At 45.4% G+C, this 55,375-nt stretch carries 75 protein-coding genes (2 of these 75 only partly in view); 74 read left to right on the top strand and 1 reads right to left on the bottom strand.

Features of this window, described 5'->3' with window-relative positions:
* The 41 genes from B5E53_RS07260 to B5E53_RS07065 form a co-directional block, all read left to right on the top strand.
* A protein-coding gene (locus tag B5E53_RS07260; protein ID WP_242963566.1) for a hypothetical protein crosses the window boundary here: on the top strand, positions 1-156 show its 3' end. It extends 198 nt beyond the left edge of the window; only the last 156 of its 354 coding nucleotides appear in the window; its start codon lies off the left edge, out of view; the stop codon is at positions 154-156.
* 117 nt (positions 157-273) lie between these two features.
* Positions 274-750 (top strand): hypothetical protein, encoded by a 477-nt coding sequence (locus B5E53_RS07255; protein WP_087313600.1) that lies wholly within the window; start codon positions 274-276, stop codon positions 748-750.
* Between the two features lie 313 nt (positions 751-1,063).
* Complete coding sequence (locus B5E53_RS07250) at positions 1,064-1,816, top strand: ParB N-terminal domain-containing protein (protein WP_087313598.1); 753 nt, start codon at positions 1,064-1,066, stop codon at positions 1,814-1,816.
* Positions 1,809-2,663 (top strand): hypothetical protein, encoded by an 855-nt coding sequence (locus B5E53_RS07245; RefSeq protein WP_242963565.1) that lies wholly within the window; start codon positions 1,809-1,811, stop codon positions 2,661-2,663. Before B5E53_RS07250 ends, B5E53_RS07245 begins: the two co-directional genes overlap by 8 nt.
* 4 nt (positions 2,664-2,667) lie before the next feature.
* Positions 2,668-3,627, top strand: a complete 960-nt coding sequence (locus tag B5E53_RS07240) for a radical SAM protein (protein WP_162611832.1) — start codon at positions 2,668-2,670, stop codon at positions 3,625-3,627.
* 37 nt (positions 3,628-3,664) lie between these two features.
* Positions 3,665-4,081 (top strand): hypothetical protein, encoded by a 417-nt coding sequence (locus tag B5E53_RS07235; protein WP_140401456.1) that lies wholly within the window; start codon positions 3,665-3,667, stop codon positions 4,079-4,081.
* Positions 4,068-5,480: a hypothetical protein gene (locus B5E53_RS07230; protein WP_087313593.1), complete on the top strand. Its 1,413-nt coding sequence runs from the start codon at positions 4,068-4,070 to the stop codon at positions 5,478-5,480. Before B5E53_RS07235 ends, B5E53_RS07230 begins: the two co-directional genes overlap by 14 nt.
* A gap of 6 nt (positions 5,481-5,486) precedes the next feature.
* On the top strand, positions 5,487-7,061 hold the full coding sequence (locus tag B5E53_RS07225; RefSeq protein ID WP_087313591.1) for a phage portal protein: 1,575 nt from the start codon (positions 5,487-5,489) through the stop codon (positions 7,059-7,061).
* A gap of 4 nt (positions 7,062-7,065) precedes the next feature.
* Positions 7,066-8,103: a hypothetical protein gene (locus B5E53_RS07220; RefSeq protein ID WP_087313589.1), complete on the top strand. Its 1,038-nt coding sequence runs from the start codon at positions 7,066-7,068 to the stop codon at positions 8,101-8,103.
* A gap of 84 nt (positions 8,104-8,187) precedes the next feature.
* Positions 8,188-9,501: an XkdF-like putative serine protease domain-containing protein gene (locus B5E53_RS07215; RefSeq protein WP_162611831.1), complete on the top strand. Its 1,314-nt coding sequence runs from the start codon at positions 8,188-8,190 to the stop codon at positions 9,499-9,501.
* A gap of 21 nt (positions 9,502-9,522) precedes the next feature.
* Positions 9,523-10,461 carry a hypothetical protein gene (locus B5E53_RS07210; protein ID WP_087313585.1) on the top strand — a complete coding sequence of 313 codons (939 nt, stop codon included), beginning with the start codon at positions 9,523-9,525 and terminating at the stop codon, positions 10,459-10,461.
* Between the two features lie 16 nt (positions 10,462-10,477).
* A complete protein-coding gene (locus B5E53_RS07205; RefSeq protein ID WP_087313583.1) occupies positions 10,478-10,876 on the top strand; it encodes a hypothetical protein in 399 nt (132 codons plus the stop codon).
* Between the two features lie 14 nt (positions 10,877-10,890).
* Positions 10,891-11,283 carry a hypothetical protein gene (locus tag B5E53_RS07200; protein ID WP_087313581.1) on the top strand — a complete coding sequence of 131 codons (393 nt, stop codon included), beginning with the start codon at positions 10,891-10,893 and terminating at the stop codon, positions 11,281-11,283.
* Positions 11,284-11,309: 26 nt separating this feature from the next.
* The gene (locus tag B5E53_RS07195; protein WP_162611830.1) at positions 11,310-11,699 is read left to right on the top strand and encodes a DUF3199 family protein; all 390 of its coding nucleotides are present in this window, start codon (positions 11,310-11,312) and stop codon (positions 11,697-11,699) included.
* Positions 11,700-11,726: 27 nt separating this feature from the next.
* Positions 11,727-12,101, top strand: coding sequence for a DUF3599 family protein (locus B5E53_RS07190; RefSeq protein WP_087313577.1), 375 nt, complete (start codon positions 11,727-11,729; stop codon positions 12,099-12,101).
* The gene (locus B5E53_RS07185; RefSeq protein ID WP_087313575.1) at positions 12,098-12,583 is read left to right on the top strand and encodes an HK97 gp10 family phage protein; all 486 of its coding nucleotides are present in this window, start codon (positions 12,098-12,100) and stop codon (positions 12,581-12,583) included. The genes B5E53_RS07190 and B5E53_RS07185 overlap by 4 nt, the downstream gene beginning before the upstream one ends.
* 14 nt (positions 12,584-12,597) lie before the next feature.
* Positions 12,598-13,071 (top strand): DUF6838 family protein, encoded by a 474-nt coding sequence (locus B5E53_RS07180; RefSeq protein WP_087313573.1) that lies wholly within the window; start codon positions 12,598-12,600, stop codon positions 13,069-13,071.
* 16 nt (positions 13,072-13,087) lie between these two features.
* On the top strand, positions 13,088-13,345 hold the full coding sequence (locus B5E53_RS07175; protein WP_087313571.1) for a hypothetical protein: 258 nt from the start codon (positions 13,088-13,090) through the stop codon (positions 13,343-13,345).
* Entirely contained in the window at positions 13,346-14,686 is a 1,341-nt protein-coding gene (locus B5E53_RS07170) for a phage tail sheath family protein (protein WP_087313569.1), read from the top strand.
* Positions 14,687-14,708: 22 nt separating this feature from the next.
* A complete protein-coding gene (locus B5E53_RS07165; RefSeq protein WP_087313566.1) occupies positions 14,709-15,149 on the top strand; it encodes a phage tail tube protein in 441 nt (146 codons plus the stop codon).
* Between the two features lie 118 nt (positions 15,150-15,267).
* Complete coding sequence (locus tag B5E53_RS07160) at positions 15,268-15,720, top strand: hypothetical protein (protein WP_162611829.1); 453 nt, start codon at positions 15,268-15,270, stop codon at positions 15,718-15,720.
* Positions 15,721-15,933: 213 nt separating this feature from the next.
* Entirely contained in the window at positions 15,934-20,466 is a 4,533-nt protein-coding gene (locus tag B5E53_RS07150; RefSeq protein WP_087313560.1) for a phage tail tape measure protein, read from the top strand.
* Positions 20,467-20,803: 337 nt separating this feature from the next.
* The gene (locus B5E53_RS19160) at positions 20,804-21,184 is read left to right on the top strand and encodes a hypothetical protein (protein WP_162611828.1); all 381 of its coding nucleotides are present in this window, start codon (positions 20,804-20,806) and stop codon (positions 21,182-21,184) included.
* 18 nt (positions 21,185-21,202) lie between these two features.
* Positions 21,203-22,408, top strand: a complete 1,206-nt coding sequence (locus tag B5E53_RS07140) for a hypothetical protein (protein ID WP_087313557.1) — start codon at positions 21,203-21,205, stop codon at positions 22,406-22,408.
* Positions 22,409-22,430: 22 nt separating this feature from the next.
* Positions 22,431-22,670 (top strand): hypothetical protein, encoded by a 240-nt coding sequence (locus B5E53_RS07135; protein WP_087313555.1) that lies wholly within the window; start codon positions 22,431-22,433, stop codon positions 22,668-22,670.
* A gap of 4 nt (positions 22,671-22,674) precedes the next feature.
* Positions 22,675-23,118 carry a DUF2634 domain-containing protein gene (locus B5E53_RS07130; RefSeq protein ID WP_087313553.1) on the top strand — a complete coding sequence of 148 codons (444 nt, stop codon included), beginning with the start codon at positions 22,675-22,677 and terminating at the stop codon, positions 23,116-23,118.
* A complete protein-coding gene (locus tag B5E53_RS07125) occupies positions 23,108-24,223 on the top strand; it encodes a baseplate J/gp47 family protein (protein ID WP_087313551.1) in 1,116 nt (371 codons plus the stop codon). The genes B5E53_RS07130 and B5E53_RS07125 overlap by 11 nt, the downstream gene beginning before the upstream one ends.
* A complete protein-coding gene (locus tag B5E53_RS07120; RefSeq protein WP_087313549.1) occupies positions 24,207-25,202 on the top strand; it encodes a putative phage tail protein in 996 nt (331 codons plus the stop codon). The genes B5E53_RS07125 and B5E53_RS07120 overlap by 17 nt, the downstream gene beginning before the upstream one ends.
* A gap of 20 nt (positions 25,203-25,222) precedes the next feature.
* On the top strand, positions 25,223-25,537 hold the full coding sequence (locus B5E53_RS07115; protein ID WP_087313547.1) for a hypothetical protein: 315 nt from the start codon (positions 25,223-25,225) through the stop codon (positions 25,535-25,537).
* Positions 25,538-25,561: 24 nt separating this feature from the next.
* Positions 25,562-26,050 carry a hypothetical protein gene (locus B5E53_RS07110; protein WP_087313545.1) on the top strand — a complete coding sequence of 163 codons (489 nt, stop codon included), beginning with the start codon at positions 25,562-25,564 and terminating at the stop codon, positions 26,048-26,050.
* Positions 26,051-26,052: 2 nt separating this feature from the next.
* Positions 26,053-26,223, top strand: coding sequence for a hypothetical protein (locus B5E53_RS19480; protein ID WP_204245502.1), 171 nt, complete (start codon positions 26,053-26,055; stop codon positions 26,221-26,223).
* Position 26,224: 1 nt separating this feature from the next.
* The gene (locus B5E53_RS07105) at positions 26,225-26,590 is read left to right on the top strand and encodes a hypothetical protein (RefSeq protein ID WP_087313543.1); all 366 of its coding nucleotides are present in this window, start codon (positions 26,225-26,227) and stop codon (positions 26,588-26,590) included.
* A gap of 9 nt (positions 26,591-26,599) precedes the next feature.
* Positions 26,600-27,652, top strand: a complete 1,053-nt coding sequence (locus B5E53_RS07100; protein ID WP_087313541.1) for an SUMF1/EgtB/PvdO family nonheme iron enzyme — start codon at positions 26,600-26,602, stop codon at positions 27,650-27,652.
* Between the two features lie 68 nt (positions 27,653-27,720).
* Positions 27,721-28,164, top strand: coding sequence for a four helix bundle protein (locus B5E53_RS07095; protein ID WP_087313539.1), 444 nt, complete (start codon positions 27,721-27,723; stop codon positions 28,162-28,164).
* Between the two features lie 344 nt (positions 28,165-28,508).
* Complete coding sequence (locus B5E53_RS07090; protein WP_087313537.1) at positions 28,509-29,651, top strand: RNA-directed DNA polymerase; 1,143 nt, start codon at positions 28,509-28,511, stop codon at positions 29,649-29,651.
* Positions 29,614-29,781, top strand: a complete 168-nt coding sequence (locus tag B5E53_RS19155) for a hypothetical protein (protein ID WP_162611827.1) — start codon at positions 29,614-29,616, stop codon at positions 29,779-29,781. The genes B5E53_RS07090 and B5E53_RS19155 overlap by 38 nt, the downstream gene beginning before the upstream one ends.
* Positions 29,782-29,859: 78 nt before the next feature.
* Entirely contained in the window at positions 29,860-30,414 is a 555-nt protein-coding gene (locus B5E53_RS07085) for a hypothetical protein (protein WP_087313535.1), read from the top strand.
* A 149-nt stretch (positions 30,415-30,563) separates the two neighbouring features.
* Entirely contained in the window at positions 30,564-30,875 is a 312-nt protein-coding gene (locus B5E53_RS07080; RefSeq protein ID WP_087313533.1) for an aminopeptidase, read from the top strand.
* A 52-nt stretch (positions 30,876-30,927) separates the two neighbouring features.
* Entirely contained in the window at positions 30,928-31,470 is a 543-nt protein-coding gene (locus B5E53_RS07075; protein WP_087313531.1) for a hypothetical protein, read from the top strand.
* Positions 31,471-31,485: 15 nt separating this feature from the next.
* Complete coding sequence (locus B5E53_RS07070) at positions 31,486-31,998, top strand: MW1434 family type I TA system toxin (RefSeq protein ID WP_087313529.1); 513 nt, start codon at positions 31,486-31,488, stop codon at positions 31,996-31,998.
* On the top strand, positions 31,982-32,665 hold the full coding sequence (locus tag B5E53_RS07065; protein ID WP_087313526.1) for a lysozyme: 684 nt from the start codon (positions 31,982-31,984) through the stop codon (positions 32,663-32,665). The genes B5E53_RS07070 and B5E53_RS07065 overlap by 17 nt, the downstream gene beginning before the upstream one ends.
* 626 nt (positions 32,666-33,291) lie before the next feature.
* Here B5E53_RS07065 and B5E53_RS07060 read toward each other — a convergent pair.
* On the bottom strand, positions 33,292-34,302 hold the full coding sequence (locus B5E53_RS07060) for a hypothetical protein (RefSeq protein WP_140401453.1): 1,011 nt from the start codon (positions 34,300-34,302) through the stop codon (positions 33,292-33,294).
* A gap of 197 nt (positions 34,303-34,499) precedes the next feature.
* On the opposite strand from B5E53_RS07060, the gene B5E53_RS19150 reads away from it, so the two are divergent.
* From B5E53_RS19150 to B5E53_RS06905, 33 genes are all read left to right on the top strand, one after another.
* Positions 34,500-34,643 carry a hypothetical protein gene (locus tag B5E53_RS19150; RefSeq protein WP_162611826.1) on the top strand — a complete coding sequence of 48 codons (144 nt, stop codon included), beginning with the start codon at positions 34,500-34,502 and terminating at the stop codon, positions 34,641-34,643.
* A gap of 89 nt (positions 34,644-34,732) precedes the next feature.
* Positions 34,733-34,969, top strand: coding sequence for a hypothetical protein (locus B5E53_RS07050; RefSeq protein WP_087313521.1), 237 nt, complete (start codon positions 34,733-34,735; stop codon positions 34,967-34,969).
* Between the two features lie 65 nt (positions 34,970-35,034).
* Positions 35,035-35,202, top strand: coding sequence for a hypothetical protein (locus B5E53_RS19145; RefSeq protein ID WP_162611825.1), 168 nt, complete (start codon positions 35,035-35,037; stop codon positions 35,200-35,202).
* Between the two features lie 384 nt (positions 35,203-35,586).
* Positions 35,587-35,778, top strand: a complete 192-nt coding sequence (locus B5E53_RS07040) for a hypothetical protein (RefSeq protein WP_087313517.1) — start codon at positions 35,587-35,589, stop codon at positions 35,776-35,778.
* Between the two features lie 15 nt (positions 35,779-35,793).
* A complete protein-coding gene (locus tag B5E53_RS07035) occupies positions 35,794-36,237 on the top strand; it encodes a transposase (RefSeq protein WP_087313515.1) in 444 nt (147 codons plus the stop codon).
* The gene (locus B5E53_RS07030; RefSeq protein WP_087313513.1) at positions 36,234-36,533 is read left to right on the top strand and encodes a hypothetical protein; all 300 of its coding nucleotides are present in this window, start codon (positions 36,234-36,236) and stop codon (positions 36,531-36,533) included. The genes B5E53_RS07035 and B5E53_RS07030 overlap by 4 nt, the downstream gene beginning before the upstream one ends.
* A 20-nt stretch (positions 36,534-36,553) precedes the next feature.
* Complete coding sequence (locus tag B5E53_RS07025; protein ID WP_087313510.1) at positions 36,554-36,802, top strand: hypothetical protein; 249 nt, start codon at positions 36,554-36,556, stop codon at positions 36,800-36,802.
* Complete coding sequence (locus B5E53_RS19140; protein ID WP_162611824.1) at positions 36,795-37,148, top strand: hypothetical protein; 354 nt, start codon at positions 36,795-36,797, stop codon at positions 37,146-37,148. The genes B5E53_RS07025 and B5E53_RS19140 overlap by 8 nt, the downstream gene beginning before the upstream one ends.
* A gap of 15 nt (positions 37,149-37,163) precedes the next feature.
* Complete coding sequence (locus B5E53_RS19135) at positions 37,164-37,304, top strand: hypothetical protein (RefSeq protein ID WP_162611823.1); 141 nt, start codon at positions 37,164-37,166, stop codon at positions 37,302-37,304.
* 18 nt (positions 37,305-37,322) lie between these two features.
* The gene (locus B5E53_RS07015) at positions 37,323-37,841 is read left to right on the top strand and encodes a hypothetical protein (RefSeq protein ID WP_087313506.1); all 519 of its coding nucleotides are present in this window, start codon (positions 37,323-37,325) and stop codon (positions 37,839-37,841) included.
* Between the two features lie 148 nt (positions 37,842-37,989).
* Positions 37,990-38,328, top strand: coding sequence for a hypothetical protein (locus B5E53_RS07010; protein WP_087313504.1), 339 nt, complete (start codon positions 37,990-37,992; stop codon positions 38,326-38,328).
* Positions 38,309-38,680 carry a helix-turn-helix transcriptional regulator gene (locus B5E53_RS07005; RefSeq protein WP_162611822.1) on the top strand — a complete coding sequence of 124 codons (372 nt, stop codon included), beginning with the start codon at positions 38,309-38,311 and terminating at the stop codon, positions 38,678-38,680. The genes B5E53_RS07010 and B5E53_RS07005 overlap by 20 nt, the downstream gene beginning before the upstream one ends.
* On the top strand, positions 38,667-38,879 hold the full coding sequence (locus tag B5E53_RS19130) for a hypothetical protein (RefSeq protein ID WP_087313500.1): 213 nt from the start codon (positions 38,667-38,669) through the stop codon (positions 38,877-38,879). The genes B5E53_RS07005 and B5E53_RS19130 overlap by 14 nt, the downstream gene beginning before the upstream one ends.
* A gap of 147 nt (positions 38,880-39,026) precedes the next feature.
* Entirely contained in the window at positions 39,027-39,245 is a 219-nt protein-coding gene (locus B5E53_RS06995) for a hypothetical protein (protein ID WP_162611821.1), read from the top strand.
* A 26-nt stretch (positions 39,246-39,271) separates the two neighbouring features.
* Positions 39,272-39,481: a hypothetical protein gene (locus B5E53_RS06990; protein WP_087313496.1), complete on the top strand. Its 210-nt coding sequence runs from the start codon at positions 39,272-39,274 to the stop codon at positions 39,479-39,481.
* A complete protein-coding gene (locus B5E53_RS06985) occupies positions 39,474-40,604 on the top strand; it encodes a hypothetical protein (RefSeq protein ID WP_087313494.1) in 1,131 nt (376 codons plus the stop codon). The genes B5E53_RS06990 and B5E53_RS06985 overlap by 8 nt, the downstream gene beginning before the upstream one ends.
* A gap of 2 nt (positions 40,605-40,606) precedes the next feature.
* The gene (locus B5E53_RS06980) at positions 40,607-41,527 is read left to right on the top strand and encodes a hypothetical protein (protein ID WP_087313492.1); all 921 of its coding nucleotides are present in this window, start codon (positions 40,607-40,609) and stop codon (positions 41,525-41,527) included.
* Positions 41,524-41,781 (top strand): hypothetical protein, encoded by a 258-nt coding sequence (locus B5E53_RS06975; protein WP_087313490.1) that lies wholly within the window; start codon positions 41,524-41,526, stop codon positions 41,779-41,781. The genes B5E53_RS06980 and B5E53_RS06975 overlap by 4 nt, the downstream gene beginning before the upstream one ends.
* Entirely contained in the window at positions 41,771-42,007 is a 237-nt protein-coding gene (locus B5E53_RS06970) for a hypothetical protein (protein WP_087313488.1), read from the top strand. The genes B5E53_RS06975 and B5E53_RS06970 overlap by 11 nt, the downstream gene beginning before the upstream one ends.
* Complete coding sequence (locus tag B5E53_RS06965; RefSeq protein ID WP_087313486.1) at positions 42,004-42,648, top strand: HNH endonuclease signature motif containing protein; 645 nt, start codon at positions 42,004-42,006, stop codon at positions 42,646-42,648. Before B5E53_RS06970 ends, B5E53_RS06965 begins: the two co-directional genes overlap by 4 nt.
* Entirely contained in the window at positions 42,632-43,969 is a 1,338-nt protein-coding gene (locus tag B5E53_RS06960) for a ParB/RepB/Spo0J family partition protein (RefSeq protein ID WP_087313484.1), read from the top strand. The genes B5E53_RS06965 and B5E53_RS06960 overlap by 17 nt, the downstream gene beginning before the upstream one ends.
* Before the next feature lie 17 nt (positions 43,970-43,986).
* Positions 43,987-45,135 (top strand): hypothetical protein, encoded by a 1,149-nt coding sequence (locus B5E53_RS06955; RefSeq protein WP_140401451.1) that lies wholly within the window; start codon positions 43,987-43,989, stop codon positions 45,133-45,135.
* Between the two features lie 53 nt (positions 45,136-45,188).
* Entirely contained in the window at positions 45,189-45,794 is a 606-nt protein-coding gene (locus B5E53_RS06950) for a hypothetical protein (protein WP_204245501.1), read from the top strand.
* A 3-nt stretch (positions 45,795-45,797) separates the two neighbouring features.
* Positions 45,798-45,971, top strand: coding sequence for a hypothetical protein (locus tag B5E53_RS19475; RefSeq protein ID WP_204245500.1), 174 nt, complete (start codon positions 45,798-45,800; stop codon positions 45,969-45,971).
* Complete coding sequence (locus tag B5E53_RS06945) at positions 45,961-46,632, top strand: hypothetical protein (RefSeq protein WP_087313480.1); 672 nt, start codon at positions 45,961-45,963, stop codon at positions 46,630-46,632. The genes B5E53_RS19475 and B5E53_RS06945 overlap by 11 nt, the downstream gene beginning before the upstream one ends.
* An 80-nt stretch (positions 46,633-46,712) precedes the next feature.
* Positions 46,713-47,252 (top strand): hypothetical protein, encoded by a 540-nt coding sequence (locus B5E53_RS06940; RefSeq protein WP_087313478.1) that lies wholly within the window; start codon positions 46,713-46,715, stop codon positions 47,250-47,252.
* A gap of 55 nt (positions 47,253-47,307) precedes the next feature.
* Positions 47,308-47,709 (top strand): hypothetical protein, encoded by a 402-nt coding sequence (locus tag B5E53_RS06935; RefSeq protein ID WP_140401450.1) that lies wholly within the window; start codon positions 47,308-47,310, stop codon positions 47,707-47,709.
* 149 nt (positions 47,710-47,858) lie between these two features.
* Positions 47,859-48,368 (top strand): single-stranded DNA-binding protein, encoded by a 510-nt coding sequence (locus B5E53_RS06930; protein WP_087313475.1) that lies wholly within the window; start codon positions 47,859-47,861, stop codon positions 48,366-48,368.
* A 642-nt stretch (positions 48,369-49,010) separates the two neighbouring features.
* Positions 49,011-49,643, top strand: coding sequence for a TetR/AcrR family transcriptional regulator (locus B5E53_RS06925; RefSeq protein ID WP_087313473.1), 633 nt, complete (start codon positions 49,011-49,013; stop codon positions 49,641-49,643).
* A gap of 126 nt (positions 49,644-49,769) precedes the next feature.
* The gene (locus B5E53_RS06920; protein ID WP_087313471.1) at positions 49,770-51,581 is read left to right on the top strand and encodes an ABC transporter ATP-binding protein; all 1,812 of its coding nucleotides are present in this window, start codon (positions 49,770-49,772) and stop codon (positions 51,579-51,581) included.
* Positions 51,575-53,311, top strand: a complete 1,737-nt coding sequence (locus B5E53_RS06915) for an ABC transporter ATP-binding protein (RefSeq protein WP_087313469.1) — start codon at positions 51,575-51,577, stop codon at positions 53,309-53,311. The genes B5E53_RS06920 and B5E53_RS06915 overlap by 7 nt, the downstream gene beginning before the upstream one ends.
* A 193-nt stretch (positions 53,312-53,504) precedes the next feature.
* Positions 53,505-54,140 carry a TetR/AcrR family transcriptional regulator gene (locus B5E53_RS06910; protein WP_087313467.1) on the top strand — a complete coding sequence of 212 codons (636 nt, stop codon included), beginning with the start codon at positions 53,505-53,507 and terminating at the stop codon, positions 54,138-54,140.
* A 38-nt stretch (positions 54,141-54,178) separates the two neighbouring features.
* A protein-coding gene (locus tag B5E53_RS06905; protein WP_087313465.1) for an ABC transporter ATP-binding protein crosses the window boundary here: on the top strand, positions 54,179-55,375 show its 5' portion. It continues 573 nt past the right edge of the window; the window shows 1,197 of its 1,770 coding nt (coding positions 1-1,197); the start codon lies at positions 54,179-54,181; its stop codon lies beyond the right edge, outside the window.

Genomic DNA, 55,375 nt, shown 5'->3' with positions numbered 1-55,375 from the left:
GGGGCGCCACAGGGCATTCCCTTTGAATTGGCAGATGTAATTCTGCGGATTTTAGATTACTGTGGTCACGAGGGTATTGACATTGAAAGATGCCTTGAAGAAAAGAACAATTTCAATCGGAACCGGACGTTTATGCACGGAGGAAAAGTAATATAAAAAAGTAAGCCCCTGCTGAATAATCACATCAGACAAAGGCTCACACGATGACGAGTATCCCTATTATAAGCGGGACAGAGATTTTTGTCAAATGATTGTTTAGGAGGGGCTGTTTTAATGGATGCGAAAGAATATTTAGGCCAGGTAAAAAGCAGAGAGGCGAGGATAAGGAATCTTCGCAGGGACAGAGAGGGAATTGTAAATATGCTTTATTCCCTGGGAGGGGCTAGAGAGGGGGAACGGGTACAGAGCAGTAGGAATAATGATAAATTCGGAACGTTATATGGACGGATTGATGAAATGGAGAGGGAAATTGACAGCCAGATTACGGATCTCATGCGCTTTCAACTGAAAGTGTCTATGGAAATAAATGAGCTGAAAACAGATAAGTATATGACCGTGCTGAATTGCAGATACATACACTTTATGTCGTGGGAGAAAATAGCGGAGAGTGCTTTTGATGTAAAGTATACTGTGAGGCATATCTTGAAGATGCACGGTTATGCACTGTTGGAGTTCCAGGAGATCCATGGGGAGATGCTTGCAGAAATGGATGCAGGAAAGAGTGCGGCAGTTTCGTGCAGTTCACATTAGTTCACCAAATGACACCTTTGTTCATGGAAAGTTCGCAAAAGTTCGCAAAATGACACTAAATGACATAAAATATCACTGGAATGACACTGGGGAAGGGTGATATAGTGTAAACTGCAACAGGAAGAAACAAAACATGCCCTTGTGGAAACCTGTTGTCGGCTGTGTTGTGCCGATTCTTTCTCATTCAGCCCTGCCCGACAGGGCGGGGCATTGAAAGAAGAAACAGCATAAAACGAATATGGAAAATGATAAGGATTGTACGGAGAGTGCAGTCCTTTATTTTTTGTCGTGAATGGGGAAAGGAGCTGGTGGCATGGGCGAATTGAAAATGGTTTATAAGAAGATCGAAGAGATCTTACCGTATGAAAACAATCCACGGAATAATGATGAGGCTGTGGATGCGGTAGCGGAGAGCATACAGGAATTTGGTTTCAAAATCCCTATTGTGATCTCAGGCGATAATGTAGTAGTGGCAGGGCATACGAGAATAAAGGCGGCAAAGAAACTGGGCATGAAAGAAGTGCCGTGTATTGTTGCCGATGATCTGAACGAAGAGCAGATTCGGGCGTTCCGTCTGGCAGACAATAAATCTGCCGAGATTGCTACGTGGGATGAGGAAAAGTTAGAGCAGGAGTTGGCTCAGATCATGAGCATTGATATGTCGCTGTTCGGATTTGATGGGGAGGAAAGTGATTTCGCAGATGAGATCACGGATGATAAGTATACCTTCAACACCAACATACCACAGTACGAGATCACAGGGGAGCAGCCTACCATAGATGAAATGCTCGATGAAGAGAAGTCGAAACAGTTGATTTCTGAGATTGAGAAGGCGGAAGGGATCACGGAAGAGGAAAGAAGATTTCTGATTCAGGCTGCCCGGAGGCATAACGTGTTTAATTACCGGAATATCGCAGAGTATTATGCACACGCCACACAGGAGATGCAGAGACTGATGGAGAAATCAGCTCTCGTCATTATTGATATGGACAATGCGATTGCGAATGGGTACGCAGCCCTGTTCTCCGATGTCCTGGATGTTATGGAGGGCGAGGAAGATGCGTAATGATTTTGCAGTATTCATATTAACTCATGGCCGTGCGGACAATGTGGTGACGATGAGAGCCTTACAGAGAGGCGGCTACACCGGAAGATGGTACATGATCATAGACAATGAGGACAGTGATACAGAAAAGTACCTGGAGAATTTCGGGAAAGATCATGTGATCATGTTTAATAAGCAGGAAGCATACGACCGGGCAGACACGATGGATAATTTCAATAATCACCGAGCCATTATCTATGCGAGAAATGAGTCTTTCCGGATCGCAAAGGATCTTGGGCTGACCTATTTCTTGATGATGGATGATGATTATAAAGAGATAGATTTCCGGTATGCAGAGGGGAAGAAACTTGCGGCGAAGCCTGCAAGGAACCTGGACAGAATATTTGAGGATATGCTGAAATTCTTGGATGTGTCCGGAGCGGCAACCGTGGCATTTGCACAGGGAGGAGATTTCGTCGGCGGTCTGGATGGAGGAAACTTTAAGAAAAGGCTCCTCAGGAAAGCAATGAACAGCCTGTTTTGCAGGACGGACAGGCCGATTGATTTCAGAGGCACGATGAATGAAGATGTTACGACCTATACCACATTGGGAAGTAGGGGAAGGTTATTCTTCACATTATGCGATATGTGCATTATTCAGTTGCCTACTCAATCTTTGGATGGAGGAATGACAGAGGCGTATCTGGAAACAGGAACATACGTGAAAACATTCTATTCCGTGATGGCGATGCCTAGCTGCATAAAGGTGGGGATGATGTACAGCAAGCACAAAAGGATTCACCACCGGATAGATTGGGAGTGCTGTGTTCCGAAAATACTGAATGAGAAATACAGGAAGGTGGTCTGAGAGGATGGAAAATATAGCAGGGGATAAGATGTTCAGCCATATTGGAAGAGTGCTGAACGACCAGAGACCGATCACGGCAGATATTTTCCTCACGAATTACTGTAATAACAAATGTCCGTATTGTACCTATGGACGCTGGGAGCTGGATGCACAGGCATATTCGATGAAGTATGAGGAATTTATCACCTATGCGGAAAGACTGCTGAGCCTGGGCGTAGAGGGATTTATTCTGACTGGAGGGGGAGAGCCTACCATCAATCCGGATATTATGAAGATTACAGCATGGATGGAAGGGAAGGGAATCCATTACGGAATAAACACGAACTTTAACAGATTGGTATATATAAAGCCGGATTATCTGAAAGTCTCCCTCGATGGATGGGATGAGGAAAGCTATGAAAAGCGCAGAGGCGTGAGAGCTTATGAAAAGGTAAGGGATAATATAGCACGCTATGCGTCATGGAAGAGGATAAACAGCCCTGAAACATCACTGGGGATTCAGATTGTCGTGCAGGACCATGAAGAGGTTTACCGTTTTTATGATGCGAATAGAGACCTTCCCGTGGATTACATATCCTTCCGTCCTGCAGAGTCTACCGCAGGAGATTTTTATAATCACGAGTATGCTGAGAAAGATATAAACCAGAGTATCGAGGCAATAAAGAAGCTGAAACAGGAAGATGAGAGAGTAACTCTTAATTTTAAATGGGAAATGCTGGACCGGCAGGAAGATAGATGCACGGCACAGTGGGCGCAGATCGCCGTGAATGAACACGGGGAAGTGATGTACTGCTGTCATAAACCGTACCAGATTGTGGGCCATGTGATGGATGAAGATATTCTGGAAAAGAAGAGAGCGGCGTATACAGATATGGGGCAGTGCGACATCCCGTGCAGAATGACAGCGCCGAATATGTTTGTTGCACAGATGGAAAAGGAGAGAAAGGATGCGTTTTTTATCTGAGTGCATGGAGAGATAGCAGGACAGAGAGGTGGTGAAGTTGGCGAATGAGGAAAACCTGAAAAAAGGGGCGCCGTATCGGTTCCGAACAGGAGAGCAACAGGTGGAGATAGCCAGGCGGGGAGGTATTGCATCAGGTGAGGCCAGGAGAAGAAAAAAGACTATGAAGGAGACAGCAAGGATGCTCCTGGACATGGAGATACCGGATGCAGCGAAGGAACTGAAAGCGAAACTGAAAATGATGGGAATATCCGAGGAGGACTTCACATACCAGTCTGCGGTTATGGTGGCAGTGCTGAATCAGGCCATGAAAGGGAATACAAAGGCGGCGACTTTCCTGCGGGATACGGTCGGTGAAAACCCTATGCTGATGGAAGAGGAAGGTTCGTCGCTTGCCGATGCAATTGAAGAAGCATACAGAAACAGGATGGAGGAGAGCGAAGATGCTGAGCAGTGAGGCAATAAGATATTACGCTGTCCATCCCGTGGAGTTTGTGCAAGACATTATCAGAGCCACACCGGATGATAAGCAGGCGGAGATATTAAATAGCCTTGTTGTGAACCCCATGACCAGTGTTCGTTCCGGCCACGGTATCGGTAAGAGCACAGTTGAGGCGTGGGCGGTTATATGGTTCCTTGTTACACATCCGTATCCGAAGATACCTTGCACAGCGCCAACACAACATCAGTTATACGACATCCTGTGGGCCGAAATTAGCAAATGGAAGCGCAACAATAAAGTTCTGGATAATGAATTGATTTGGACAAAAGAAAAGCTGTATATGAAGGGACATTCGGAAGAATGGTTCGCCGTGGCACGTACAGCCGGTACACCGGATGCATTGCAGGGATTCCATGCGGAACATATGCTTTATATCATAGATGAGGCAAGCGGTGTAGATGACAAAATATTTGAACCTGTTCTTGGTGCACTGTCAACACCAGGGGCAAGGCTTTTGATGTGCGGAAACCCGACGCAGTTGTCGGGATTTTTTTATGACAGCCATAATAAGCTTCGGCAGCAGTATAAAACATTTCATGTGGACGGCAGGGAAAGCAGCCGGGTGTCCGATGAGTTTGTGCAGACCATCGTCAATATGTATGGCGAGGACAGCGACGTGTTCCGAGTCCGTGTGGCCGGAGATTTTCCCCTGGCAGAAGATGATATATTCATACCGTTACCGCTGGTGGAGAAAAGCATCCAGACAGAATATTATCCGAGAAAGATACCAGATAATATTCACATAGGATGTGACGTTGCACGATTTGGAACAGATAAGACAGTAATCGGATTCCGAACAGATGAGAAAGTGCAATTTTTTAAAAAGCGTGTTGGCCAGGATACCATGAAAACAGCAGATGATATTGTGCTTCTTGGAACACTTCTCGTAAGCCAATACGGATTGAAGAAAAACAGGGATCTGCCCATTCCCATAAAGATTGACGATGGGGGCGTGGGAGGCGGAGTTGTGGATCGTCTCAGGCAGATGAAGAGGAATAATCCTGACCGTCTGTGGTGGATGGAGATTTATCCGGTAAAATTTGGACAGAAGATAAGGCACAAATTTTATGATGACAGCACAACATATATGATGGCGAATTTGAAAAAGTTGTTGCAGCCGTATGACGATGATGGAAAACCGAAAGATGTTGAGATTATACTTCCCGACGATGATGCGCTGGTAGCGCAGTTGTCCGGCAGGAAATACGGCATGACAGAAAACGGGAAAATCAGAGTTGAGAGTAAAAAAGTGATGAAGGCGAGGGGCGTTCCGTCACCGGATGAGGCAGATTGCGTTTTACTCGTATGTATGCCTGTAAAAAGACCGAAGGCAAAGAAAAAGAAAGAGGGATAATCAGGGATGGCAAAAGCAAATAGAAAAGGCGGAAGGGTGAGAGCAACCGTGATTAAGGAGCACAACCCAGCCGGGCACAATATCAAGAAAGCGGATGCCTCTACCCAGGTAACCACCGAGGCGGCCTTTAACGCCGGAGATTGGATAGAGCCGCCGGTGGAGCTTATGGGACTTAAACAGCTTGTGAACGGAAGTTCTATTCTTCCGCAGTGCATCCGTGCTTACAAGAACAATATAGCTGGATTTGGAATTGGCGTGCGGTATTGCGTGGACAACGAGGAAACGCCAGAAATGGCGGCTGAATACAAAAAGGCAGAAGAGATTATCGAGCTTCTGAATACAGAGCAGGACACAAAAGAAGTGTTTGAGGATGTGATTGAGGCAAGGGAGACATACGGTATTGCCTACATAGAAGTGATGCGGAATCTTGCGGGGGAGGTTTCTCAAATAGAATTTATCCGGGAGACGCCTACCATCCGGAAGACTCGGCCGTTACCTCCGTATATTGAGACTCCGTATTACCACCACGGGAAAGAAACTCCCCGCAGAAAGAAATACAGGAAATACAGACAGCAGATAGGCGCTGATATTGTGTATTTTAAAGAGTTCGGCGATCCGAGGGTTATGGATAACAGGAACGGTGAATACATAAAGGACGGCGAAGCGCTGGAAAGGTGGCATCAGGCCAATGAGATTATGGAGTTCACCATAGGAACTGAACCATACGGCGAGGTACGTTGGATAGGTCAGATTCTTGGAGTGGACGGTTCCCGGGCGGCAGAGAACTTGAATAATAATTATTTCAAGAACGGCAGGCATACGCCTTTGATGATTATGGTAAAGGGCGGCACGCTCACGGATGAGAGCTTTACCAAATTGCAGGAGTACATGAACGGCATTAAGGGAGAAGCCGGACAGCACTCTTTCCTGGTGCTTGAGGCAGAGAGCGTGGACGGACGTTCTGATTTTGAGGATGAGAAAAAGCCGGAAATCGAAGTGAAAGACCTTGCCAGTATTTTGCAGAAGGATGAGCTGTTTCAGGATTATCTTGAGAACAACCGTAAGCGGGTGCAGTCCGCTTTCCAGTTGCCGGATTTGTATGTGGGATACACCACGGATTTTAACCGGGCAACGGCACAGACGGCGCAGGAAGTGACCGAAGAACAGGTTTTCCAGCCGGAAAGGAAATCTCTGGCGTGGGCGATTAATAATAGGCTTTTGAATTGTTACCAGTTCAAGTATGTGGAAGTTTATTTCATGGCTCCTGATATTTCCAACCCGGATGATTTGTACCGGATGCTCACGGCGGCAAACAACGCAGGTGGAGTAACACCGAATTTTGCACACGAACTGATTTGTGAAATGACTGGAAAGCCATCGGAAGATTTCCAGGAAGAATGGGGAGAAATTCCGATGGCAGTTCTCAAAAATAATGGTACCAATATCAATTATTCCGATGTGGTACAGCAGTTATCCGGGCAGATTGCGAAGGCGCAAGAGAATCGAGAGCCGGATGAAATTGTGGCAGTGATGAAAGAAGTCCGCAAAGTACTGATGGATATTAAAAAGCAGGCGGGGTGATGGTATGGAAATCAATGTAAATCCGCTCGTGGACGCCATCGACAGATATATCGCAAAGGCAGATGACGAACTGGAAAAAACACTGACGGAAGAAGGCTATCCGGGAGCAAAAAGAGCCGTGGAACTGACATCTCTTTTGGAGGACGCTGTGGACGGGGCGCTTGAAACGGATTCTCTTGAATTTTTGGAGAGAGTGCAGGAAGCCACGGAAGTACCCGGATTCATAACAGATGTATGGCCTGGGATTAAAAATGCGGATAATCTGAGGGATGCCCTGTATCAGATATTCCGGGAGCAATTTGATGAGATGATGAAGGGATTCACGTATGATTGGATGCTCGCAGAGAATCCGGTGCTCGCCGGAATGGATGAAGCAGTTACCAGACCTGCCGAGGCGTTCATTGAAGGATGGTCCGGGGAACTGGCACGGATTATGAACCTGAACACAAAGGACACTATGGAACGGTTGCTGCTGAAAGCACAGGAAAAACAATGGTCCGTGGATAAACTGGCGGAGGAAATCGGAAACAGCGGCATCCGTAATCATGGGTACCGGAGCCGGAGGGTGGCTCTTACGGAAATGTTAAGAGTAGAAAGCTATGCACAGCAGGAAAACATGGTGCAGAATCCGTTGGCGTATAAAAAAAGATGGATTCATACATCATCTGCACACCCAAGAGAAAATCATATTGCGATGGATGGGCAGGAGGTATATAAGCGCGAGTTTTTTGAACTGACCGGGAAGGATGGAGGAACGTATCTTGTACTGTGTCCAAGAGACACGAGCCTTCCAGCGTCTGAAACCGTGAATTGCCACTGTCTTATGGAGACCATAGCGAATGAGAACGCTATGGGAATGAGCAAGGATGAGATGGCAGATCTCCGGAAACAGTATATGGATGAGGTTAATGCGGAATATGATGCATGGGAACAGAAATTCAAAGAGGATAACGGAATCGAGGAACCGAGGGATGACCCAAGCGTGACTTGGGAAGTATACAATTCCTATTATGAAGCATACAGAAAGGGAGAGATTGCATGAGATATATGAAACAGCACGGCACACGAGCGCCGTGTTTTTTATTTGCCTGAAAATGTAAAAAATGACACGGAAGGAGTGAGAGTGTTGCCGAATAAAATATCAAAATCTTATGCAATCAGTGATGCGAAAATTGCGTTTGTCTCCCTGGTTGATAAGGCTGCGAACAGGCGTGAGTTCCTGATTACAAAATCGGCAGGAAACAAAGCTGAGTTCCAGACATTTGGCCGGATACTCAAGACCGATGCTGAAAAGCATTATGTCACTGGAGTCGTATATGAACCGATGACAGAAGATACTGACGGAAATTATATGACGGAAGATGAGATAACAAAGGCCGCACATTGGTTTATGAAAAATGCCGGAGATGCCGACATCCAGCACTGCTTTGAAAAGGCAGATGGTGTGGAGGTTGTAGAATCTTATGTTGCGAAATGCGATATGGAGATTGAAGGCCAGTCGATTAAAAAGGGGACCTGGCTCATGACGATGGAAGTCTCTAACAATGATGTGTGGGATAAAATCGAAAAAGGTGAAATCACAGGACTCTCTATGGGAGGGACAGGTTCATACAGCAATGTGGATGTGGATATTTCAGATCCTGACAACCCTGTTGAGAAAGCAGGAGGCAAAAAGGGGATTCTGAAAGCACTTGCATCCATGTTTGGTATGGACGTAGTGGAAAAGGGTGCTGTCAAAGAAAATTATAAACAAAGAATCGTGAGAGATAATTTCTGGACGGCTTATTATTCTCTGTCTGATTACTTGCTGGAAACATACAACCCGGAAACCGGCAGATTTGAGCCGATACACGATGAAACCAAAATCCGTGAGGCATTGGAGGATTTCAATTCTATCATCACAGATTTGCTCACCAGCGATGATGGTGTTTTTAAATCCATTGAAAAGGCCGGGAAGAAGATGAGCACGAAAAACAAGGAAACACTGGAGGCAATCCATGAGAACCTCGGTGAATTCCTTTCCAGATTCAATGATGAAGAGGAGGAAGAGGAAGTGAATAAAAGCGAAGTAGAAAAGATTGTGCAGGACGCAATCGAAAAGGCCATGAAGGGTGGAGTGCAGAATACGTCCACAGGTGGTTCTAATAAAAAAGAGGAAGAGGAGAAAGACGGCGTTGCTAAAAACGATGCACGGGGCGGTAATGAAGCCTCAGAGGGGATTACAGTGAAAGCCATCGAGAAGATGGTGCAGGATGCTATCAAGAAGCAGATGGAGCCGGAAGAGGAGTCTCTGACTATGGAAGCTGTGGGTAGAATGATCGAAGATTCCGTTGCGAAAGCGATGGAGCCTGTGCTGAAAAGCGCCGGACTTCCTACAAACATGAATGACACTGTGCAGAAAGGCTCTGAGGAAGAGCATTATCTTCACGGCTTTATCTAAGATACAGGGAGGTAGAAGAGAATGAACACGAATAGACAGATCGTAAATAAAGCAGGCACCATTGAGACATCCGTTGTTACCAGTGGTCTGTTACAGCCGTACCAGGCAAAGAGATTTTTACAGCAGACGTTTGATGCAACGCCGCTGATGCAGGCTATCCGCCATGTGATGAGGACAGAGAAGTCCGGGGAGATTGATAAAATCGGAATCGGAAGAAGAAAGCTTCGTGCAAAGGTGGAAAACGTGGATGATGGGTACAGAGCAAAGCCGGAGTTCGGCTCTATCCATTACGAGACAAAGGCAGTGAGACTTCCGTGGGAGATCACAGAAGAGACCATCCGTCAGAATATTGAGGGTGAGAATTTTGAAAAGGTAGTTACAGATCTTATGACAAAGCAGACGGGTGTTGATACAGAGGATCTTCTCATCAATGGTGATGAAGACACCCCGAACACGGATCCGGATTATGATTTCCTGAAGCTCAATGATGGCATCAAGAAGATTATCACAAATGGAGGACATATTGTTGATGTGGACGGCGCCGATGACATGGACATGGAAATGTTCTATAAAGCAGTGGCCGCTATCCCGAACCGTTTCAACAATGGGCGTCTCCGCTGGCTTATGAGTCCGACCAGAGCACAGCAGTGGGAATTATTCCTGCTGAATAAGGTGATTAATAACGGCGGTGTAGTGCCGGAAGAACTGTATAAATCTCCTGTTGCTATTCCATCCATGCAGGTTCCTGGGCTGTCCAATGACGTGATTATTCTCTGTGAGCCGCTGAACATCATCAATGTGAATACATACGCTGTGAAAATCCGCAAAGATGCAACATCCAAGGATGCTATCATGCAGGATAAACGATTCTATGTAATCCACTTTGATTTTGATGCCCTGGTAGAAGAGCTGGATGCTACTGCAATTATCACCGGGCTTCCAGATTTTAAAATGGATTAATAGGGGGGTGAAGACAATGTATCATTTAAGATTGATAAAAGGGAAATCATATTGGGGAATTGTCAAGGCTTCCGAGAAGGAACCTGATGTGTTCGTCCCGGAGAAAGAGAAGGCAGACAGACTTGTAAAAACAGGATTTTTCACGCTGGTGGGAGAAGAGGCAGAACAGGAAGTCGAGCAGAAAAACCCTGATGATATGGAGAGTACAGAGTTATTTTCTGATGAGGCAGAAGATGAACCGCAGGAGAAACCTATTATCATGGAACTTCAGGGCATGACAAAGGCTGAACTGGCAGAATATGCAGATAAAAAGGGTATAGACATCACTGGATGTAAAACAAAAGATGATATTTTCCAGAGAGTAATTGACGCAATTGCGCGCGCCGATGAAGCGAGGGCGGCTATCAGGGAATAGGAGGTAAAAACAGCATGAATCTTAAACCAATGGACTTAGGCGTATGCGGAGTAGAGCAGTTACTCCATGCCGGGAAGGTATCTTTTGACACAAAGGATATCGCAAACGGAGTGGAACTGATTGAACTTCCGGCAAACATGATAATTACAAAAGCTGTGGCAGTGGTAGGAAAAGCCTTCAATGCAGCCACGACAAATGTGCTTACGGTAGGAACAAATGACTCGGTGGATGATTTGCTGGGCGCCGATGACGTCACGGAGGGGACGGCAGGAACATATATGAAGAACATTTTTGAAATCCGTAAAGGTGCGCCGATAAAAGTAAAAGCAAAATACACCTCCACGGGAACTGCCGCAACGGCAGGAGAAGCAAATATTTATCTTGGAGTGGTACGCATTCCGGAATAGAACAAGAATCATGGAGGAAAATAATCGTGGCAGTTACAAGACCGTGGATCGCCCCGGAAGATGTAAAGAATTACACCAGTCATAAGGACGTATCAGAGAGGCCAGACGAAAAGTTGGCCTTTGATATTTCCAGGGCGGAATTGAAAATCATTCATCTCACCAATAATAAATTTGAGGATTATGAGGAGCTGCCGGAGCCTGTAAAGATTGCCACAATCCTTGTGGCGGAGGCATATGCCAAAAACGATATTGAGGCCGCAAAGAAGAAAATCAAGAGTGAGACCTTTGATGATTATTCTTATACGGTGGAGTCCTCAGTCATTGATCTGGACAGTCTTGATCTGGATGAATTACTGTCAGACTATGTGGTGGAGAAGGGCATCGGCAAAGTGAAGATGGTCCTCCGAAGCCTCTGAACGGCGAATGGAAATGGAGGTGTAAGCGTGTTCGATGATTTCATGAACCATACCTGCAATATTTACCATCTGGATGACGAGGCTGTAAGCGTGGGATATGGCATTCATGCGTCAGACGTTAAAACAGCACACAGAGAACCGGATGAGGCCGGGGTGAAATGCCATTTCCACATCAAGAGCACTGCCGGCACATTGGCGGTCGTGCAGAACGAGCCATACAGCAGTGTGGAGGGGCAATCGAAATTGTCTCTCCCCATTGGCACGGACATCCGTATGAATGACATTGTGGAAGATTGCAGAAACGGTCTGAAATACCGGGCAGATGTTCCCAAAGAAGTGTATGGAGGACATCACATCATTGTGAACATAAGGCGGCAGGAAGGGGTGAAATCGGCAATATGATAGACGTCAGCGAACTGGAGAATTTTGCAAAGAACTGTGAAGCGGCTGCGGCAGATTTGAAGCCGTATGCCGGAAAGATTTTGGAAGAGGCCGGGGAGGAATTTCTCGATATTGTTCAGTCATACATTGAGAGCCTCGGCAATGTGGACACGGGAAAGTTACTTGCTTTGTTCACGAAAGGAGCGTCCGGGAATATATGGGAGCTGAACCTTGGCGGGCTTACCCTGACGATAGGAACAAATGTAAAGTATGCAAAATGGGTAAATGACGGACATAGGCAGAAACCAGGGAGATTTATTCCTGGATTTTGGGAGGGAAACCACTTTCGATACAGTCCTGGGGCAAAAAGCGGCATGGTGCTGAAAGCATCATTCGTAGCAGGTTCTCATTATTTTGACAAATCTGTGCAGGTGCTTGAAAGAATGTTTCCGGATATGGCGGACAAGGCGTTTGAGCAGTTCTTCCGGCGATATTTTCCATAGGAGGGCAGAGATGTATGGAAATCACATTAGAGCAGAGCCTTGCGGCGGCTGTACGGTATATACAGGATAATTCAGAAACAAACACGAAGTTGTATTTTGATGAAATACCAGAAGATTTTTACGTTCCTTCCATATATTTTCAGGTTCCGACAACTTCCGGAAGGAAAGCGACGCTTCGGTCATATTGCACAACAATCACAATGAACGTATGGTTTATGGCATCCGATGACTGGAGCGCATATGCAAATGCGGCGGAAATGCGAGACAAAATTATGTTGGATAATTGCGAGATGCCAGTATATGCTGCGGACGGAAAAAACACGGAGAGATATATCAGAGTTAATAAACCTGATACCAGAAGAATCGATGAGGGTATTAATCAATTATCATTTTCAATTGATGTATATTTCCATCCTGAATACCAGAAAACAAAAATACAGACCTTACATACTGCATGGAACAAGATTAGAAATGTAACGAATAGTTAGGAGGAGAAAAGAAGGGATGGCAAGGAAATCAACAACAGAATCTGCTCCGAATACTGCGGCTGACATAGTATCAAACCAGAATACGGAAAAAGCAGAGGTAAAAGAGCAGAAATACACAAAGAGTAAGCTCAGAGAAAAAAGTATAATCCTGTTTGATGTGTCCCAAAGTACATTTGATGGAGCTATGTATGGACACGATGAAAAGGAATATACAATCACAGAGGCCAGACGCATTATTGACGAATGGCTTTACGGAAAAGGAGGGAAAAAATAAATGGCAGGAGGCACGTTTAAGTTATCACAGTCAAAAGTACGGCCTGGCACATATGTGAATGTAAAAAATGGAAGACAGCCGACGGCGGCGTCGTCCACAAGAGGTACGGCGATTATCCCGCTGATTGACTATGACTGGGGACCGAGAGGAAAATGGATTGTGGTATCCGTTGACTCTCCAGATGAGCACCAGGCGGAGTTTGGCCGCAGTATTTATGATGACACAAATTCAGCTATGTTAATGATACAGCTTATGCTCATCGGTGCCACCACGGTATACGTTTATATCCCGGATGGAGGAACCGCGGCATCGGCAGATATTACAGTTGGTTCCGGATCCATGAACGTGACTGCAAAATATAAAGGCTCCCTTGGGAATAAAATAAAAATTGTTTCGGTGGCAAATCCGGTGGACGGGTTTGATGTATCTGTCATTTTGGATGGCTCTGAGGTGGAACTGTTTGAGGGAATAACAACAATTGGAGAGCTTGCAGGGAAATCAGAATATGTGGATTTCTCAGGAACCGGAACCATGGCGGCGTTTGCATCCGCCTCACTGGAAGATGGTGATGATACGGTATCGGGAAATTCAGGATTGTCTGATTTCTTGGATAAGTCTGAGAAAATCAGATTTAATTGCATGTGCTTCCCGTCCACAGAAACATCTTTGCAAACAGCGCTCCTCACTAAAATTAAATACATCCGGGAGAGTATCGGATGGAAATGTCAGGCTGTGGCGCCGAATTATGCTGCCGATTATGAGGGCATTATTAATTTGGTAAATTCGTTTTCTTATGGAGGAAAAGACTTAACAATCTCAGAGGCTTGTGCTTGGCTGGCAGGAATGACCGCCGGGGCCGATTATGTTACATCCCTCACATATACCGTGGTAACAAATGCGACCGGTGTTGTCGGGGAGATGAACAATGAGGCGTCCATTGCGGCAATCCAGGCTGGTAAAACATTTTTCAGTGTAGATGAATCTGGAAATGTAATTCTTGAATATGATATCAACAGCCGGGTAAGCATTGATAGTGAAACTCCACAGGATATCTGCAAAAACCGGCCTCTTAGGGTGTACGATACCTTTGCCAATGATCTGCTCATCACCTTTGTACCAGGAAAATTCGATAACGATGAGGACGGATGGGGAGTTATGGAAGGCCTCGGCCGGAGCATGCTCCAGAATTATGAAGATGATGGCGCAATTACCAATGTTGAGCTGGATTCTGATTTCCTCATTGACCAGGGAAAATCCATTGGAGACAGCGTATACATTACGGTTGGATTACAGGCCGTGGACAGTGCGGACAAGTATTATTTTGATGTGATTGCACGGTAACGGCAGAAAGGAGAGATAAGATATGCCGAACGGAACAAGGGTAAACAGCAGCCCGCTTTCTGCCCGGGAAGGGAAGGTCTATATTGACGGCGTTCTCGTGGCGGATTCCTGCAAGTTCAAAGTCGTGTTCAAGCCGGACGTGTGGTCCGGAAAACAGCTTTCAGAACGCGGGACAAATCGGAGATGGATTGGATATGATATCGAGGTGCAGGTTTCACAATGGAAAACAAATAGAATGTACCGCACGATGATTGACAAATATTTGAAGGATGGCACAACTCCGGAAATGACGATTCAGGGAATTCAGGACGATAAGAATTCCGATTTCTACGCAACCAATAAAAGTGAGAAGGTCACCTGTGTTGGATGCGTACCAACAGGAGATATCAATCTGATTGATATGGACACAGAGGGTGATGTGGTTAAAGAAGAAATTACATTCGGAGCAAAGCGGATTGCATAAAAAAACTGAAAATAGATGATTTATTGATACGAGAGGTGTATTGCATGAAAGGTCGAATCCTGCATGTGATGCACCTTTTTTGTGCAGGAGGACCAAAAAGATGAATATGAAAGCGTTTATGAAGGAAGAATTGAAAAACCGTGGAACAATTGAGTTCCCTGGAATTGACAAATTTAAGGACGAAAAGGGAAAGCCAATCCCATTTATCCTTAAACGGTTATCCAGAAAAGAAATAAAAGACATTAGAGATATGTACAGAACAAAGAAAGTTTATCGGGATAAAAGAAACAGAGACAGACCTGTTATTGGAGCCAATGGGCAGGTTGCGGTCATCGAGGATTATGATGCTGATTCTGCCGGACTGGCAATTATGGTAGAGGCATTTGTGCAGCCGAAATTGGATGACCCTGAACTGATGGAATATTACGGAGTCGTAGACCGCCTGGATATGCCGCAAATCATTTTTTCAGACAAAGAAGATTTCATCTATGCGGATGATTGTGTTATGGCTGCTTGCGGCCTTAAAGAGCAGGAAGATGAGAACGAGGTCATTGAAGAGTTAAAAAACTGATGTCCGGTGACAGTGAGCTTGACGAGGCGGGCGAATGGATGTGGGCGCATATACTGTGGCAGAATAGAGGGCTGCGCATGGAAGATTTTACGGAAATGCCACGGAACGTCCAATTGGCATATATAGCGTCCGAACAACTCGCGAAGGAAGCGCCGGTTAATTCCATGGATAGATTGGCGAAAGTATATATCAAGACAAAGAGGTGAGAGGAAATTGAGCGGTATTAATGTACGGCTGAAACTTACAGAAGATGTCAGTCAGAAAATGAAAAAAGCGGCATCTGCCACCAAGGCCGCAACGCAACAAATCAGCGCGGCAGGAAAAGAAATTGATAAAGCTTTTAAGACCTCATCTCTTGATTCTTTTTCAAGTAAAGTTGGGAAAGTTGTATCGCAGGCCGGAAAAGAGGTTGAAGGCCTTGGGAATGCTATTGACGATGCACTCAAAACGTCCGGAAACGCAAAAATCGGAGTTGAAGTCAATAGCGCTGCAGCATCGGCGCTGGATGATATTGAAAATCGGGCCGCCGCACTTGACGGGACAAGCGTAGACGTAGGTGTTGCTGCCGATGATGGAGCCAGTCCAATCATAGATGGAGTAAAGGATAAAGTGTCTGATTTAGATGGACAATCCGGATCCCCTGAACTTGGTGTAGATGATAGCGCCAGCACACTTATAGATGGCGTCAGAGATAAAATATCTGGTCTTGATGGGATATCCGCATCTCCGCAAATCGGAGCCGAGGATAACGCCAGTCCTATTCTTGACAGCGTAAAGGATAAAGCCACAGAATGGGACGGCAGCGTTTGGGAAGCGACAGTAAGTATTGTAGACGGAGTAACAGCCCCTATGACTTCTCTCGTGAACCTTGCACGGAATCCAATAGCACAGGCCGGAACCATGCTTGGCGTGGGAGTAGGAGTCAACGATATTAAAGATACATATGCTGATTTTGAATCCACGATGTCCAGAGTGCAGGCGCTGGCAAATGCGAGTGGATCTGAAATGGATGCTCTCACGGAAAAAGCGAAAGAGATGGGAGCCGTCACAAAATATTCCGGCACAGAATCGGCAGAAGCCTTTACATACATGGCACAGGCCGGATGGGATACACAGTCCATGATTGATGGTATCGGCGGTATTATGAGCCTGGCGGCCAGTGACGGTATTGCACTTGCTGATGCCACGGATATTGTGGCAAATGCCCTTACATCGTTTGGGCTGACAGCGAGCGATACATCAAGATTTGCTGATGTGCTGGCGGTGGCATCATCGGCAACCAACACAGACGTCGCTCAGTTAGGTGAGGCGTTTAAGTATGTAGCTCCTGTCGCCGGAGCAATGGGATACGCCATTGAGGATGTATCAACAGCGTTAGGGCTGATGAGTAATAACGGTATTAAGGGTAGCATGGCCGGCACATCATTAAAAAGTTCCCTGGCCAATCTTGCGGCCCCTACCGATAAAATGAGACAGGTCATGGACAAATACGGAATCAGTCTGACGGATAATGAAGGAAATATGAAATCTCTCAGTGAGGTTTTGGACAATCTCCGCGAAGGAATGGGAGGTCTCAGCGAATCGGAGCAGACAGCAGCAGCGTCCATGCTATTTGGCAAAGAGGCCATGGCTGGAATGTTGTCAATTATCAATACATCCGAAGAGGATTATCGGTCATTACAAGAACAGATTGATAATTCAACTGGCGCCGCCGACCGAATGGCGGAAACCATGCAAGATAATATGGCCGGCACACTGGAACAGCTAGGTGGTGCAATAGAGACGGTAGAGCTTAGCTGGGGAGAACGTATGGAGCCATACATTACGGATGGAGCAAATGCCCTGGCGAATGCCATGCCTGCTATTGAACGTATGGGCCTGGATGTATTTGATACACTGGACAAAGCGTATGGAGGTCTCAAAAACAACATCACTGAGATGATGGATTCGGAAGAATGGCAAAGCGCAGACCTGATTGGAAAAGTGAATATTGCATGGGATAAAATCATAGCTGAGCCATTCAAGGAATGGGCCGGGACCACTGGAAAGAGCATGATTTCTGACGGTTTGGCAACTTTGTTTTCGGAATCGGTAAAAATACTTCCTGGCGGGCAAGAAGCAGGGTTGACCTCGTGGCTGAGTACAGGGCTGATTGCCAAAGGCGGAACCACGCTGATAAGTGGCGCCGGAAGCCTTGCAAAAACATTGAAGCCGATAGCGTCCGGGATACGGGAAATAGGGACTGCGGCAAAAGCAGCCCCAACAGTCGGAGCCTTTTTTAGCAGCCTTTTATCAATGATTCCGGTAGCCGGGCAAATAGGTCTTGTTGTTGGAGGCATTGCGGCGGCTGTTGCCGGAGTAGCCGTGGCGATTGACCAGTATAATAAAAAACAGATCAAAGGAAGTTTGGGAGAACGGTTTGGAGACCTCGAGCTGACATCGGAACAGATAGAGCAGGCAGCGAGTCATATACTCAACGCAGATTATCTGGTCAATGTTAATGGGGCGTTAAATGAATTTGAAAATGCCGATGAACTTGCGGCGCAGGCAGAGGAAGCCCTTGCCGCCAATGATGCGTTGGAGTGGAAGGCCAGTATCGGCGCCGAATGGGACGAGGGCGATGTCAATGATTATGTGGATAATATAAACACCTATATCGAGAGCAGTGTGTCAGAGCTGGAAAGCCGCACCTATGCCGCTACGATTACCGTACAGACAATGCTCGGCGGTACAAACGAAGGGCAATTATTTACGGAGCAGTTAGAGCAGTGGGCCGGGGAGGACCAGCTTGAGATGAATGCGCTCTCCGAGCAATTGTCTACCGCAGTAGAGAAAGCTATGACAGACGGAGTTCTCGATGCAAACGAGCAGGCGGCAATATCCATTCTTCAGACAAAAATGAATAATATCCTCAGTAGTTGGAAAGAGGCGGACACAGAGGCGTCCATGGACCTTATGGCTCAAAAGTACGGAAGTATGAGTGGTGAAGATTTGACGTCTGATACATTCACAGATTTGATAGATGAGCTTGGAAAACAACGTGAAGAGGCCATGAAAGCCGTGGATGAGGCGTCGACGGAAGCATACGGGGTCATCAACAGCCAGGTGAATAAAGGCAGACTGTCAGAGACGGAAGGGGACCGGTATAAAGGTCTGGTGGCTGAGGCCGCCAGAAATATGGAAGCGGATACTATCCAGAATAGTGTGGATTTTGAAAGAGATACACTTCAGGATACTTACGGAGATGTACTGGACAGAAACTATTTTGACACAAAGACAGATATAGCGGCTGCTATGCCTGATATCCGAGAAACTTTTGCATCTGGGGATACTATGCAGACGGCGCGGCAGTTAGAGTATGCCGGGAATATTGCAGAAAGTTATTCAGGGATGTTCAGTTCCAGTGACCAGAAAGCATTATCTGATATTTACAGTAATATGCAGCCTGATGTTGAAGCGATGTCCGGCATAATGGAGGAATACAAAAAAGCCGGACAAGCAGTGCCGCAAGAGTTTATGGATTCTTTTAATGAGGCCATGAAACTTGGGGCGGCAGCCGGAGACGCCGATGCAGCATGGCAGATGTATGCTAGCCAAATGGTGGCAGACCCGGCCAATAACGCATTGATACAGGCGATCCAGGACGGAACGCAGAATGCCCCGGAGGAATTGAGAAATGCGTTAGACATTGCCACAATGGAAACGACTTCGGAACCGGTTGAGATGGAAGGTTTATCAGTAGCACTTTCCGGATTGGATTTAGATGCCGGCCAGGTAGCTGAGTTAACCGGAATGACAGAAGAAGAAGTGCAGTCATATTTGAACCAATACGGAGTGAATGTGGAAACCAGTGCCAAAGTTGATGCAAAAACAGAGGCCGGGGAAGTAGATGCATCCGGGGCATCCCAGGTTGGCCAGGAGGCCGAAGCAATGGCACAGGAACAGACTGGCCAGGACATACAAACCACACAAGATGTAGATGTCACGCAAGAATATAAAGTGGGAGAAAAAGACACGTCACAGCTCGGAGAGGAGAGTGAGAAACTTCCGTCAAAAACAGCGGAACAGGATGTATACGTTACTGAAAATGTTATTTCAGATGGGACATCTCAGTCGGCGGAAAGCCAGACATATGAGACCACTGCCACAGTAAATGTAAATTCTCAAATGGGTACAGATAATTTTACCCCGACTGCCAGTAGCTTTGCGTCAAAATTTCAGTCCGCATTGTCGGCGGCATTCGCAAAGACTTTTACGACAACCACAAATGCAAGGATTCATGTAAATTATAGCATTGCAAACCCAACGAAGACCATTACGTTTTCGGGTGGAGGAACAGGAACGGCAACAGTGACCGCCCATGCCAGCGGTGGTATATTCGATGAGCCTCACTACGGTTTGGTGGCTGAGGCCGGACCAGAAGCGATTATTCCTTTGGATGGTTCTGACAATGCTATGAGTCTTTGGGCGCAAGCCGGAGAGCATCTTGGGATGATCGGAGGAGATGCTCCGATAACCACTATGCCAAACATGCCGCATGAGTCCGGTACAGGCTCAGGCGACGGTGAAAAAAGCACCAGCAGAGATATTAACATCAACATTAATGGAAGCGGTAATTTGCGGGTAAGCGGCGGAATGTCGAAAGATGATGTTGTGGCAATCCTGATGGAAAAAGCGCGGGATATCATCTCGGATATTGTAGAGCAGGATATTTTGATGGAAGGGGACGGAGTATATGAGTACTAATCAGGTTAGCGCAAAATATAGGATGTATTTTAATTATGATAATGACCAGAAGGTATATGTAATTCCTGTGCTTCCAGAAAAGATTAAAGTATCTGCAAAGGGCCAGACCACATCCATTGATATTGAAAAATTTGGAGAAGTTTTATGCAAAGGAAAACGGGATGCGATTACCATCTCGTTTTCATCATTTTTTCCGGCAGCGTGGGGAGCAAGTTACTGTGCCTGCCTGCAAAAAGATTTTCGCAGTCCGGCAGATTGGCATAATTGGATGATTTCCCTGGAAAACGCAGCGAACCCGTGTCATTTTGTTCTGGAAGGTTCCCCGTTTGCTATCAATATGTACGCAGATATAACGTCATATTCTGGTGAAGAAGAGGGCGGAGATGTCGGGACAATAACCTACACCGTTGAATTGAAGGAACATCGGGTACCCGTGGTGGAAAAATATAAAGTAAAAAATAAAAAAGGAAAGACCAAAAAGAAAAAAACATCCAGTGGGAAAAGGGGGAATAATAAATCAAAAATTAAATGCTATGTTACAAAATCGAATGACTGTCTCTACACTATCGCAAAAATGATGTATGGAAACGGCGCAGAGTATACCAAAATCCTTAATAAAAATAAAAGCGAACTCGATAAAGAAGCTAAGAAGCACGGATATGCAAACAGCAAAAACGGGAATCTCATTTTCGCGGGGACACAAATTATCATACCGTAGACTTTTGGAGGAATGGCCATGAATAAATTGAAATTGGAAATTGGGCGAGATGACACGCTTTATAATTACTCTCGGTTAATTACCAAGGTAACATTTAGCGGAAGAAAAGGGGCGGCGCCCCGGACGATAGATGTACAGATTGCAGATGTGGTGGATACCTCATATGTTAACAGCCGAAAAGGTCTTGATTGCTATTTGTATTTGGATGGCAAGGAGATTTTTCGGGGGCTGTTGATGACGGATGGAAGAAGTAATAAAAAGGCATTGGCCTTAAAAGCGTATGATGATTGTGTGCGGCTTTGCAATAATAAAGACAGTTTTTCCTACAAAAATAAGACAGCACAATATATTTTTAAAGACTGCGTAAAAAAGCTGGGCCTTAGCGTAGGCGGATCCGTGAAAACCGGACATAGTATTTCAGAGCTGGTCAAAAAGGGGACAACATACTGGGACGTGATCGAAGATGCCCTCAGTCAGACATACAAAGCGACTGGAGTCAGATATTATGTGTATGCAAAGAAGGGCAAAATTTACCTCAAGAAACGGCAGGCCAAGAAAACCATGCCGATATTGTCTCAGGAGACAAACATTATATCATATGATTTCAGCCGGTCGATTTATGATACCAGAACACGTTTGAAACTGACCACATCCAAAGGCAAAAAGAAAGGGAGCGTAGTTAAATCATCACTGGAAAAGAAGATAGGACGCTTTCAGGAAGTGGAGACCGTGGACGATGATATCAAGAAAAGTGAAATCAAAGAGAGAATCAGCGTTTTCAAAGAAGAGAAAGGGAAAGTGTCAAAAACCCTCAAAATTACTGCTATTGGAGATATATCATGCGTCTCTGGGGCGTGTGCGTATGTGAAGATACCGGAGTTAAATATCAGCCGAATGATGTACATAGATGAGGATACCCATACCTTTGAAGGCGGCAAACATACAATGTCTTTGACGTTAAGTTACGATGCTGTGGAAGTAAAGGAAAATTCCGGATCATCTTCCGGTAAATCTAAAGATTATAAAGTGGGAGATATTGTTCGCTTTAAGGGTGGATATCATTACTCCAGCAGTGATGCCAAAAATCCGGCCGGGTCGAAATGTGCTGCCGGAAAAGCAAAGATTACGAAAATCAGCAAAAATGCAAAACATCCGTATCATCTTATTCATACGGATAGTAGTTCCCGCGTATACGGGTGGGTTGATGAGGATACATTCAGTTAAGATTCTGGAGGAGGCGGTAATTATGGGGAGCATAAAAGAATTGATTCAGAAATGTGTACAGATAGAAATGCCAGGACTCGACATTGGAATCGTTACCAGTGCGGAGCCATTGCGTATTACACTGGAAGATGATGCCAAAATCAATATATCAGAATCATCACTTGTGATTCCGTCCGGAAAGCAGCCGCTGAAAGAAGGAGAAGAGCTGTATCTGCTTTCCATGAACAAAGGGAAAATTTATTATGTATTAGATAGGGTGTGAGTGCATGGACGAAGATGAATTATTTATGGATTTGGAAGAAACCGAAGATGAAGACGGGGACAGCGATGAAATCGAAGAAGAAATCATATATCGGACTTACCGGATGGATTTTAAAAATAAACGGATTATCGGCATGGTAGATGGGATAGATGCCGCTGTACAGGCGATATTCAAGGCATTGCAGACGCGGAGGTTTGCACATATCATTTATGACGACCAGTACGGATGCGATATATTCAATAAAATCGGAAATCTGAGCCTCACACAAAGCTATCTTGATACTGATATACCTGCCATGATTGAAGATACGTTTCAGAACGAAGATATGATACAAGGGTTCAGCGATATGGACTATGAAATTGTCGACGGGGACAGCGTGAGAATCCAACTGTTTGCTTCGACGATATTTGGAGATGTGAACCTGGAAGGGGTGATAAATGATGGCTGACGATATTCGCAATATCGAAGACTTGTCGCTTGATGATATTACGGAGGAATTTCTGCTTGAAGAATGTATTGATATGGGCGATGACCTTAATGTCGATACCCGGCAGGGGAGTATATACCGGGATGCAGCAGACGGACACATCATAAGAACAGCAAAGTTTTTCAGCGATTTGCGACAGGTGGCAGAAATTATATCCTTACAGACATGCACTGGGGACGTTCTGGATGAAAAGCTGATGGAAAGAGGTCTGACACGCAATCCGGCCGAAGCAACCCCGGCAAAATATTATGTGGATTTTGTTGGTGATACCATGCCGGATATCGGGGCGGTGATGAGCTGTGAAGATTATATGTTTACGCTGGATATGCTCGACGGTGAGTATGTGATCGTTTCTGATGACCTGGGGACAGAGATGAATAATCTGGTACCTGGGCTTGCCGTGATACCCGATATTGATATTCCCGGACTTGTCAGCGCAACCCTTGGGGAATTAGCAACCCCGGCCATAGATATCGAGGATGATGAATCGGCAAGAGAAAGGCTGATTAACAGAATTTCCGGCCCGGACGAAAACGGAAATAAAAGCCAGGTGAAAACGTGGTGTGAATCTGTGAAAGGAGTCGGATGTGCAAGGATTATTCCGCTTTGGAACGGTCCAAATACGGTAATGGCCGTCATCATTGATGGCAATGGAGATGTACCCACGGAGAAAATTGTGAGTGATGTACAGAACTATGTAGACCCTGGCGGTGAGGGAATGGGGGAGGGAGTTGCAAATATCGGGCAGTTTTTCACCGCCGTGGCTGCGGAGGCGGTAACGATTAATATAGCTGTATCTGTGTTGAAAAAGGCAGAGGCCACATATTCTGGAATACAGGAGGGATTCAAAGAACTTGTTGAAAATTATATAACTGGACTTGCACTGGAAGATTATTCCGATGCGATGTCTGTTCGTATTGCCCATGTCGGAGCGTTATTGGATGGTATGGAGGATGTGATTGATTATGATAATCTCAAACTGAACGGCCAAGATGAAAATGTCCCCTTTACTATTTATCAGATACCAGTTATAGGAGAGGTGACTGTGGATGGAAATATTTTATAACAATGTACGGCCAAATTATGAAGAAATAGTCAGCTATGGGCCGCGATGGTGGACAGAGTACAGGGAAATGGATGCAAATTACCGGTTCGCCGGATGGACTCTGGACCTCATGGCATATTTTCTTGAACAGACGATTAAGAACCAGTTTCCGATGCAGGCAGATGAAAATACCATAGCCATGTTTGAAAGGCTGCTGAGAATAGAATATGATGCGGAAATGTCCCTTGATGAGAGGAGGCGAACTGTCGCCGCATATTATTCCGGTACAGGACATCTGAGCAGGAGCGTTATTTTATCGTTAATAAAAACGTATACCGGACATGATGGAGAGGTTTACTGGGATGGTTTACGATTGTGCATTGCCTTTGATAACAGCAGTACACGCAAAATATCTATCGCATTGTTACAAAAAATTCTTGACCGACGTATGCCTGCCCATATTGATTACAGGACTATGTGTACATGTCGCGTCAAATTGGGGATAAAGGCAAGCAAAATACCGTGGAATGTGGTTTTCGTGTTGACAGGCACACTTCCAAAGACCAGCACCGGACTCTCCATAAGAGCCGCAGACATAGAGATTCAGAGCGAAGGAACCGGACACAGGGCGCGGTATCCCAAAGCTGGTGAATCTGGTCCGGCTGGGGTATATCCGATTCTCAGCACCGCTTTATCCATTCTCAAAAATGACGTTGAAGTGCTGCCGGATACAGAAGGTTATAAAGTGGAGTATATCCCGTCGGGCGAAGACACGGAAACTGGGATGGAGCCACGGACCAGCACCGGCCTTGCTGTTGCGCATGAAGGTGTTGAAGTTCAGCCTGGCGCCGAAAGCTACCTGGTGAGTAGCGCAGAGGCGGGTACGGAGCCGAAGACATCCACAGGATATGATGAATCGGAAGGAGGAGTGCTGCCGGAAGTGAAAACAGAAAGCTGGCAGGTAGATTTTACACTTTGCGGTGATGATTCCGGACTTTAGAACAGAGGGAGGTGGTAGAGATGGCATTACTTACGAGCGCTGCAATCAAAGGATATCGGGACTATACGATGCGCCGGATTGCTTATGCAAAATTTAAAGTCGGTTCCACGGAATACAAAACAAATATTGAGTCGGTGAAGGTCACGGATAGCGGGACGGTGGAGATTGCGTTCAAGATTGAGCTTGCTTCCGGATCCGGGACGGTATCCCAGATTAGTTTATATGACACCGACAATCAGCTTTGGCTTTCCAAGACGGAAAATTTACAGATGGATTCCGTGGCGGAGGGCTTTTATTATGTCGTGCAGCTCGATATTGCAGAAGTGACATCATAATGCAGAAAGGAGGTGACAGGCAAAATGAGAGACCTTGTAAACTGGAAAGACCATGTTGTGGAATATCCGAACCGTTTTACACAGAGTGAATCTGGTGGATATACCACTCTTGAGAAAGCACCAGGAACGATACAACAGCAGGGGACGCCGCAGAATGCGACCAATTTCAATACAATGGATCTGGCGGCGTTTGAGGCCATGTTGATGGCGTCGGAATGTACCCGGAATATAAATCATCTGGATGATTCGGTGACCGGGCTCCAGGGTGAAGTTATTGAGGCTACCCTGACCAATACGCAGGAGTATCCTTTCAATAATTCCCAGCAGACATTACAGATTACAACGCCCCGGAACACAAAAGATTATACCGTTGTGCCAGAGATCGTGAGCGTAAGCGGCGGAGCTGTTGGGGATTTTGAAATCAGCGATAAGTTGCTGAATGGATTCAAGATTCAATACACCGGTTCTGCCGACAGCGTTACGGTCCGGTGCTATGTGAGAGGAGGTATTTGACCATGGCGAATGTGATTATCCCAAATGCCGGAAGGAGGGAAACGGCGATGTATATTGCCAAAAAGTACGGCATCAATACAAAAGACCCGGCAATGCGTGAGGCTGCGGAAGTGGCGGCGGCCCGCACGGATGAGGCTGTGAAGGCGGCTGGGGAAAGAAGGAGGTATTATTGAGATGAATGTAGTTCATATGCCAGAGACCGGCACAAATTTTATCCCATATGAAGTCATGGGGAAAATCATCAGCTTTAACGACTCGGAGCTGATGTTTGATGCATCCAAGAAAGAAAGAGATTATGAGGTAATCATTGATATCTGCCAGGATTATACCGGCGGGCTGGTGATGGGAGCCGGCAACGGAGAAAAGTATATCGCTCAGCTGGTCATCCCGGCCAGAGAATATATTGAAACTGAATCAGATAATCCGAGATATGATGCGGATACAGCGGAAGGAACCGAATCCCCTACGACCACAACAAGGGAGCCGGTTCCTTTTGATATTGATAACTGCGAGCTGAGACTGTGGGAAATGGAGGTTTAAAGAGAAGATATGCCAAATTTTGATGATTTTAAACTGGCGATTGAAGCAATGTCTGGCGGTAAGAATACCATCCTTTTTGATGACCGGGGGATGCCGTCCGTGATGGTGCCTTTCCCGAAGATGAAAATGTCCGATCTGATCGAGGGAGGCAGCCAAAACATCCATCCGGCTTTTATGGTGGATAACGTGGAAAAAGATGTGATGTATGTTTCTAAATTCCAGAATATCGTTCTGGAAGACAGGGCGTATTCTCTTCCGATGCGTGACCCGAAAGTGAATCTCAATTTTGACCAGGCAGTCAATTACTGCCGGAACAAAGGGGAAGGCTGGGGGCTGATGCCATATTCTCTGTGGTGCGCGATTGCGTTGTGGTGCCGCAAGAACGAAACAATGCCACGGGGAAACAATAATTATGGCGCCGACCACGGATACCCGCACGAAAAGGGCGTCCCGTGTTCGTATGAGTCTGATGGAAGGACGGCGCGATGCCTGACCGGGTCCGGCCCGGCCACATGGTACCATAACTGGATGCCGGATGGTATTGCTGACCTGAACGGTAACGTGTGGGAGTGGTGCGCCGGGATGCGGCTGGACGATGGAGAAATCCAGATTATCCCATATGCGAACTGCATGTCCCCTGATGCAAGCGTGTCCGCCGAATCCACTCTCTGGAAGGCCATAAAGGCGGATGGCTCACTGGTTGAGCCGGGGACTGACGGAACATTGAAATGGGATTGGGTGTCCAGCAAGATTCAGTTGACGTCTGGCAGTTTAACCGTTACGACTGGAGAACACTATTGCCAGTATAAAGATATGACACTGAACTCCGGATTGAGTGCTGCTCCGGAGATTGCAGAAGCGTTGCTGCTGTATCCGGATGAACCTGGTGGTGATTATGGTGGTGACTATCATTATTTCAATTCGGAGGGTGAGCGTGTGCCGCTTTGTGGCGGCTACTGGTACAGCGCGTCCGCTGCGGGTGTGTTCTACGTGGACTTGCGCAGCTCTCGTACGAATTCCTACTCCAGCATCGGGTTCCGCTCCGCTTTCTGCGAACTGTAATACTGGCAACTGGCTTACTGACCGCCCTGCGGTAGCAGGGCATTTTGAAATGGAGGCTGCGAAAGACTATGGATGGAAGCCAGAATACATCTGAAATAACGGAAAATGATACATTTATCATTTTACAGAAAATACAGGATATGCGCCGGTATGCATACCCTATCATGATGCGATGGAGCATCGCAGAAAAATACGCTGTCGGCAATGATATGATGCACTGCATGAATGAATTGCTAGAGCTGGCGGTCGCCGTGCGATGGAAACATTTCAAGAAAACAACGCTCACAGACCTGGATATCAAGAACAAGACTTTGCAGGTGTATATCAAAGATGCATTTGAATTGAAAATCCTGAAAGGGATATCCAGCTACAAGGAGTGGACAAGGCGATCACAGGAGATAGGAAAGCTCATTGGAGGATATATCCAGACAGTAAATGGCACTGCTGCCGGGAATACGGCTAACCAGCAGCAGAAAGCATCCCGGTCTTCACGTGGCCGATATAGTAGATAAACTTTGGGAGTGGGTTGTAGCGTGTGCCGATTTGTGGCGGCAACTGGAACAACACGTCCAATGCGGGTGTGTTCTACGTGAACTTGAACAACTCTCGTACGAATTCCAACTCCAACATCGGGTTCCGCTCCGCTCTACCCTCAATGCCAGAACCGGCATGTTTACGAACCTGCCGGCAGCGCGAGGGATAAAGGAACCCACTTCCACTCCGCCGATAGTGTGGAGAAAAACGGAATCTTCCTGACGGTGGCCATGGCTGCGGGGAAGAGGACAGCTGCGGAGACCGGGAGTAATTTTTTTATGAAACACGTCAAACGCAGAAATAAAGAAACTAAAAAAGTAATATGAAAATCAAAAATCTTTTCGACCAAATTTTTTCGGATGAAAACCTTTATGGGGCGATACAGGATGCGTCCAGAGGACGGCGTTACCACAAAGACGTACTGGCGGCACAGTTTGACTGCTGGAATATCATCCGCAGGATACAGCAGGACGTTTATTCTGGCCATTATACTGTTGATCGGTATTACATTTTCTATGTGTATGAGCCGAAAAAGCGGATGATAATGTCCATCACGTTCTATCACCGGATTGTCCAATGGGCCATATACAGGGTGTTGAATCCTTTGCTGGTGAAAGGATATATCCGGGATTCTTACGGCTGCGTGCCCGGGAAAGGAGCCTTGTCTGCCATGGAGAGGTTGAAATACTGGGTAAACCTGACGAATAATAAGCCAGAGAAGTGGTATTACCTCAAATTGGACATCAGCAAATATTTTTACCGCATCTCTCATGAGGTGCTTAAAAAGATAATTGCCAAGAAGATAAAGGACCGGCGCCTGCTCAATGTGCTGTACAGCATTATTGACTGCAAACATACACCGTTTGGACTGCCGCCCGGGAAGTCTCCCGGGGAGGTGCCGGTTGAAGAAAGGTTGTATGACACCGGGATGCCGATAGGGAATCTGTTGTCACAGGTTTTTGCAAATATCTATCTGGATGCGTTGGACCAGTATTGTAAACGAACCTTACGCATCCATTTTTATATCCGGTATATGGATGATGTGATTATATTATCTGACAGCAAAGCGCAGTTGCACGAATGGAAGTCTCTTATTAACGATTTTCTTGAAAGGAAACTGAGACTGTCACTGAACCAGAAAACCTGCATCCGTCCGGTGTCGCAGGGGATAGAATTTGTCGGCTACCGGATATGGCCGCACTATGTAACGATCCGGAAGAGTACAACATTGCAGATGCGACGCAATCTCCGGCGGCGGCAGGAGGAGTATCGCCGGGGAAAGATATCTATGAAAGAAGCATTTACCACCTTGGAGTGCTATCTGGGGATGCTGAAACATTGTGATTGCAAAATGTTCCGGAAAAGGTTAATAGAAGATTTTGTGCTGACCCGCGATGGGGTCGAAAAAAGGATGGGAGGGAAGAAACATGGAAGCCATATTGAAAATCCTAGAAAAGCAGTCTGAGGTGATTAAGCTGCAAACAGATATTATTGATACCCTCGCCTTGGAACTTCTGCAGGGCGGAGTCGTGACGGAGAAAGATTTACTGAAAATCAAAGAAGCGGCCATGCTGCAAAAGGAATTGCAGTCATGAAGCCTCAGGCGCGGATTGACCGTCGGGCAGGACCAGAGGGGGACATCACATACATAAAAACGGGAGGGCAAAAAGAAGATGGAATATTTTTTACAATTATTTGGCGACCATAGCATAAGTTGGGCGGTCGCTGTTATTGGGGCGCTTATATTTTTGTATCTGTGTTACAAGAAAGTGGAAGCATATTTTTCCGACAAGGCTATCCGGGAAAAAAATAAGGATGAGCAGATACAAGACGTGATCGACCAGGCAAAGAAATATCCTGCCTGGCATCAACAGTCTGTAGATATCCAGAGGAGGTTTACAGGTGCCATTGAAGACCTGAGAGAATCCCAGAAGGAAACGATACAGCGTCTGCAAAGCCTGGAAGACGAGATACAGCGCAGGGAAAGAAACAAGCTCCGGGACCGGCTCCTACAGTCGTATCGGTATTACACTAGCATGGAAAAAAATCCGTTGAAGGCATGGTCAGAAATGGAGGCAGAGGCTTTTTGGAAGATTTTCAAAGACTACGAAGAGTTAAAAGGCAATGGTTATGTACATACCGAGGTGCAGCCTGCCATGAATGATCTGGAAGTGATACCGATGCACGAGACCGCTCGGATATCTGAATTGATGCAGAGCAGAAAATGATTTACTCATTAAGTTAAGTAAATGCTCGGAGATAGACTCATACAGATGTTTTGAAGTTAAAGGCATAGGATTTAAGGACAAAACCATTAGAAACGCCGCACGGGGCTATATGGCGGTCATAATCATTATTACGAAGGGAGATTATAAGAATGAGCGTAGATGTGTTTTTATTTTTAATGCTGGCGGTGTCTGTACTGACAGGGCTTTTCACGGAGGCCATTAAAAAAGTGCTGGACAGTGTAGGAATGAAATGCAATGCAAACCTGATGTCCGGAGCCGTGGCAACGGTATTGGCAGTATGCGTCGATGCCGGATATATTATCATGACAGATGCACTACTGAATTCCAAAATGGCAGTCATGCTGATTGCCCTGGTATTACTGTCATGGTTATGTGCCATGGTTGGCTATGATAAAGTGATGCAGGCTGTCACACAGATGAAATTGAATAAATCAAAATAATGTACATGGGCGGCGGGAATTTATCCTCGCCGCTTTTTTTGGAGGTGAGTCGGTGAAAAAATTATTTGAAATAAGACCAGTAAAAAATGAGAAGCGAAAGAAAATATACCCGTATAAGATCAAATTATCAGACGGGCTGGTAATCCCGTTGCCGTCCCAATATGATTTTGATAATAGTTACATCCGGTCAAAAGGATGTATCATTGCTGCGTTTTACATGGGCCTGCGCTTTGTGGGTGTTAAGAAATCTATGGCGCAGTGTTTAAAATACCTGCAAGTCAATTATGACAAAGGTAATCGCAAAAACTATAATTTGGAGATTATCTGCAAAGCAATCAATCGGCTGGCGCCGGACACCCCGGCAAAATTTTACAAAAAAATCACAAAGGAGAAAATGAAGAAAGCCCTGAAAGCCGGGCATATGACTTTGTTCACGGAGCGGAACCCGATCCACACGGCGGTATTAATGTGGAACGGAAAAAAGGTCGTCAGATTTTCCAACGGGAAATACAAGACGGTCACAGTAGCCCAGGAAATCCGAAAACGCTGCAGTGACTCATGGTACGGCGGCTGCGTAGTCGTGCGGAAGAAGTAGAGGGAGGCGAGAAGATTGAAATTTGACCAGGCATTACAGTTGATGAAAAAAGGGGACAAGATGAAGCTGCCTTCGTGGGGTGGATATTGGTGCTGGGACAATGAAAAGAAAACAGTCATGATGCATATGAGAGACGGAGAAGTCATGGACATAAGGGATACCCAGAGAGTGGAATACACCCTGAAAAATGTGGCATCTGATGAATGGATTCCAGCATACGAAGGTAATTGTACTGTGTTGGGTGGTACCCCCTCTTTCGGGTTTGATACAGCTCTCAAATATTTGAAGAGAGGATTCGGCCTCAGACGCAGATCATGGAATGGAAATATTTGCATCAAAGCTGCCGAGGCCCAGAGCTGGGAATTTTCTAATGTTTCCAGACCCGATCTTAATCTCATAGAGGTTGGGCCATTTATAGCACAAACGAATGGCGCCAGAAGCATTCCATGGAATGCATCGCAAGAAGATGTTTTCGCTACGGATTGGACGTTCGCAGAAGAGGAGGGAAACTATGGCAAAAATAAGTGACAAAGGAATTGACTTGATAAAAGAATTTGAAGGTTGTCGCCTGACAGCGTACCAAGATGAAGTGGGCGTCTGGACTATCGGATATGGCATCACCAATGCAGATAAATCTATCACTGGGACAACTATCAAACGTGGCTTAAAAATATCGCAGTCTACCGCAGAAAAGTGGCTGGAGGAATCTCTCAATCAGAAGTATCTGCCGCTGGTCATGAAGTACGATGATAAGTACGGCTGGAGTCAAAATGAGATTGATGCATTGACATCATTTGCATACAATATCGGGTCGATTGACCAGCTCACGGCAAATGGAGCCCGGAGCCGCGACACTATTGCCAACAAGATGTTGGAATACAACAAAGCCGGCGGAACCATATACCGCGGATTGACACGCCGCCGGGAAGCGGAACGGAAATTATTTTTAACACCTATGTCAGAAACGGAGGAAAAAGAAGTGAAAGATATCAAGAAAAAGGGATTTTTTAGCAACAATAAAAGTGCAAAAAACTTGAATGAATTTCTCCATAACAGAGGATTTGGAGCTGGTGAAAATAATTTGCGAAAGATTGCCGCAGAAAACTGGAAGGGACTTAAACCGGCGATGTTCGCACTGGCACAGACCGGCGACCTCAAAAAGCCGGATAATCTGAATGAGTGGGATGGAAAATAGCAGATGAGTATGTTATAATTCGCCTGTTACCTCCCCAAATCTGGTAACAGAAAGGGGGCGTACAGTATGGAGTTCCTCATATCTCTTATTATCGCTGTCGTGGCAGGTGTGATTAGCCATCTCATCTGCAGATGGTTGGACAACGACGAAAAGTAGGTAATCAGCCTATGGCATAAGCCACCATAAAAAACGGCATAGAAAACCCCAGTGCGGCAACACTGGGGTTTTTGTTGGTGTCCAGCATGGATACCTCATTTCTCTTAGCCTATCGGCATTATAGCATATGCAGATGAGGATTTCAATATACTGTCCAGTGTAAATTTGGTGTTTTCCTGCGATTAAGCCTGGAAAAGCCGGAGTAAATGAGCATATATATATAATACTAAATTTAATACTCTATCTCTAATACTCTATCTCGGAGAGCCGTTGTAAAGCCTCTTGTAAGCCAATTTGTCCCTGCTCATTTTTGGAGATAAATCTGATATACACCAGGAAGTTTGACCATATATTATTATCTAATACTTAATCTTAATCTAAACCTAAATCTGAGCCAGCCAATTGACAGCCAATGGCTGACAAATTTGCGCCACGGTACTGCAAAGCGATAAAGTGAGCTGTATGTGATATCAATTACCCAAAACACTTTCTAATCCTTCTTTGAATTTTTCATCACCTATCTCATATTCTCCCACATACCAAGAACCGTTATTATTTTTTTCAAGACTATATCTGCTATATGCATTATTGGACTCCCCATCAAAACAAATAATCAGTATTTTATCAAACGATAATAATTCCGATTTGCTTAAATAAGTTCTTAAATTTTTTGCAGCGTTGTTAATGTCATTTCCAACGGATTGACCATAAGAATAGGTATCCTCTGTATCGTATCTATAATTAATAACATATGTCGATTCCTGCAATTCATGGATGATGGAGCCATTGAATGATGAATAAAACCATAAATCATCCTCTGGTTGGCGTTCCGCAACAGAATCCCCGCCGTCAATCCCGTATTGTTTTGCGAGATCTCCTTGTGCAATTAACTGTTTGTTTTTTGTGTCATGGTTATAAAAAATTTTATCGTATAGAATATTAAATGCTGTTACGTGGTTTGCATCTTCCCCAGTGCAAAATAAAGTGGATGTAAAATCTGAAATACTTTTAAAATCCGTAATAGTCAATGCCATAAACACTTTGTCACAATTATACCCAAATGAAATATTTGAAAACTCGTTCTCAAATCCACTGGTTCCTAAAATATAAGCGCAAGCAGACAGAACTTCTTGCACATATTCAGTGGATGAGGAAGTATAACAATCGCTCAAATCAATATTCATACTATTTTCATCGGTAGTAATTTCGGCATTAGGAAAAACCGATGAGATGTATTGCGATATGTCTTTCAATTGCGTATTTGGAGAGGCGTTAGATTCCGATGAAGATATATTACCTTCTGGGGAAAGTTCCGTAGACGAAATTTCTGAAGAAGTATTATCTTCTGGAGATTGAGATGTGCGCCCACAAGCAGATAAAAAAAGACACAACGTTATAGAAGAATATATAATAACTTTTTTTATTGTTTTATTACAAAAAATATTGTGGGGGGGGGTAATAATAAAATTTAATTTTTTCATATACAAGAACTCCTTTTTTATAAAAAATAATATCATAATACATGATTATTTTAAACTACAATAAATTGAGTGTTACTTTTGAAAAAACTCAGAAAAAGTAAAAAAGGGTATTGACAGACTATCTACACGTGTTATATTAAACTCAATAAAACGAGTTACAAAACACAATAAAACGAGTCGAGGAAAGGGAGATAAGAATGACAAGAGAAGAAAAAATCAGAAATATCATGGATGCAACCGCAGAGGTTATCAAAAAGGAAACAGAGGCCGGGACAATGACCGCAGAGAAATTTGCTCATATCATGGAAAGCCAGAATAGTGCAATTTTAGCAATCGCATAAAGGAGGGTGTAAGAGAGTGAAACGGTTTGTAAAAGTTTATTAATCACATCCCGCTCCGGTCCGGGTGATGATCGGGAGAAAGGATACGTATGAATATCAATGAAATCACAATGGGAATGACTCCGCAGGAGAAGGAAATATATTTCAGGCATATGGAAAAGAGGCACGCCGAAGAGGCGGAGAAAGTGGAAGATGAAAAGAACAGATTAAAAAGCTACAAGGAAAGCTTGATTGAAGACATTCTGAAAATCCAGCCGGATTACTCATTAGATTATCTTAAAAAGCTCACAACTCGAAGTCTTGAGAGAATTTATGATTATATCTAAAACAGACGCGTAATAGAAACGCATAGTCCCGCCCCGGCCGGGTAAAGCCGGGAGAAAGGAAGAATATGTATACAGTATTTGAAGTCGATTATTATGGAAGGTGCCATAAGATCGGGCAAACACAAGACATGAAACAAGCTGAAAGGGTAGCAAGAAAAGGATTCAAAAAGAGAAAAAACGAATATCCCGTATTTATTGAAAATGGGAAACAGGTAGTTTTTAATTTAAAATGATGTCGGATACGTTTCGGCGCTGTAATGCACTGTATAGCGGTTCCAAGTCCGCAGGAAGAAGTCAGAGGACAGCGATTGGTATTGGTCAACAGGTTTTGCCGGTTTTTAATGAGAAAGCCGGAGGCGGTAAATATAGAGCAGAGAACGCCTGAAAATGCTCAATGATGGATAACAGGTTTGCTGGTTTTAAGGAGAAATCAGATAGGGAAAGGCAGGGCCAGAAAGAAACCCTCCGGCGGAGCGTGCGAGGCCGCTTGAACAGTACGCACCCAATCGCATATTCATCCACGGCAGGAAACGAAATCCTTCACGGAACTACAATCCGTGTCCCTGGAGGTACGGGAGTCTGCCAGAAGATAAGAAAACAGAGGAGGAATCAGGAAAATGCCAGTTGATGATATGAGAAAAGATGGCTGGCCGTTGAAGATTATAGGGAACGGCGGTTACCCGGCAACGCTGGTGGGGTGTCAGCCATTATTTGACGGGGATTATATGGGGATTTACAGATACCCAGGCGGAGATTGCTGCCATGATCTGGAAGAGATAAAAAAGTGCTTTGTGATTGTTGAGCAGTAGAGAGGAGAAAAGCCTATGAATAAAGAGTACAGAAAAAGATTGTTTGATATTCTGGAGCAGATTGACGAGTTGACGGAACCGGCGCAATTAAGTGCAGGAGAAGAAAGGCAGGAAGCAGGAGAAGAGGAAAAGAAAGAGATGTGGCCGGCTGGACACTGTGTAGAACCGAATCACGACCATAAGAAGAGATATAGTCCAGAATTCAAGAAAATGGTGGTCAAATTGAAAATGGAAGAAGGTTGGACTACTCCGCAGATTATTGCGCGTTACGGCGTATCAAAGGCGACCATCACAAAATGGTGCAGCGATGCGAGATATGAGAATCGGACAAAATTACAGGAAAAATCCAAGAAGCTTGAAAAGATTCAGCAGAAATATGAGCAAATAAAAGCAGAAAATGTATTCCTGAAACGAATCGTGATAATGATGCTCGGAAACGAAATGGAGGTAAGGCAGTGAAATTTTATCATGCAACGACTGAGGAAAATATGGAGAAAATCCTGGAAGACGGATGCATAAAGCATTCTGTCGGAAACGTGGTTTATCTTTGCAAAAAACCTTTGGACGCATGTAAGTTTTTGGTGATAAGAGGAATAAGGGAAATGTGCGTGATAGAGGTTAACATTAAAGAAAATCAAGTGGAGGAGTCCCTCGACCACAGTGAAGCGTTCTTCCGGTGTAAAGCATATACGCATAATGGAGACATTAAATTGTCCGGGGCGGAAGATGTGAGAACATACAGGTTTGACCTGTAAATATGCGAAAGGAGTCAGAAATGAACGCTTTAGAAAAAATCTTTCAGGGGTATTATGAGGAGCGGCTGGACGGCGGTAAGCCAGACTCGGCTGGGATGCAGGAGGTACATACAGGGCTGATTAAAGAATTGGAGCTTCAGAAGGTAAAGTATTCCGGTACTATTATGGAGATGGTCAGTGAATACGGTATGGAGGCGGAAAAAACCGGGTTTATGGCAGGCTTCCGGATGGCATGGGAATTATTGAAGAACATGCAGGAAGGTGAATAAACCAATGAAATGTGAGGACACTCAAAAAAATGAGCTGTCCTCTATTTTTTACTCAATTTTTGTAAAAAAGGGTATTGACACTATCTATCTACGTGGTATTATAAACTCAATAAAACGAGTTAAGGAAAGACAAAAACACATTAACATGAGCCAAAGGAGAATAAAGATGAAGAGATTTGAAAGTTACGAAGAATGCATGGAGGAGATTGAGAGAAGAAGAAATTCAGGATGGTATCAGAGCTGGGAGGGGTATGTGCTTGAACTCGATGGAGAGTATTATCCAGCGAAGGATGCTGAAGAGAGGCAGCATGCGATGGATTGTGGATGGAACTGGATTAAGAAGTAGACAGGAGGACTATTGATGGAACGGTACGAACTTGAGAATGGCAAGGTATTTGAGATCATACGGTGGCCAGATGGTTGCACAGTAGTGAAAGATGGAACAGTTGTTTATTCCGGTACATATTCCGGATGTCGTAGATATATAGAGAGCATGAAATAAAAGGAGGAGGGCATGACGATGGCAAAAATAATTCAATTTCCGGTTAAAAAGCAGGAGGTCAGTAATGGATATGATAACTTAGCGAGGTTGATTGCGGCCGCCACTACGCTTGACACGCTCAATTTTTATATTGAGAGTATCGGGGAACTGGAGGAACAGGGACGTCTCCTTGACGGGGAGGGAAAGAGGTTGACCGAACAGGGATGGGCAAAGCGGCTGGAAATTTCAGCTCCGGAGCCGAACGAGCCTGAGAAGGTGGAAGGAACCGGCGTGTATTCCTATACACCAGAGATGGGAGACCAGAAACCGGATTGTCAGATGGAAGCGCAGCTTTCTTATTACGGCAAGTACTATTTTGTGGACACACCGCTCAAACTGAAAGGCAGGGGAATCACCCTGATAAAGCAGTATGAGGAAAAGGATTTCTGTACTCCGGGAAATTATAGGGTAGGGTGGTACGAATACAGAGTAACGAAAAATGCTTTTGCAAAACTGAAAGAACAGTACAGTATCAGCATGGAAAGACTGCTGGATTAAACAAAAGGAGCCGGGCCGGAGCGGTTGTTCTCCGGCAGAAAGCGAGGGAAAGAATGAAAGGAGTAAAGCGAGAGACTGGATTATATCAGTACCATTGGCATACACGGTATGATTATATACCTTCCTCCAGAGAACAGGAGGAATTGTGATGCGGGAGATTCCAAACGAGGATACATACTGGGAGAGACGCCGGGAAGAATGGGAAAATCGAAATATATTCGGAAAATATCCTTGGGATGAGGTTGAGCCGGGATATGAGTCCGGCACTGTATATCTGGATGAGGAAATCGAGGAGATTGAAGCTCAAAAGGGGTATTTAATGGATGAGCTGACAGAAGGGGATCTGCTTGAAGTATTGGAAGATACAAAAGGAATTATAGCTGAAACGGCTGTCTGGAGGCCAGAGTTTGATGCTATTGACTATACCGTGATTGTGAAACAGGAGGAAAAAGAAAGTGCAGAATATTGTGGAATTCATAAAAAATGAGATGGCGGCAAGAGGAATGACCTATGACATTCTGTCAGAAAAATGCGGAATGAGCAGGCAGAACTTATGGGACAAACTGAACAAGAGAGTATATCCTAATTTTGGGAATGTAAGAAAAATACTGGCCGGTCTGGGATACGAATTATCTATCGAAAAGAAGATGGACGGCAGGGAGCCGGTGCAGGCAGATACGGAACAGTTTTTTGAGGTCGCAGAGTTGGAGCAGGTGAGCTATGACTGCATTGAGGAGCTGCTGGCGGCAATGGGATATGAATTAAAAATGAAAACTCAACAAAATGAGGAAAAAGTAAAAAAGGGTATTGACAGACTACCTACACGTGTTAAATTATAACCATAAACTCAATATAATGAGTTTTGGAAAGGCGAGTGAGAAAATGGAGGTTATAAAAGAAAACATGAACACCAAAGAAATGAGTTTAGCAGCAGAGTGGTTAAAGGTACACGGACATACCGATGCAGAGGTAATTGAATTCTTGGATTTTATAGCACAGAAGCCAGTAAAGGCAGAGAGACCACAAGAAAAAGAATAAGGCTCCGGGGCCTACCTGAGAAATAGAACCGGAGCCATAAATCCATAAGCCGGGGCGGTATCCACCTGCCGCCGCCTCGGCTTGATAGTATCACAGAGGCAGGAGAAAATCAAGAGGAAGGTGAAAACCGAAACGAAAGAAATCACAATGGAAGATATCAGAAGAGCAGATAGATATTGGGAAGACAGAGAACAGGATGTGTGGAGAGCAGCGCATGAAAACGGACTGAGTCACAAGTTAGAAGCTCTGATAAAAAGAACAGACTTCGATATGGGTAGTTTCCTGTTTGAATTATTCGATAATGGGGATGCAGACCTCAAGACAGTGGATATTTCGGCCGGATTAGTAGAGCTTTTTAATCATTGAAAACAATGTAAAAAGGAGGTTATGCAATGTCTGAAAAGATAGTTATTTGCAAATCCTGTGGAAAGCCTGAATACTGGGGCGAGATGATATGGCTTTCCGGAAAATGTATGTGCAGGGACTGTTACAAAACAGAGCTGGAATTAAGGATGGGAAGCGATTACATATGGGATGACCTGAACGGGAAAAGGCCAACCAGAGAAGAATACGAAGCACAGGAGGGCGTGGAAAATGCGTAAATATGAACTGAGTATAAGCGCGGATTATGTTCCGTCATGGGGAATCGTGGAAGGGGTGAGAGAGTTCTTCCAGAATGCGATTGACGAGGAAACAAGAGATAGCAGCAATAAAATGATGCTTTCGTATGATGCTGACAGGGAAGTCCTTCAGATTGGAAATAAGCACAGCGAGCTGGATATCAAATCCTTACTGTTCGGGAATACGACCAAGGATAAAGATGCGGAGATGATCGGAAACCACGGCGAGGGATATAAAATCGCCACAGTGGTTTTGCTGAGGAATAACAAGCAGGTGACATTTTATAATTACTGCCGCCGCGAGATATGGAGACCGAGACTGGTGAAATCGAAGAAATATGGCGGCGTTTTAGTTCCGACATTTTTCGTAGAAACATCAGCCATATGGGAAAAAGTGCCGGAGCACAGCCTGATTATTGAAATCGGAGGGATTACGTCAGAAGAATATGACCAGATAAAAGGGGCAAATCTCCATTTGCAAGAAGATTACGAAAGAGTACACACGATGTATGGAGACATCCTGAAGGATGAAAGATTCATTGGAAAAGTATTTGTCGGTGGATTGTATATCTGCGATGAACCGAGGCTCGAAATAGGGATTGATTTTAAACCTTGCTACGTCCGCCTGGAAAGAGACAGGAGTATGGTAAATTCCTTTGATGTTCAGTGGTATGCGTCAAGAATGATGGAGCAAGTAAAAGATGCGGAAATGCTGAAAAAATCCTTGTCCTCTTACAGTGGATATTACATTACACAGGAATGTGTACCAATGGATTTGAAAAACGAGATTGCTGAGGATTTTATTAATGAGTTTGGAGCAAAGGCGGTTCCTGTATCAAGCCAGTCTGATATGGAAGGAATGAAAAAACGGGGATATAAGCCAGTGATCGTGAGCGAATCAAAGAAAAAGGTTATTCTGGGTTCCGAATATTTCCAGGATGTAGAGGAGGAGAACAGAAAAATAAGAGAAATGCAGAGACCACTTACCGATAGATTGTGCGAGTTTATCGAGGAAATTGAGAGAAAGCTTGATGAAGATGAGGTCGTAGAGCTGTATGGATTTTTGGATGAGATTGCAGCATACGAGGCAAAAGAGGAGGGCTGATTATGGCGGAGAGAATTTATTATCCAATCAACGAAGAGCTGGCAAAACAGGCGCACGACATGATGTCATTCCGGGAATACAAAACCGGATCTCTGAAAGCGGAATACAAGGGATATGTAGACAGTGCATATAAAATTGCAGATAAGGCCGTAGAAGAAAGACCGGATGCGGAAGAGAGGATTTACGGTCTTGCGGCGAGGTATTCCAAGAAGATGGCCGATAATTTGAATGAACGGAGTAGGATTGGTTGCATGTGCCCGTCTGTAATGATTTCCGGAGCCGGGAACTTCTCTGTGAAGAAAAAGGAGCGGCAGAACGCCGCATCCGACAGAAATTATAAAGAATTTCAGGAAATCCAGAAAATTATTGATAAAATCCAGAGCATTGCCAACGGAAAAGATATTATTAAATCCGGGGACAAGGATGCCGTGGAGAAACTGGAGAAGAAGCTGGCTGGATTAAAAGAAAACCAGGAGAAAATGAAAGCGGCGAACAAGGCAATCCGCATGAAGGACACAGAGAAGGGGGATGCGGCATTGCGGGAATTGGGGTATACGGACAGGCAGATTGCTGAATTGCGAAAACCTGATTTTTGCGGAAGAGTAGGATATCCGTCTTACGCCCTGGCAAATAATAACCAGAATATCCACAGAGTGGAAGGACGCTTGAAAGCTCTGAAAGCGGCAAAAGAACGGGAAAACTCTGAAAGCGATAATAAGTATTTCCGCTCAGTAGAAAATACGGAAATCATGCGGTTACAGCTTTTCTTTGATGAAAAGCCAGATTCTGATATCAGGGATATTCTGAAAAAGAATGGTTTCCGCTGGTCGCCCCGCAACAAATGTTGGCAGAGACAGCTCACCAATAATGCCAGATATGCTATGAAACAGGTACTGAAATCTTTAGAGGAGGACGAAAAGTGAAGAAATATGTCACCACAAGAAAAGTGTATAAAGCAGTGAAAAAATACGACCATCAGCAGTTTGATGATTTCTGCACAAGGGTTTATATGAACGGGTACGAAGACGGGAAAAAAGCAGTCCCAGGAGTGGATGTAGAGGAAATTTTGAAAGCCGTATCCGATGTGAGAGGTGTAGGCCCGGCGCTGGCGGGGAAAATAAAAGCCGCAGTTAATGATCTGTTTCAAAAAAGTGAGGTGAAAGAGAATGAAAAATAAGCTTTCAGATTTGAACAATCATTTGTTTGCACAGTTGGAGAGGTTATCTGATGAGGATATAAAGGGAGAAGACTTGGACGAGGAAATCAGACGGGCGGAGGCAGTGTGCAATGTGGCAACACAGATTATTGACAATGGAAGCCTGGCTCTCAGAGCAGAGAAAATGAAACAGGAATATGGCCTTGGAACAGCCGCAGCTTTTGGATTTTTGGAGGATAAGAGTTGAAAATTCATTATTATTCCGACGAGGAACTGGATTTTCTCAGAAACTTTGCTTACGGGCATAGCTATAAAGAAGTCACGGATGCGATAAATGCAGAGTTTGGTCTTTCCTTGGGAGTGAACCAGATACGGTCATGCCTTAAAAACCATAAAATCACAACCGGGAGGACTGGGAAATTTGAAAAAGGCCATGTTCCGGCCAATAAGGGGAAACATCCTCCGACGAAGGGGAAAATGGCAGAGACACAATTTAAAAAAGGACATATCCCGAAAAACCGCAAGCCTATTGGAACAGTGAGTATCCGGCATAATTATAGGCGTGGCCAGAAATATGTGTATGAAAAAGTAGCCGAGCCGAATGTGTGGAGAATGAAGCATATTCTGGAATGGGAGAAGCATCACGGTCCGGTTCCGAAAGGGAAGGCAATCATATTTGTTGATGGGGATACGACTAACACTGATATAAGTAATCTGATTATGGTAGATCGTTCTCAACTTGTGGTGATGAACAGATGGAATTTAAAGGGAAGTAACAGAGAACTGATGGAGGCAGCCGCAAATACAGCGGCATTGAAAATCTCCATATCCAAAGCAAAGAAAAGTAGAAAAGAGAGGAGAAAAAGCAGAGATGATACAGGAGATTGAACTTAGCAAATTAAAAGTCCATCCGAGAAATGTGAGGAAAACCTATAAAGGGATTGATGAACTGGCGGAGAGCATCAAGGCTCAGGGGATCAGACAGAATTTAACCGTGGTGAAAAATCCAGAAGAAGACGATACATACTTGGTGGTGATCGGAAACAGGAGATTAAAGGCTGCAATTAAGGCCGGGATAGAGACAGCCCCATGCGAAGTGGCAGAGATGGATGAAAAAGAACAGTTGGAGACCATGCTGCTTGAGAATATGCAGAGGGATGATCTGACAATTTATGAGCAGGCACAAGGATTTCAAATGGTTCTTGATTTGGGAGAAACAGAGGAAGGGATTGCCAAGAAAACTGGGTTCAGTAAAACTACTGTGCGCCGCAGATTGAATATCGCAAAGCTTGACCAGAAGTTATTACAGGAGAAACAGGAGGAGGACGGATTTCAGATTTCCCTTACTGACTTATATGAGCTGGAAAAGATTAAAAGCTTGAAGAAACGGAATCAGATATTGAAAGACGCAAGAAATTCCAGGGAAATTACGAGCAGTGTTCAGAGAATTATCCAGGAAGAAAAGCAGAAGGCAAACGAAAAGAAAATCGTTGCCATGCTGAAAAAGAACGGTATTGAGGAGGCACCGGATAAAGCCAGGCAGGAAATCTATACAAGTAAGTGGGAGACAGTAAAGAGCTATTCTTTGAGGGAAGAACCGCCAAAGAAATTTGATGTAAAACCAGACGGAAAGGAAAAATTGTATTACCTAAAATACTGGAGTGAAGTCAGAATAATCCGTAAAGCAAAAAAGCAAAAACGGGAGCTGACGCCGGAGGAAAAACGCAGGTCTGAGAGGGACAGCCGGAGGAAAAAGATTAAGGCTATGGCAAAAGAGATGGCGACATGCCGGAGAGATTTCATCATGGATATTATCGCAGGGAAAATAAAGCCGTTGGAGAATACGGAGGGTGCAATGCTTTCTCTCTGGAAAGTGATAAGAAAAAGCGGCGCATATCTTACCGATGGAGATTTTATCGGATTTATTCTCGGGAAAAAATATTATAACGCTGAGGAGAACGAGATACAGGAAGCCAAGGAAACAGTGGAACGCCTTAATGCGATGGAGCAGACGCTGATTGCGGCATATATAGGTACAGCAGATATGGAACTGACAGAATGGCCTGTGAAGCACAATGAGAAAAACGGGAAGATTTTACAGGAATTTTACAATGTTTTGGCTCTTTATGGACATACATACAGTTCTGACAATGAGTTCAAACTGTTAAACGGAACACATGAACTTTACACGGAGGTAGAGATTGATTAAAGAGAGGGGCGATGGATATGGCAAAAGTAATCATGACAAAGAGGGATAACTGCGGAGATTATCAGGAAGAGATTATCTACAAAGCAGAAGGGGAGGAAGCCTTTGCACAGAAAATGTGTGAGAAATTCCTGAATGAATACGGGAACAAATCGGGCATCGCAATCCATGGAGCCACTGCGAAGGTAGCTGACATGCCGGAACCAGCACCGGGGTTAAAAGAGGACGTTGTTGCTATTTATGACGATGTGGGAATCCCGTCTTTTATGTATCGGATCACGAAAAAGAGAAATTGCGAACTTTTCCCTGGAGGAAGTGATAAAGTTCACCCAGCATTTATCATCGGAAATAAAGAATATGATGAAATATATATTTCTGTTTACGAGAACTGCAACATAAATGGAAAGCCGTACAGCCTGCCAATGCAGAAACCGTGGACAAACATCACCAATGATGAGGCGGCAAGGGTGTGCTTCTCAAAAGGAGAAGGATGGCATCTTATGACGAGGGCAGAATGGGGACTTGTTTCCGGGATTTGTGGGATGAGCGGCATTTTACCGCATGGGAATACAAATTATGGACAATATTACGCAGATGGAGATGAAGAAGGAATTATATATGAAGGTGGCGGAATTGTCCTGACGGGATCTGGACCGGAGACATGGACGCACAATCATAAAAAAGACGGCATCCATGACCTTTGCGGCAATGTCTGGGAGATGGTCAGAGGATTCCGTATTAAAAACAGCGTGTTGCAGGCGGCGAATAATAATGATGCAGCGTTGGACATTGATCTGACAGCAGAGGGCGATGATTGGCGGAATGTAGTAGATGATAGAGGGAAACCTATACATGTCAATGTGGCAGATGGAGAAATCACCTTTACAACGGATGATGATTTCTCACAGGGATATGCTGGTGTCAGATGGAGAAATGTCAGTATAGCTTGTGCATCCGAACAGCTGGGAGAGCTGGGGTTGTGGGATGGTGAAGAAAATGCTTACTTGTATGTTGACAGCACGGACGGAGAATATGTGCCGCTTTGTGGCGGCAGCTGCAACTACACGTCCAATGCGGGTGTGTTCTGCGTGAGCTTGGGCTACTCTCGTGCGTATTCCATCTCCTACATCGGGTTCCGCTCCGCTTATTACAGAAAACTGAATGACTGATAACTGTATATCTGAACTGGCGGCTGGAAAGTCGCCAGAAAGAGGTGATGGATATGGAAGAAAACAGGAAAGTAACATATAAGCATTTAAAAGTGGGACAGATGATAAAGGGAACAGAATATGGAAACTGCCATTCTGGATTTGTTGCGTATGTGAAAGATATAACCCCTGCGTTTGTGACCGTGGAAAAATGGAGAAAAGGAGGAGATGAGGAGAGGATTGATTCAAGAGCGCTCTTTCTGCTTCCCATGACAGAAGATGAAATCATTGAAAAATATAATAATGCAGCCGGGAAGATAATCGAAGCCATCCAGAATCCGATGCACCATGATGAAATCGGCGAAAAAGAAATGTGGAATGTGTGGCTTTCACCAAATCCGTGGGAAATGGCTCAGTTATGCAAAGCAAAGAAAGTCACTGTGATTGGACATTGCCGGGACATTGTGCCGAAGCACGCTATGTTCGGTGGAGATTTGTTAGACATTGGAGTATGCGCAGAGGATGAGGACGGATATAGGTTCTGGTGTCACTTTCGCAGTGAGTATATTACGGCTATGGCAAAGAGGTATCAAAGGTATCAGGAGTATAGAAAAAAGGGAAAGAAATTCCATTATGATGAACTGGTGCAGGCGTGCTTAGATGATATGGAAGGAGAATAGAAAATGGCGGCAGGAAAATGTAAGGCTGCTTATCATACCAATGAGCAGCACGGATATGGATGTGAAATAACTGGAGGCGCGTGCATGTTTTTGTTTCCCGACAGTAGGGCATGTGCAGAACGGTATGGAGAAGGACCGGACGCAGGAGAAAGCGAGGAGAACGAGAATGAAGATTGATATTGTAACGCCATACGGAAATAACCGATTTGATCTTGATGTAAACAAGGTTACTGCTCTTATCCAGATGGCATATAAATATTCCGAACTGGGAAGAGAAAATATGCTGGAAGAAAGCAAACCCGAGACGCTTCAGGACGCGGTTGCGGCAGCATGGGGTGTTGTTGCAGAGAAAGAAATGGAAAAGATTAAGGAAACACAGAAACCGTCTGAAATGGCGAATAGCGACGCCCATAGAGTACCGAAAAAAAGCCGGAATGACAGTCTGTTTGGCGAAGGGTGGAGAGATATAATTTCAAGAGGCTCTGAAGCGCGGAGTGATTACGAGCAAAGCGTAGATGGATACAAAGGATTTTTGTACATAAAATGCCCTGCTTGTGGGGAAATAAAAGGATTTTGCACAAAATCAGATATAACGGAGCACAGGTGCGAATGCGGCAATAAGGTTCCGCTGGAAGATTTAAAGCCGATGTACGTCCACTGTGAATGCGGGGAAGATTTTAAATACTACACAAATATGGACGAAGATAATTTTAATTATAAATGCATAAATTGTGGAGATATAGTGAAAATTCGGCTCAACACCAGGAAAACCGCATACGTTACCTCAAGGAAAAATCCTGCGGGGGGGGGATTGATATTTATAGAAAATATGGAATAAGGAAACCATCAAGAGCACGAAGAAGAGAAATAAGAATAGAATGACAGTGGAAGATCATTAGTAAAAGGGGAGGAATGATAGTGGAAAGATTAACACATAAAGCCAAATACGAAGCAGGATACAAACTAAATAAAGGCATAAAAGAATGGCAGGCAGTAGACCGTTTGGCAGGATATGAAAACACCGGATTGACGTCGGAACAGATTCTTGAGATGGACCGGTTGTATACAGAGAAATGCAGGGAAGTAGCGGAGCTACGGCAACGAGATACGCCGAAAACAGTGCAATCTATCAGGAAAGAAGATGACAGTAGGATGAAAGAAAAACCGCCAATGTTCAAGGAATACGAAAGCACACAGGCGATTGATTATGATGACGGATCCGGAGAGATAAAAAGAATCAGGTATGCAGACTGGATTTGTCCTACGTGCGGATGGTTTGTAGGAGAAAGATATATTCCAAGGATGCGCAGCCAACGGAAATCCAATTTTTGTTCCAGATGTGGACAAGCCATAGATTGGACAAAAATCAGCCAAGAAGAAAGAGAGGCGGCTAAAAAGCGAATGGAGGAATTAAGGATAAAGTTTTTCCCACAAATGGAAGAGTGGGACAATGAGTAGATGACAAATGAGCTTCTGGACGGAACATATCAGGAAAGAGGAGGCTGACGTGCAAGTGTTAGAGAAAATTCTGGAAGAGATACAAGATTTACATGGAAAAGTTGGAAGCGAATGCATATCTGAGGATTTTTATATGAAAAAATCTTGGGAGTATTGTCTCAAATGCGTAGAAGATATCATTTGCAAGTATGTGAATAACGATTGGATTTTGACGAAGGAATATCAGCCGGAAGAAGGCCAAGAAGTTTGGATCAGCACGAATGTGGGAAAGGTTGTCCGTGGGATGTATACAAATCGTTATGGTCCTACCAGGATAGAAGGATTTGTGTGTTCGGATGGGTTCAGGCGGTTAAGCGTTGTCTCTGCATGGCAACCATATTATGTGCCGGAGCCATATTGGCCAGAAAGGAGTGGAAAAAGTGTCAAAGAAAAAGAAAAGAGAAAAGAAAACATGTGAGAATTGCAGCAATGCAATATATTGCGGAGATGGAAGTCATGCATGTATGGAAAGCAAAGAGGGGCCTAAATGGGTAACAGAAGAGTGGGTACCGACAAAAGATTATTGCTGGTGCGGTGGAAGGAAATACAAAGAGTAGGAGGGTGGCGATGAATAAAGTAATTTTGATGGGAAGATTGACCAGAGATATTGAGATGAGATATACTGCCGGGGAGAATCCTATGGCTGTTGCGAGATACACTCTTGCTGTGCCGAGACGTTTCAAACGGGAGGGGGAACCGGATGCAGATTTTGTTTCATGCGTGGCATTTGGGAAGACGGCCGAGTTTGCGGGAAAATATTTCCGACAGGGAACAAAAATTGTAATTACCGGGAGAATACAGACTGGTTCGTATACAAATAGAGATGGGAGGAAGGTATATACAACGGATGTCGTGGTTGAAGATCAGGAGTTCGCGGAGAGTAAAAGCGCAAGTGAACTAAATTCCGGAAGACAATACGGTGATGAACAATATGGAGGCCAAAGTTCGGGAGGGTACCAACATAGCCAAAACCAGCAAAGGGAAGAACAACAATATCAGCAGCAATCATTTCCTACTTACAATGATGGGTTCATGAAAGTATCGGATGAGATAGATGAACAGCTTCCATTTCATTGATAAAAGATATGGAATATCTTCCTATTAAATAATAAACTAAACAAATGTTAGATTTCAGTTGTAACCCATTAACATGTGGGATGCGATGTTTATTTGTTGATATTGCTTTACAAAAAATTTGTTGATATTACTTTAGAAAAGATGTTGACTTTTTCGCCAGAATCGCATATTATAATATCAGCTAAGCAATAAAGAGAGTTAGCTTCCATGAAGAAACGAAATCCCTCAGAGTGGCACCTCTGAGGGATTTCTCGCTCTTTACGGTGAGCTATGCCGCTTAGGCTGTTTGCTGTCTATTTGTCACTGTCCAGCCATTTGCGTATGTAATAGCTAATTACATCCGCTGCGACAGTGACAAGCAATAATGAGAGAATATCTTCCATGCATCCACCCCCTTTCTGCTGGAGGTACGACAGCATGTTTATGATAACATATAAAAGGACAAAAATCTATCAATAAAATATAAAACATATTAAAACAATTAAAAATTAAGAAAGTTTCTCAACTACCCATTTTCCCCGGGTGTCAATATTGACACCCGGATTTTTTTGTGCTAATTTCATAACAGTGTTATGAAACGATGTTATGAATTGATGATGCGAAGACACAGACAATAAAATCATACAGACAGGAGAATCATATATGGCAAAACAGATCGAGGGCGTTTCGGAGAGGATTCTTCAATGCGCCAAAGAAGAATTTTTAAAAAACGGGTACAAGGATGCTTCCCTGCGGGTGATCGCTGCGGCGGCAGGTACCAGCACCAATTCCATCTATGTGCGGTTTAAAGATAAGCAGGGGCTGTTCCGGGCTATCGTGGAGCCGGCGGTGGACGGCATGATGAAGATGTTCATGGATATTCAGGAGACCTTTCATCAGTTTGATGAGCAGAAGCAGGTGGAAACCATGGGAAAGTACACTGCAGACGGGATGGAGAATATTATTGATTATATTTATGAGAATTTTGACGCTTTCCGGCTGGTGCTGGACGCTTCCTACGGAACGGAATTCCAGAATTTTGTGGATGATCTGACCCGCATTGAGGTGGAATACACTTATAAGTACATGGAGGTTATCGGATGTGAGAGTATTAGATCCGGACAGGTGACGGAGGAATTTCTGCATATTGTGACCAATGCCTATTTTGACAGCATATTTGAGATTGTGCGCCATCGGATGAAAAAGGAGGACGCCAAACGCTATGTGAAGATGCTGGAGCGATATCATATGGCGGGGTTCGATACCATTTTTTCGCCGGAAAAATATGAAGGGTGAGAGGTTTTATATTGAATTGTGCGTCAATGGGGCTGCCGGACCAAAACCGGCAGTCTTAAAATAAATCCTTTTGGTTAGCTTGAACTAATCAAAGAAAGGAAAAACTAATAAAAGGGAGGTATATGTATGCAAAGCAAAAGTCCGATGCTCCGGTTGTGGGAGCTGGGAAAAAGCGAGCACGGAGGTTTGGTACGGGCAATGATCTCGGCGGCGGCCGGAGTGCTTTTGGGGATGCTGCCCTATTTTGCGGCGGCGCAGATGATCATCGCCCTGCTGGGCGGAAACCGGGACTGGAATTTTTATGTCAGATGGTGTGTCATTGCTCTGGCGGGATATCTGATGCGCACGCTGCTCTATAATCTGGCGTTGTCCATGTCGCATCACGCAACGTTCTCCATCCTGAAAAATATCCGGGAGCGAGTGCTGGAAAAATTGCCGAAAATGCCTTTGGGGACGATCCTGGATACGTCCAGCGGCAAAATCAAACAGATTATCGTGGACCAGGTGGAGAGTATGGAAACGCCGCTGGCCCATCTGCTGCCGGAGATGATGTCGAATATTTTCGGGCCGGTGTGCATTTTTATCTATCTGTTTATCCTGGACTGGCGCATGGCACTGCTGTCTCTGGTATCCATTCCGGTGGGCATGGCATTTATGATGATGGTCATGGCCGGCTACGGGAAACAGTATGAGGGTTCCGTGCGGACCACCCAGGCCATGAATTCTGCCATTGTGGAGTACATCGGCGGCATTGAGGTGATTAAGGCGTTCAACCAGGGAAACAGTTCTTATGCGAAGTTTACAGATAAAATCATGGCAAACGCCGCATATTTTTATAATTGGATGAAGAGCTGTCAGTTTCCGGTATCCCTGTCCAAGGCGGTGGCGCCGGCCACTATGATTACCGTTCTTCCGGTGGGCTGGTTGTTGTATCAAAGCGGGAGTCTGCCGGTGGAGACATTTATTACCACGGTGGTGCTCTCTCTTGGAATTGCGGGACCACTGCTGGCGGCGATGAATTTTGTGGACAGTCTGGCCAGGGTAGGAACCATCGTCGGTTCGGTGGATGAGATTCTTGACGGAGAGGAGCAGGAGCACGGCACAGAAAATGTACGGTTTGACAACCGGAATATCGTGGTGGATCATGTGTCCTTCGGCTATCACGAGGACAAAGAGATTCTTCATGATGTGAGCCTGCGGATTCCGGAAGGAACCATGACAGCCTTTGTGGGGCCGTCCGGCGGCGGCAAATCCACCATCACGAGACTGATCGCAGGATTCTGGGATGTGAAGAAAGGCAGGATCACTATGGGGGACCATGATCTGCAGGAGATTCCCCTCACAGAACTTTATGACCAGATTGCCTTTGTGTCTCAGGATAATTATCTCTTCGATGATACCATACGGGAAAATATCCGTATGGGAAATGTGCGGGCCACCGACAGGAAGGTGGAGGAAGTGGCCAAAAGAGCTGGCTGCGACGGTTTCATCCGCCAGCTGGAAAATGGCTATGAGACCAGAGTCGGTGAGGGCGGCGCTCATCTGTCCGGCGGTGAGCGGCAGCGGATTGCTATTGCCAGAGCTCTCTTAAAAGACGCGCCGATAGTGATTTTTGATGAGGCGACCGCATACATCGATCCCGAGAATGAGGCTCTCATCCAGAGAGCAGTGGCAGAGCTTGTGCAGGGAAAGACCGTCATTGTCATTGCCCACCGGCTGTCCACCATCACCGACGCCGACCAGATCATCGTGGTGAAAGACGGGAGAATTGAGGCGGGCGGCACCCATGAGGAGCTTCTTTCCGGCTGCGCTTTGTACCGCTCCATGTGGCAGGCGCATCTGGGAGCAAAAGATAACCGGACGGAAGCAGACATCCGCCCGGCGACGGACGAAAACGCAGCCTGCGGCGAAGGAAAGGACGGTGGAAAAGCATGCTGAATATTTTAAAAAAGCTCTGGGACTTTGCCGGGGAGGAACGAAAAAATGTAAATGCATCCATTGGGATGGGATTTCTCTATGCGGTGTTCCATATGTTTCAGGTGGGGGCCATCTACTACGTGGTGCTGGCTCTGACAGAACATGAGCAGGGATATAGCGCAGCCTGGACAGCGCTTCTTCTGCTGGTCATCAGTATTGCGGGGAAGACGGTGACCAACTATTTTTCCCAGCTGCAGCAGACCCACGCCGGATATTTTATGGTGGCCAATAAGCGGGTGGCCATCGGCAATAAATTAAAAACTGTACCCATGGGATATTTTAACAGCAGTAATCTGGGAGAGATTACCGGCGTGGTCACCACGGTGCTGGAAGAATTGGAAAATACCGGGCCAGTGGTGCTGGTTAACATGCTGGGCGGATTGATGAATGCGCTGGTGTTTCTTGAGCTGGTGCTTATCTTTGACTGGCGCGTCGGTCTGCTGGCAGTGGCAGGAACAATCCTCTATCTGTTGATCACCTCTTCCATGGAAAGAAAGTCCGCAAAGATCGCGCCGAAAAGGCAGGCCTCCGAAGCCAGGATGGTCAGCGCTGTGCTGGAACAGATTCAGGGGATGAGCGTTATCAAATCTTTTAATCTGACAGGAAAAGGAGATAAAAAAGTGAGAGACGCCCTGGAAGAAAACCGCAGATACAATTTTGCCATGGAGAGGCTTTTTACCTCGTATACCATGGCTCAGGGATTTGTCCTGCAGGCATTCGGGGTACTGATCATGCTGGCGGCGGTATACTTTTATCTCCATGGCACCATGAGCCTTGCCAATACTCTGATGTCTATCATCATTTCATTTCTGGTATTCAGCCAGATTGAGTCGGCCGGAAGCGGCATGGCCATGCTCCGGCTGGTGGGAAGTTCCATTGACCACGCCAATCAGACTGACGTCATACCGCAGATGGATGAGGGCGGCAGTGCAATTCACCCGGAGAGTCATGATATCATGTTGGAAAATGTACATTTTTCTTATGGAAATAAAGAGATTCTCCGCGGCATCACCGTGCATCTGCCGGATAAGACCACTACGGCCATCGTCGGTCCCAGCGGCTCCGGCAAAACGACGATGTGTAATCTCATTGCCCGTTTCTGGGACGTAAATCAGGGAAGCATCCGCATTGACGGAAAAGATGTGAGGGAATATACCCTGGAATCGCTCATGGATCAGATCAGTATGGTATTTCAGAATGTGTATCTTTTTGCTGATACCATCGAGAACAATATCAAATTCGGAAAACCTGACGCCACTCACGAGGAAGTTGTGGCGGCGGCCCGGCAGGCCTGCTGCGATACATTTATTGAGGCGCTTCCGGATGGCTACCAGACTGTGATCGGTGAAGGCGGCGCCTCTCTGTCCGGAGGAGAAAAACAGAGGATCAGCATTGCCCGCGCCATGATCAAGGACGCACCCATCGTCATCCTTGACGAGGCCACGGCAAACATAGATCCCGAGAATGAGGACCGGCTGCAGAAAGCCATCGAGGCACTGACCCGGGACAAAACCATCATCATGATCGCCCACCGACTGAAAACGGTGCGCAATGCCGACCAGATCCTCGCCATTGATAAAGGAGAGCTGGTACAGAAAGGCCGGCATGAGGAGCTGATAAAACAAAAAGGCCTTTACGCCGATTTTGTCACGGGACGTCAGGAAGCCATCGGCTGGAAACTGCAAAAATAAGAGATGCAGTGTCCGCCGGAAGCTGCCCGGGGACGCACCTCAATGATAAAGTTTATTAAGAATCACTTATTGAATATTTTTCACCAATAGCGCTGCCGTCCACTCGTTGACTGGCAGCGTTTCCAATGCTATATTGATAATCAGATTATCGATAATCAAATTATCAAATAAATGTGCACAGGAGGAAGAAATTATGGCAAAGGCAGACCGCAGTATTGATCCGCGTATTCTGGTCAGTGCGAAAGAAGAATTTTTAGAGTTAGGTTTTGAAAAAGCATCTCTGAAAACCATCTGCGAGAAGGCCCGGGTGACCACGGGAGCGCTCTACAAACGCTATAAAGGAAAAGAGGATCTGTTCTGCGCTGTGGTGGCAGATACGGTGGCGGATCTCCAGGTGATTCTTCAGGAAAAGAAGGGAAGCGGTCCGGAGAAACTCTCCGATGAAGCCCTGATAAAGGCGTGGGATATGGATGTGAGTTATATGATGTGGTGGTTTGAGTATCTTTATGAGCGTCACGACGGATTCGTACTTTTGCTGAAATGCGCGGAGGGTACCTGTTATTCGCATTTCCAGCATGACTGGGTGGAAGAGATGACGGGAGCCACGTATGGGTATTATGAGGAGGCGTTCCGGAGGGGGCTTACCACGGTAAAAATGTCCCGTCAGGAAATGCACATCCTGCTTTCTGCATTCTGGGAGACTATTTATGAACCTTTCATTCATGATTATACCTGGGAACAGATAGAAGAACACTGCCTGATGGTATGCCGGCTCTTTGACTGGTACCGGGTGTTCGGTTTTCCTTTGCCGGAAAATAGCAATGGATAAGTGTTAAAAACTTATCCAGGCCGGAAGGGGGAGAAAATTTGTTCAAAAAAGTGATGGAATACGCAGGGGAATACCGCGCAAAAACGTGGCAGGCCATGGTGGTGATGCTGGCGGGGGTCGCCGTGAGCGTACTTCCCTATCTGTTTGTATTTCAGATCATCGCGCCACTGCTGTCCGGCGGCAGTCTGACGGTGGCGGCAGGCAGTTTTCGGGTGGCTGCCATTGCTCTTTGCATGGTGCTGTATGCACTTTTGTATGTAAAGGGACTGGATCTGTCCCACGAGTCCGCCTATCACACACTGATGAACCTGCGGATTTCTCTGCAGGGAAAGCTGGAAAAACAGCCTCTGGGCGCCATTCAGGAAAAAGGCGTCGGTTCACTGAAAAAAATGTTCATTGATGATATTGAATCCATAGAACTGCTGCTGGCCCATGCTCTGCCCGAGGGTGTGGCCAACATCGCTGTTCCGGTTTTTGTATTTATCGCCATGTTTTTTGTGGACTGGAAACTGGCGCTGTTGTCTTTGTGCTCTCTGCCCCTGGGGTTTGTGGCCATGATGTTCATGTATCGTGCAGGAACCAGCAAGATGGATGCTTATTACGGTGCGGCGAGAAAGATGAACAATACCATTGTGGAATACATTAACGGCATGGAAGTAGTAAAGGTGTTTAACCGGGACGGGGAGTCCTATCAGAGGTTTGAGACCGATGTGAAAAATTACCGGGACTTTACTCTGGACTGGTACAAAGTATGCTGGCCATGGATGGCCCTTTACAACAGTATCCTGCCCTGCGTGTCGCTGTTCGTTCTGCCTGTGGGCAGTTATCTGGTGCTGCGGGGGTATTCCACTCTGCCGGATCTGGTCCTGGTGCTGTGCATGTCTTTCGCGGTGGGCGCGCCTCTGCTGCGTTCTTTGAGTTTTCTGTCCACGCTGCCGCAGATCAATTATAAGATTGAGAGCCTGGAAACCATGATGAATACACCGCCGCTGCAGCAGTCAGAGGAGCCGTTTGCCGGCGCCGGATATGACATTTCTTTTGAAAATGTACGGTTTACTTATAAGGAAGAAGAGGTGCTCCACGGCATTTCTCTGAAGGTGCCGGAGGGCAGCCTGACGGCTCTGGTGGGGGAATCGGGCAGCGGGAAATCCACTCTGGCAAAGCTGCTGGTCCATTATTATGACGTGGACAGCGGTGCAGTGAGAATTGGCGGGCAGGACATCCGGGAAATGAGT

Source organism: Eubacterium sp. An11 (assembly GCF_002161065.1).
Taxonomy (GTDB): domain Bacteria; phylum Bacillota; class Clostridia; order Lachnospirales; family Lachnospiraceae; genus Anaerobutyricum; species Anaerobutyricum faecale.
This window is presented reverse-complemented; position numbering and strand designations above follow the sequence as displayed.

What these genes read in the sequence shown, in the direction of transcription:
- B5E53_RS07255 (WP_087313600.1), top strand. Translation starts at nt 274, where the DNA reads ATGGATGCGAAAGAATATTTAGGCCAGGTAAAAAGCAGAGAGGCGAGG.
- B5E53_RS07250 (WP_087313598.1), top strand. Translation starts at nt 1,064, where the DNA reads ATGGGCGAATTGAAAATGGTTTATAAGAAGATCGAAGAGATCTTACCG.
- B5E53_RS07245 (WP_242963565.1), top strand. Translation starts at nt 1,809, where the DNA reads ATGCGTAATGATTTTGCAGTATTCATATTAACTCATGGCCGTGCGGAC.
- B5E53_RS07240 (WP_162611832.1), top strand. Translation starts at nt 2,668, where the DNA reads ATGGAAAATATAGCAGGGGATAAGATGTTCAGCCATATTGGAAGAGTG.
- B5E53_RS07230 (WP_087313593.1), top strand. Translation starts at nt 4,068, where the DNA reads ATGCTGAGCAGTGAGGCAATAAGATATTACGCTGTCCATCCCGTGGAG.
- B5E53_RS07225 (WP_087313591.1), top strand. Translation starts at nt 5,487, where the DNA reads ATGGCAAAAGCAAATAGAAAAGGCGGAAGGGTGAGAGCAACCGTGATT.
- B5E53_RS07220 (WP_087313589.1), top strand. Translation starts at nt 7,066, where the DNA reads ATGGAAATCAATGTAAATCCGCTCGTGGACGCCATCGACAGATATATC.
- B5E53_RS07210 (WP_087313585.1), top strand. Translation starts at nt 9,523, where the DNA reads ATGAACACGAATAGACAGATCGTAAATAAAGCAGGCACCATTGAGACA.
- B5E53_RS07205 (WP_087313583.1), top strand. Translation starts at nt 10,478, where the DNA reads ATGTATCATTTAAGATTGATAAAAGGGAAATCATATTGGGGAATTGTC.
- B5E53_RS07200 (WP_087313581.1), top strand. Translation starts at nt 10,891, where the DNA reads ATGAATCTTAAACCAATGGACTTAGGCGTATGCGGAGTAGAGCAGTTA.
- B5E53_RS07185 (WP_087313575.1), top strand. Translation starts at nt 12,098, where the DNA reads ATGATAGACGTCAGCGAACTGGAGAATTTTGCAAAGAACTGTGAAGCG.
- B5E53_RS07180 (WP_087313573.1), top strand. Translation starts at nt 12,598, where the DNA reads ATGGAAATCACATTAGAGCAGAGCCTTGCGGCGGCTGTACGGTATATA.
- B5E53_RS07175 (WP_087313571.1), top strand. Translation starts at nt 13,088, where the DNA reads ATGGCAAGGAAATCAACAACAGAATCTGCTCCGAATACTGCGGCTGAC.
- B5E53_RS07170 (WP_087313569.1), top strand. Translation starts at nt 13,346, where the DNA reads ATGGCAGGAGGCACGTTTAAGTTATCACAGTCAAAAGTACGGCCTGGC.
- B5E53_RS07165 (WP_087313566.1), top strand. Translation starts at nt 14,709, where the DNA reads ATGCCGAACGGAACAAGGGTAAACAGCAGCCCGCTTTCTGCCCGGGAA.
- B5E53_RS07160 (WP_162611829.1), top strand. Translation starts at nt 15,268, where the DNA reads ATGAAGGAAGAATTGAAAAACCGTGGAACAATTGAGTTCCCTGGAATT.
- B5E53_RS19160 (WP_162611828.1), top strand. Translation starts at nt 20,804, where the DNA reads ATGTACGCAGATATAACGTCATATTCTGGTGAAGAAGAGGGCGGAGAT.
- B5E53_RS07140 (WP_087313557.1), top strand. Translation starts at nt 21,203, where the DNA reads ATGAATAAATTGAAATTGGAAATTGGGCGAGATGACACGCTTTATAAT.
- B5E53_RS07135 (WP_087313555.1), top strand. Translation starts at nt 22,431, where the DNA reads ATGGGGAGCATAAAAGAATTGATTCAGAAATGTGTACAGATAGAAATG.
- B5E53_RS07130 (WP_087313553.1), top strand. Translation starts at nt 22,675, where the DNA reads ATGGACGAAGATGAATTATTTATGGATTTGGAAGAAACCGAAGATGAA.
- B5E53_RS07125 (WP_087313551.1), top strand. Translation starts at nt 23,108, where the DNA reads ATGATGGCTGACGATATTCGCAATATCGAAGACTTGTCGCTTGATGAT.
- B5E53_RS07120 (WP_087313549.1), top strand. Translation starts at nt 24,207, where the DNA reads ATGGAAATATTTTATAACAATGTACGGCCAAATTATGAAGAAATAGTC.
- B5E53_RS07115 (WP_087313547.1), top strand. Translation starts at nt 25,223, where the DNA reads ATGGCATTACTTACGAGCGCTGCAATCAAAGGATATCGGGACTATACG.
- B5E53_RS07110 (WP_087313545.1), top strand. Translation starts at nt 25,562, where the DNA reads ATGAGAGACCTTGTAAACTGGAAAGACCATGTTGTGGAATATCCGAAC.
- B5E53_RS19480 (WP_204245502.1), top strand. Translation starts at nt 26,053, where the DNA reads ATGGCGAATGTGATTATCCCAAATGCCGGAAGGAGGGAAACGGCGATG.
- B5E53_RS07105 (WP_087313543.1), top strand. Translation starts at nt 26,225, where the DNA reads ATGAATGTAGTTCATATGCCAGAGACCGGCACAAATTTTATCCCATAT.
- B5E53_RS07100 (WP_087313541.1), top strand. Translation starts at nt 26,600, where the DNA reads ATGCCAAATTTTGATGATTTTAAACTGGCGATTGAAGCAATGTCTGGC.
- B5E53_RS07095 (WP_087313539.1), top strand. Translation starts at nt 27,721, where the DNA reads ATGGATGGAAGCCAGAATACATCTGAAATAACGGAAAATGATACATTT.
- B5E53_RS07090 (WP_087313537.1), top strand. Translation starts at nt 28,509, where the DNA reads ATGAAAATCAAAAATCTTTTCGACCAAATTTTTTCGGATGAAAACCTT.
- B5E53_RS19155 (WP_162611827.1), top strand. Translation starts at nt 29,614, where the DNA reads ATGGAAGCCATATTGAAAATCCTAGAAAAGCAGTCTGAGGTGATTAAG.
- B5E53_RS07085 (WP_087313535.1), top strand. Translation starts at nt 29,860, where the DNA reads ATGGAATATTTTTTACAATTATTTGGCGACCATAGCATAAGTTGGGCG.
- B5E53_RS07080 (WP_087313533.1), top strand. Translation starts at nt 30,564, where the DNA reads ATGAGCGTAGATGTGTTTTTATTTTTAATGCTGGCGGTGTCTGTACTG.
- B5E53_RS07065 (WP_087313526.1), top strand. Translation starts at nt 31,982, where the DNA reads ATGGCAAAAATAAGTGACAAAGGAATTGACTTGATAAAAGAATTTGAA.
- B5E53_RS07060 (WP_140401453.1), bottom strand. Translation starts at nt 34,302, where the DNA reads ATGAAAAAATTAAATTTTATTATTACCCCCCCCCACAATATTTTTTGT.
- B5E53_RS19150 (WP_162611826.1), top strand. Translation starts at nt 34,500, where the DNA reads ATGACAAGAGAAGAAAAAATCAGAAATATCATGGATGCAACCGCAGAG.
- B5E53_RS07050 (WP_087313521.1), top strand. Translation starts at nt 34,733, where the DNA reads ATGAATATCAATGAAATCACAATGGGAATGACTCCGCAGGAGAAGGAA.
- B5E53_RS19145 (WP_162611825.1), top strand. Translation starts at nt 35,035, where the DNA reads ATGTATACAGTATTTGAAGTCGATTATTATGGAAGGTGCCATAAGATC.
- B5E53_RS07040 (WP_087313517.1), top strand. Translation starts at nt 35,587, where the DNA reads ATGCCAGTTGATGATATGAGAAAAGATGGCTGGCCGTTGAAGATTATA.
- B5E53_RS07035 (WP_087313515.1), top strand. Translation starts at nt 35,794, where the DNA reads ATGAATAAAGAGTACAGAAAAAGATTGTTTGATATTCTGGAGCAGATT.
- B5E53_RS07025 (WP_087313510.1), top strand. Translation starts at nt 36,554, where the DNA reads ATGAACGCTTTAGAAAAAATCTTTCAGGGGTATTATGAGGAGCGGCTG.
- B5E53_RS19135 (WP_162611823.1), top strand. Translation starts at nt 37,164, where the DNA reads ATGGAACGGTACGAACTTGAGAATGGCAAGGTATTTGAGATCATACGG.
- B5E53_RS07015 (WP_087313506.1), top strand. Translation starts at nt 37,323, where the DNA reads ATGGCAAAAATAATTCAATTTCCGGTTAAAAAGCAGGAGGTCAGTAAT.
- B5E53_RS07010 (WP_087313504.1), top strand. Translation starts at nt 37,990, where the DNA reads ATGCGGGAGATTCCAAACGAGGATACATACTGGGAGAGACGCCGGGAA.
- B5E53_RS06995 (WP_162611821.1), top strand. Translation starts at nt 39,027, where the DNA reads ATGGAAGATATCAGAAGAGCAGATAGATATTGGGAAGACAGAGAACAG.
- B5E53_RS06990 (WP_087313496.1), top strand. Translation starts at nt 39,272, where the DNA reads ATGTCTGAAAAGATAGTTATTTGCAAATCCTGTGGAAAGCCTGAATAC.
- B5E53_RS06985 (WP_087313494.1), top strand. Translation starts at nt 39,474, where the DNA reads ATGCGTAAATATGAACTGAGTATAAGCGCGGATTATGTTCCGTCATGG.
- B5E53_RS06980 (WP_087313492.1), top strand. Translation starts at nt 40,607, where the DNA reads ATGGCGGAGAGAATTTATTATCCAATCAACGAAGAGCTGGCAAAACAG.
- B5E53_RS06970 (WP_087313488.1), top strand. Translation starts at nt 41,771, where the DNA reads ATGAAAAATAAGCTTTCAGATTTGAACAATCATTTGTTTGCACAGTTG.
- B5E53_RS06960 (WP_087313484.1), top strand. Translation starts at nt 42,632, where the DNA reads ATGATACAGGAGATTGAACTTAGCAAATTAAAAGTCCATCCGAGAAAT.
- B5E53_RS06955 (WP_140401451.1), top strand. Translation starts at nt 43,987, where the DNA reads ATGGCAAAAGTAATCATGACAAAGAGGGATAACTGCGGAGATTATCAG.
- B5E53_RS06950 (WP_204245501.1), top strand. Translation starts at nt 45,189, where the DNA reads ATGGAAGAAAACAGGAAAGTAACATATAAGCATTTAAAAGTGGGACAG.
- B5E53_RS19475 (WP_204245500.1), top strand. Translation starts at nt 45,798, where the DNA reads ATGGCGGCAGGAAAATGTAAGGCTGCTTATCATACCAATGAGCAGCAC.
- B5E53_RS06945 (WP_087313480.1), top strand. Translation starts at nt 45,961, where the DNA reads ATGAAGATTGATATTGTAACGCCATACGGAAATAACCGATTTGATCTT.
- B5E53_RS06930 (WP_087313475.1), top strand. Translation starts at nt 47,859, where the DNA reads ATGAATAAAGTAATTTTGATGGGAAGATTGACCAGAGATATTGAGATG.
- B5E53_RS06925 (WP_087313473.1), top strand. Translation starts at nt 49,011, where the DNA reads ATGGCAAAACAGATCGAGGGCGTTTCGGAGAGGATTCTTCAATGCGCC.
- B5E53_RS06920 (WP_087313471.1), top strand. Translation starts at nt 49,770, where the DNA reads ATGCAAAGCAAAAGTCCGATGCTCCGGTTGTGGGAGCTGGGAAAAAGC.
- B5E53_RS06915 (WP_087313469.1), top strand. Translation starts at nt 51,575, where the DNA reads ATGCTGAATATTTTAAAAAAGCTCTGGGACTTTGCCGGGGAGGAACGA.
- B5E53_RS06910 (WP_087313467.1), top strand. Translation starts at nt 53,505, where the DNA reads ATGGCAAAGGCAGACCGCAGTATTGATCCGCGTATTCTGGTCAGTGCG.